The organism is Marinobacter azerbaijanicus (assembly GCF_030250645.1).
Taxonomy (GTDB): domain Bacteria; phylum Pseudomonadota; class Gammaproteobacteria; order Pseudomonadales; family Oleiphilaceae; genus Marinobacter; species Marinobacter azerbaijanicus.
In genome coordinates this window covers 1-57,671 of sequence record NZ_JASSVS010000006.1, presented here as the reverse complement: position 1 = coordinate 57,671, position 57,671 = coordinate 1, and the positions used below count along the sequence as shown (strand labels likewise).

Sequence of the window (57,671 nt, the reverse complement as noted above, 5' to 3'; positions counted from 1 at the left end):
GATGCCGGCTCTGCCCCCCGGGTACACGATGGTCACATCCAGCATGGTGTGCAGAGACTCGCCCATTGCCTCCAGTACAAAGGCGGTGCCGCCGGCCCGGGGCCTGAGAAGGTTCTTGTAGGGTGAGTTCTGGCTTTTGTGTTTGGCGGGCGTCAGCCGCGTCCCTTCCATGAAGTTGAAAATGGTCACCGGGGTGTAACGGAACTTCTCGCAGGCAGCCCGCGTGGTTTCCACATCCCGGTTCTTCAGCTCCGGGCGGCGGGCGATCTGCTCCTTCGTATGCCGTTGCATGAAGGGGAAGTCCAGGGCCCACCAGGCGATGCCAAGGAAGGGCACCCAGACCAGCTGTTTTTTGAGGAAGAACTTGAGCAACGGGATGCGGCTGTTCAGCGCATGCTGAATGGCGGGAATGTCGGTCCAGCTCTGGTGATTGCAGGTCACGAAGTACCAGTGCTCCCGGCTAAGACCCTCGGCGCCACGGACGTCCCACTCAATCGTATGGAGAACATCAGCCAATACATTGTTGAATCCGATCCAGAACCAGGCAATACGGTTAAGAACAATGGTGCATCCCTTGCGGACAGGAGCCAACGGGATCACCAGTTTGATAATGGCGAAAACCATCAGAATCGGGAAGAGCCATAGGGTGTTCAGTAGAACAAGCAGGATTGCAAGCACACCTTTGACTGGTGCAGGCAAGAGGCTGAGCATTGAGATGTATCTCCGCAATACTAATCAGGGCGGTTATCCGGGGTGGAGTCAGCCTTCGTCGGCGTCTGCACCATCCGCACCACCATCTGGCAGCAGTGCTTCTTCGTTACTGGCGGCGGCCAGCTTGTGCAACGCCTTCTGGCTGTTTTTCTGAACACTGCGGAACTTGTCGTCGTAGTAGTTCAGATTGTTGTAACGGATCATGCTCCGGATTTCTTCCACATAATCCTCGCCCCGCTCGGAATAGCCAAGCAGGCCTGCGGCCAGGCTTGTACCACTGGCAAGCTCGCCGTTGTTGCGGGCCTTGAGACGGATATCCCTGAGCGGCTGGTAGGTGGAGTGGCGGTTCAGGTTCTGAATGTAGGAGCGCACCGACTGGAAGGGCGATTCGAAATCCGCCACTTCATGGCTGGCGCCCTCAATCCGGCTCTGGGGCACAATGCCGCAGCCTTTGGAAAAGCACCACTGGCCAAACAGGTTGTTACCCCGGCGGGCAAAGCGGGAGGTGCCCCAGGCGGATTCGTTGGCCGCCTGTGCCATCACAAGGGAGGGTGGAATCACATCGAGACGGTTCTCCAGGCGACGGAACATGTCCGGGCTGCCTGGCTCCTCATCGACCCGCAGGCGCTCCGCCTGCTTTTCCAGCCAGGTGAGCTCGGATCTGGTGAGTTCGTCCTTGTCTGAAAGGCTTTGCAAATACTCACGCTCGATCAGGATGCGGGAGTTAGCCAGTACAATGCGCGGGTAAAGAAACGAGAAAAACGCTGCCTTCTTTTCAGTGGTGTCACTGTAGGCGGAGAAATCCGGTAGATCCTCTCTGGCCCAACGGGGCAGGGGCGGTAGCTCGGACAGCGCGACATCGCTATCCCCATTGTGGTTAGAGTCCGGCTCCGGCGTATGCACGGCTCCCCAGAAGCCAAAAACCACCATCGGAAAAATCAGCATCAACGCCCGTATACCAGAAGACATAAAACCTCTCGTTCTAATCGACATGCCAGGGATTATAACAGGTTGTACGGCAGTGTCGCCCGAGCGGTTTGGTGCTGGTCAGTCTGGCAGACGGGTAGCCATCAGCAGCCCCAGCATTTCTTCATCGCCATTGGTCTGCTGCAGCTGCAGGAAGAACTGGTCATGGTCAGCGGTAAAAAAACCACCCATTGTCAGTGTACCGTCGGTAAACGTGGCCGTTCCGTCGTTGCTTGCGCTATAGGCAAGAGAGAGATTACCCGGTGACTGAGCCTGTGGCGCAGTGACGGTTTCCATATCCACCTGATGGATAACATCCAGCCTGCGGCCCTCCAGGCGGGCACTGCCTGAGGATTCAATTACCAGCAGGGCGTTGTCGAAATGGGCCAGCCGGTTGCTGGAGGGAGACATGGCCAGGCCGGCTCCCTGCAGGCGGTAGCGACCGCTTGTTGGTGGTGAAGTGTTGGCCCGTTCCGCAGCCAGCATCAGACCATCACCAATGGCATTGGTGTCCAGGTTAAAGCCCATCAGGGTGCCATCCGGTGTCGACGCACCAATGGCGATATCGGGGATTTCATCCGTGCCAGAGGCGCTGTCCCTGTCCAGATTCAGGCGGCCGTTATTGACGATCACATTGCCCTCGTTGGGGTCATAGACCCGCGACGGGCGTTCGCTGATCACCCAGCTGGCGTCCCGCAGGCCGGGATTGTCCGCCGGGGTGGACAGGGTGACAGCCCCGGAACTGCCGCGGCTAAGCGTGGTTGTGGCCATGGCCTGGGTAACCGTCTGGCCGCTGATCTGCCAGCTCCCGATTCCGCTTTCCACCTCCATGGGCCGGGTTTCGTCACCCATGCGGGTAGTCAGGTAAACCACGTTATAGTCGCGGCCATCCAGGGTTGCCCGGTCGAAGCCTTCCTGGCGCAGCAGGTTGATTTCAAACACCGACAGGTATTGGTCTTCCAGTGTACGTTCCCGTTTCAGCTCGCCGCTTTCAGATCGCAGTTCAATGGCCTTGCCGGCAGTGAAGTATCCGCTGAGCACCCGGTCTGGCTGCTCGCTGCCGCCGCCGGTATAGGCGTCCAGGTAATAGGGATTGCGGGTCCAGCCGATGATCTCGGAACTTCCCCGGCCGGTAATGCTCTGGAACAGTGCGCGTCCGGCCAGCAGCCGGATATCGTCTTCCAGGGTTGCGGCACCGGGAGAGGAGGAGTGGGTGTTCAACTGCCAGTCGGAACGATCGAAAAATTCATTGTCGTTTCTGTGGACCAGTGTTTTTCGGTCATAGGGAATATCACTGGCCAGTGAGGTCACACGGATATTGAACGCATCGAAGGAGGTCAGCGTCAGGCCGGGATAGACGTAGCCGGTGCCATTTTCGTCGGTAACTGTTTCTTCCCGGGCAATGCGCACGCCCCATTGGCCGGAGCCGGCAAGGCTGGGCTCCCGGAAGGTCTGGCCCAGCTCCACCCCCCAGAACACAGAGTGATAATCTGCGGAACTGGCTTCGATCTTGCCCGACGAATCCTCGCCCAGCAAGGCATAGTTCGCCATGGAGGACACATAGCGGGCAAAGTCGCCCCTCTCCTCCAGGGCCGTCAGTGCGCCCTGAACACCCAGATTTCCGGCAATATCAATCTCAAAATCATGCACCTGGTCGGCGAGGGTGGCCCAGACATATTTGTTCAGGCACAGGGTGCTGTCGGTGTCGTTCACGCAGTCCATGATCTGGCCGAACTCGCCGGAGGTATAGTTGCCCAGGGCCTTTGCCACCAGGTATTCGGAGAACGGATTGACCTTTACATCCCGGTCCGCATCCGCTGCCAGGGCGCGCATGCGGGTGTTGCCGTAGGTTGCCTCAATGAGCACGTCCGGACCCTGGGGCAGGCCTTCCTCAAAGGTGATAACCGTGCGCCCGGTCTCTTCCGTACGGGAGCGCGTGTCTACAGAGGCAAGGTTGCGGAGAGACTGATCTGTCCGGTAAACGGTGACAGTATCCGGTGTCACTATCCGGAGGTTGCGACGGGTCAGCTCACCGTCTGGTGCCACCGATTCCGGCACTTCCATGGTGACCCGTACTTCGTTTCGCTCAAGACCCGAGGAATTACTGGAGTCGCCGGTGGTGCCAGAGGTGAAATCGTCGTTGGCATTCTTGGCTGGTGGGAAGCTGTTTTCGCTGTTCCTTGCTTCATCAATAGCATCATCCCCGCCTCCGCACCCGCCGGTGAGCGCCATTGTGGAGACAGCTGTAAAGGCTAACAGGGCCCGTTTGGTTGATTGCAAAAAAAGGTTGTCCATGCCAGATAAACCATTCCCGGAGCGTGAGCGGACAGTTTATCAAGTTGGCAACGGGCAAAGAGTGAGGCAGGGCACGAATTCGTGGGGTGGTTACCCCGCCGCCATGGCGGCGGGGCCGGATTTCCAGGGTGTTCAGGGATGGATCAGAAGAAGATCTTCATACCAGCCAGCACACCTTCATCCAGGTTGAGGTCGCCACGGCCCTCAAAGTTGGTATTGAGATAGCGGTAACCGGCAAAGAGCTCGGCGTTACGGATTACGCGGTAGCTGGCCCGCAGCTCCAAGCTGGTCATGTCATCGGAATCACCGAAGGACAGGATGCTCGGCGCGTAATGGAGACCGCCGGTGAACGACAGGCCGGGCACGTCGGGCACATTTACCGTGGCGAACCCGCCCAGGGCAACCGCACCGCCGTCAGCAGGGTCATCTTCCCAGCCGATGGCGCGCACACCAATGCCCGCGGTGGTAGGGAGGTTGCCAAGTGCCGTGCGGCCCTGGGCGTGGAAATCCACGTTGCCGATGTGGCGACTGCCTTCGTGGTAGGTATAGCCGGTACCGACCTGGATGTCAGAATTGGTTTCGAAGAAATTTACCTGGCCCTTGACGGAGTCGTTGGTCAGGCTCAGATCCGCATCGGCAGCGTATAAAGGGGCTGCCGCAAGGGACAGAACGATCAAAGGAATACGGTACGCTTTCATTCTTCTACCTTCTCATTGATTGAATGTAACCGGATCGGGCTTCATTTGGCCGAATGGTAACGGGCCGGCACAGGTGTCTCAACTTAAAACGGGTTAAGGGGCGGTTAATACGGGCCTTCAGTGGGTGGTGGTATCACCGCCCTGATCGAGATCCTCGGGTGACACGTTCTCGGCTGGTACACGATATTCCTCGTTGGCCCAGGCGCCCAGATCAATCAGCTTACAGCGTTCGGAGCAGAAAGGGCGGAAAGGATTGTTCTCATTCCATTCCACGGATTTCCTGCAGGTGGGGCATTCTACGTTCATGGTGGCCTTGTGGGGTTGTTCAGGTGGATGCGGACGCTTTGCAGTATTGTTCCAGAACCGCCCGCAACATTTCAATATTGACAGGTTTGGCCACAAAGGAATCCATACCCGCTTCGCGACAGCGCTCCTCGTCCTTTTCCATGGCACTGGCGGTCAGTGCCACCACAGGAACCCGGGGGCGGTTGTGGGATTTCTCCCATTGGCGTAGACGCCGCGTGGCCTCGAATCCATCCAGTCGGGGCATGATGCAGTCCATGAAAATCACGTCAAACGGATGCCACTGCCACAGGCTGGACGCCGCTTCACCATCATTGGCTGTCATCACGTCACAGCCCAGCTTCTCCAGCAGTCTGCGCGAGAGCGTGCGGTTCACCGGGTTATCTTCCACCAGCAGAACTTTCATGCGGCCACAGGGTAGCTCCTGGCGTCGGGTGTTGTCGCTGACCGCCTGCAGGGAAAAACGCGTGAGGAACCGGCGTTCTTCCTTGGCGGCATCCGCAAACAACTGATGCAGAATCGGTGTCAGACAGGACTCCCGCAGTGACTTGCTCAGGAAGGCATCGGCACCCGCCTGCCGGAAATGCTCCGCATCGCCCCGCTGGGGATTGGAAGACAGAATCAGCAGCCGGGTATGGCTCCATTCCGGGTTGCTGCGAATCTGGCGGCACAGCAGATCGCTGTCCATATCGGGTACGAATCCGTCCAGCACGATGGCGTCAAAGGGTTCGTGGTTATCCGAGGCCAGGCGCACCGAGGTCAGTGCCTCGCCGGCGGATTTCACCGCTTCAATGTCAAGCTCGTGGCGCGAGAGCATTTCCAGGGTAATCTTGCGGGACAGCTCGTAGGAGTCCACCACCAGAATGCGCTTGCCCCGGATCATGCTGGTATCCGGCCGGCTGCGGCCAGTGCTCTCCGTGGCGACCGGCAGGGAGAGCTCCATCCAGAAAGTGGAGCCTTCGCCGGGTTTGCTTTCCAGATCCAGGGAGCCGTTCATGAGGTGCACCAGCTGACGGCAGATAGTCAGCCCCAGGCCCGCGCCCGGGAGCTGGCGCTGAAACCGCTGGCCGAGCTGGACATACGGCTCATACACCAGAGGGATGTCCTCCGGATTTATACCCACTCCGGTATCCTCAACCGCGATCCGAAGCCGCACGTTGTCATCCCTGCGGCCGAGCACTTCAATGCTGATCAGCACGTGGCCGGAGTCGGTAAACTTGATGGCGTTGGAGGTCAGGTTCAGCAGAACCTGCCGCAGCCGCACCGGGTCGCCCCTCAACACCCAGGGCAGGTTCTCGTCGATGCGCAGCTCCAGTGCCAGGCCTTTCTCCCGGGCCCGGGCGCCCAGCATGTGCACCAGATCATTCAGGGTATCCCGCAGGTCAAACGGAATATCCTCCAGCACCAGCTTGCCGGCCTCCATGCTGGAAATATCCAGCAGGTCGTTGATGATGGACGACAGGCTCTCGGACGCATTCAGCAGGGTGTGGACATACTCGCGCTGGTCCTGGTCCAGGGGAGTGTCTGACAGCAGGTTGGCGTAGCCCAGAACCGACTGCAGAGGAATCCGTAGTTCATGGCTGACATTGGCCAGGAACTGGTTCTTGGCGTGGTTGGCCCGCACCGCTTCATCCCGCTCATCCTGCGACTGAATCGAAGTTTGCCGCAGCGAGCGGGTATCTTCCAGCAACTGCAGGCGCATGGTGTTCAGAGCCTGTTCCAGCTCACTGAGCTCATCCCCGCGCTTGGGTGGTTTGCGACGAAGCTTCAGCGGCTCAATCAACGCATCCAGGTTCAGCCGTGCGGCATAGTCGGAAATGGTTTCCAGATGCCGCGACAGGGTGAGCCGGACGATAACGAGAAGCCCCAGGGTACCGAGCATCACAATCATCGACTGGAACAGCAGCGTCAGCAGCGCACGATCCATCAGCTCGTTGTAGACCGTCTCCACCGACGACGTCACCGTCAGGGTTCCCATAGCCTCGGGATTATCGATAGACGCACGGTTGAAAACCAGGGGGAAAGACTGACTGATCACCCGGCCATCCGGATAGGTGCCGGTACTGAACTCCTGACCGCTGCGAGTGATTACCCGGGCGTGCTGGATAACGGGGATGGCGCGCATGTCATCGAGGCTGTTGGCCACCTCACTGAAGTTCATCAGCCACAGGTTGTTGCTCATGGAACCTGAAACCAGCTCTGCCGCACGCTCCTGGGTACTGCGAAGCTCCTGTTTGCGGCGCTCGAACTCGCCAATCATCTGCACGCCCGTTGCTGCCAGCGACAGAATAAGACTGAACAACAGAACGTAAACCAGCAGCCTGGCAGCCAGTGGCCGTACACCTATTCGTCTGAATAACCGGATCGGAGGCAAGGCACGCATTCCCTGTGTCGAAAAAACAACCGATCTGCAGTTTAACAGACCGTTAGCACTTCGACACGTTCCTGTGAATCGTCATGAACAAAGCGAAAACGCACATTCAGATCATAAAGATGCGCACCGTAAATCCGCACTTCATCCCGGCCTCGCCGGAACGACGGCCGAGGATCGTAACTCACCACATCCTCAATCAGCCCCCGCAAATCGGGATACCGCGCCGCCGGCAATTCCGAAAGCTGCTGCTCTGCCTCCGCCAGAAAAACCACCGGCAACCGCTCCGTCGGCGCCGAATCCGCCCAGCCCAACGAAGCCTCCGGCACCGAATCCGCAAACGGCAGATACGGTTTGATATCCAGAACCGGCGTACCGTCAATCAGGTCATGATCGCTGATCCGCAGAACCAGCCGCCCGTCATCATCCCTGCCAAGCCCCTCATTCCGCACCACCGACAGCCCCAGGCTGTTAGGCCGGAACGGCGACCGACTGGCGAACACCCCGATCTTTTTATTCCCCCCCAACCGCGGAGGCCGAACCACCGGCCGCCACTCCGCCCGTACCGCCTCATGAAACTGAAACGTCAGCCACAAATGACTCGCCGTCTCCAACCCCCGAAATGCATCCTCCCGGTCAAACGGCGGCTGAATGATTAACTCGGCATGGGCAAACCGGGTCAGCCCGGGCTGGCGGGGCACCCCAAACTTGTCACGGAAACAGGAACGGGTAATGGCAATGGGTGTTAGCGTTAAAGCCTCAACGGCAGGACGAGAAGGATGACGACTCATTTTTCAGACAACTCCGAGGTAGAGCTTTGCGGGTGGGGGCCCTTGCCGGGAATGTCTTCGGCCAGCGACGGCCGAAGTCAAGCGCACAAGGATGTGCTCGTAGCGGTTCCCGGCAAGGGCCCCCACCCGCGAAGCTCGGCCAGAAAAACACCAGATTCAAAACTCGAACACCGATCAGTAGGGCCGCTCAATACTGCCAGAAAAAAACAACTCAATCCGCAAAACCAACGAAGCCCGATCCTTGAAACTCTCATCCCGCGGAAACTCCAGCGCCGGAATCACCTCCCCAAACAACCAGTCCCCATACAACCGATACCGATAAGTCACGTCCGCAAACACCGACGTCGTCCGCCAGCCGGGCCGGCTTTCCCCCAGAACACCCAGCCGAGGATTCAGAGTAGACCGGTTATTCAGCCGTTTGTAAAAATTCGCCGTCTGGGAAAGCTCAAACTTGCGCTCATCGTGAACCCACTCAACCTCTGAAGACACCAGCGTATTCCAGCCATTCCCCAGATCCCGCCCCGCGCCAAACCACGACCGCGTGCCCCAGCCATCCTGGTGGAAATAATACACCCGCTGCTCTACCGCCAGCTTCCAGTCCTCGCCCGGCTGCCAACTCTTCTCGGCTTTCGCACGCCAGAAAGCGTCCGGTGGCAGCCGCAGCCGAACACCCACATCATTGCTCAGATTGATTGCATCACCGACGCTGGCCAGATAACGAAAGGCACCTGTTGCCTGGGTCTCGCTGCGCTCACTCTCCGTCAGTTGCCGGCTTCGCCGCCGCTCCGAGAGGGGGATCAGTTCATCGCTCTCACTCTCGATGACCAGCCGCAGCTTTTCCTCTGTAGTCGGAATATCCAGCCGGAACCGCGCCTCCGGGTCAAACTGGGCCGGGTCGCCATATTCAGACTCGGTGGCAAAACCCACCCGAAGATAGCTCTCATTATCCGGCAACGCCTGGCTGCTGCCAGACAGCGTACGGTCCGCCCACTCACCAAGAGCCTGGACCCTATTGCCCTGGGTGCGCTCCTGGGTCAGAACCCAGTTGCTGAACTCCAGCCAGTAAGAATCCCTGGGCTCGGCCCAGAATTCGTCGGGGGAAAAAGTAAAAAACGAAGGTGGCAGGCTTTCAGGCGCCAGCGTGCTCTCCACTTCCGGGTCAACAATGGAGAACAGCGCTTCCTGTGCTGCGGACATGCCGGGGGCTGCCGCAAGCAGGGCGGCATATACACGGAAATGGCTGCGGAAAAAACGACGGATGCTAGCGGTCAAAGGCCACCAGGAACTGCTTGTGTAACTCGTCAACGCGGTGTTCAACCTCACTTACGGGCCGGTTATTGTCCACTACCTCATCAGCCTTCTGCAGCCGCTTGTCCCGGGGGATCTGGGCATCAATAATTCGCTGGACCTGGTCACGGAGATTATCATCCCTGGCCATGGTCCGTTCAATCTGAACGTCGACCGGCACATCCACCACAACCACCTTATCAACCAACTGGTGCTGGTCTGTTTCCAGCAGCAATGGTGACACCAGCAACACATAGGGCAGGGCATAGTCCACCGGGCGCAACTGACGAACCAGCTCCTCGCGAATCACCGGGTGCAACAACCCCTCCAACCAGGCCCGCTCCTCCGGCGCATCAAACACCACCTGCCGCAACGCAGCCCGATCCAGCCCACCATCCGGATGCAGGATATCCTCACCAAAATGCTCCGCAATCTTCTTCAGAGCCGGCGTGCCAGGCTCAACAACCTCGCGGGCAACGTCATCGGCATCCACCCAGTGCACACCCCGGGCGCCGAACATCCGCGCAACCGTCGATTTTCCCGAGCCTATGCCACCGGTAAGGCCAACAACAGCCATTAAACCTCCGAAATTGATTCCAAGTTGTCGGGGTTGTCGGATTACGCTTCGCTAATCCGACCTACCGCCATGGTTCCTGTAGGTCGGATTAGGCGAAGCCGTAATCCGACAACCCAACTCCAACTAAACCCCCAGATACGAATACCAAGCCGCCAAAATCTCCGCCCCAAACCAAAGGCAAAGCAACCCCGCCGCCGCCAGATACGGCCCGAACGGAATCGGCACCTCACGCCCATGCTTGCGGAACACCATCAGGCTGATCCCCACAACCGCGCCAACCAGGGACGACAACAGAATAACCGCAGGCAACATCTGCCACCCCAGCCAGGCCCCCAGTGCCGCCAGCAGCTTGAAATCCCCATGCCCCATACCTTCCTTGCCGGTCACAAGCTTGAACAGCCAGTAGATCGACCAGAGCGACAGGTAACCCGCAACAGCGCCCCAGAAGGCGCTGTTAAAGTCAGTGAGCACACCAAAGTAATTCAGAACCAGGCCCAGCCACATCAGCGGCAGCGTTATGCTATCCGGTAACAGCTGGGTGTCAAAATCAATTACCGTCAGCGCAATCAGTGCCCACACCAGCAGCAACGCCCATAACGCCGCAGCCGTCGGCCCCATGACAAGAACGGTCACCACGGAAAACAGCGCCGTCACCGCCTCAATAATCGGATAGCGCGGCGAAATGCCGGCCTTGCAGGAAGCGCACTTGCCACCCAGTACCAGATAACTGATCACCGGAATATTCTCCCAGGCACGAATCCTGTGGCCGCAGGAAGGGCAGGTGGACGCGGGCTTTGAAAGCGTGATCGCCTCTTCCTCTTTTTTCCTCTGCCCGTCAGGAAGCTCAAGAAACTCCTCACACTGGCAACGCCAGTCCTGCTGCATCATTTTGGGCAGTCGCAGGATAACAACGTTGAGAAAACTGCCGATGCAGAGGGAGAAAAGGGTAACCGCGGTGTAGAGAAGCCAGGGAGTGTCGAGGAGGGGAGCTAGGTTTGGCATTGCTTGTCCGAGGTTGGGGAGTTTAGCGAGGGCTTGTTGTTGGATGACGGCTTCGCCTAATCCAACCTACGTGAGAGTGCTGCTGCCGAATCGTAGGTCGGATTAGGCCCAAAGGGCCGTAATCCGACAAGAAGAACCAGACAAATCAAACCACCTGACCCATCTGGAAGATCGGCAGGTACATACCAATAATGAGGCCACCCACCAACACACCAAGAACCGCCATAATCATCGGCTCCATCAGGGCAGTCAGGTTATCAACCATATCGTCAACAACCCCTTCATAATGGTCAGCCACCTTCTCCAGCATCTCATCCAGGTTACCGGACTCCTCGCCGATAGCGGTAAGCTGCACCGCCATTACAGGGAATACACCAGTGGTTTTCATCGAAGCCTGTAGCTGGGTACCGCTGGATACATCGTCCTTGATCTTCATTACCGCATCGCGATAAACCGCATTACCGGTGGCGCCAGCAACCGAATCCAGGGCGTCCACCAAGGGGACGCCGGAAGCGAATGTCGTCGAGAGCACCCGACCAAACTTCGCAACGGCTGATTTGTCCAAAATTTCGCCCACCACGGGAAGCTTCAGCACATATTTGTCGACAAGATCGGAAAACTTCAGGGATTTTTTCTTGGCCTCCTTGAAGAGAAATACCGCGCCGACGATGCCAAGGAGGACAATGAACCACCACTGCTGCATCCATTCCGATATCCCGATAATAAACTGGGTAAACACTGGCAAATCTGCACCAAAGCCCTGGAATAGGCTCTCAAACTGAGGCACAACCTTAACCAGCAGGATGGCGGTAACCACAATCGCAACCACAATGACCGCAATAGGGTAGGTCATGGCCTTCTTGACCTTTTTCTTGAGAGTTTCAGTTTTCTCAAGATACATTGCTATGCGGTCAAGCATCTGCTCAAGCGCGCCGGCCTTTTCGCCGGAGTCCACCAGGTTGCAATAAAGGTTATCAAAATACTTGGGATGGCGACGCAGAGCGTTAGCAAAACTAGTACCCGACGCCACATCGTTGCGAACAGCAGCAATCAGTTCCTTCAATCCCTGGTTTTCCAATCCATCCGTCACGATGTCAAAGCTCTGAACCAGTGGTACACCCGCTTTCATCATCGTCGCCATCTGCCGTGTAAACATGGCAATATCAAACGGCGTGATTTTCTTGCTGCCCCCAAACAACGGCTTGGGCTTCTTCTTCACTTTATCCGGGATAATGCCCTGCTTGCGCAGCTGCGCTTTTACCAGTGCAAGGTTGGTACCGGACACTTCACCCTTGGACTTGTTGCCCTTGCGGTCTTTACCTTCCCAGACGAACGCCTGAAGTTTCTCTGCTTTTTCTGCCATGCTTAATCCTTCGTCACGCGGTTGGCTTCCTCAAGGCTGGTCACGCCCTCAATCACCTTCTTGAGGGCAGACTGGCGCAAGTTCGGGAAGCCTTCGGCCTGTGCCTGCTTTGCAATTTTAATGGAGCTGGCTTCCTCCATAATCATGTTCGCCAGTTCCTCAGTAATCTTGACCACCTCGTAAATACCGACGCGGCCTTTGTATCCTCCATTGCATTTATCACAGCCCTTGGGGCGGTACAACGTGAACCCTGTATCAATTTGTTCCTGTGTGAACCCCTCCTCCAAAAGCACGTCCTTGGGCACCTCGAAGGGTTGCTTGCAAGAAGGGCACAGCCGCCGGCCCAATCGCTGGGCAATGATCAAGCTGACCGACGTGGCGATGTTGAATGCCGGCACACCCATATTCATCATGCGGGTCAGCGTTTCTGCTGCGCTGTTGGTGTGCAGAGTGGACAATACCAGATGGCCTGTTTGCGCGGCCTTGATGGCAATGTTGGCGGTTTCCAGATCCCGGATCTCGCCCACCATGATGATGTCCGGGTCCTGGCGCAGGAACGCTCTCAGTGCTTCCGCAAAACCCAGCCCGACCCTGTTGTTCACGTTAACCTGGTTAACGCCTTCCAGGTTGATTTCAGCAGGATCTTCCGCTGTGGAGATATTGCGCTCCGGAGTGTTCAGGATGTTTAGGCCCGTATAGAGAGAAACCGTCTTACCGGAACCCGTTGGCCCGGTCACCAGAATCATCCCCTGCGGCTGTTCAAGAGCATCCATGTACAGCTTCTTCTGCTCTTCCTCGTAACCCAGAACATCAATGCCAAGCTTGGCCTGGCTCGGGTCCAGAATCCGGAGCACAATCTTTTCGCCCCAAAGGGTCGGCAGGGTATTCACCCGGAAGTCGATCGCCTTGGTCTTGGACAGCTTCATCTTGATGCGGCCATCCTGGGGTACCCGGCGTTCGGAAATATCCAGTTGCGCCATGATCTTTATACGAGCAGAAATCTTTGGCGCCAGTTTGATGGAAGGGCGGGACATTTCCTTAAGTATGCCATCTGTCCGGTACCGAACCCGGTAGGTTTTTTCGTATGGCTCGAAGTGCACATCCGATGCACCGCCTCGGATGGCATCAAGAAGCATCTTGTTCACATACTTAACAATCGGCGCATCATCGACATCTGTGGCCGCCACAACGGCATCGTCTTCCTGCTCGCCGCCCTCAGTCTCCACACCCTCCAGGTCGGCATCGTCCAGGTCGCCCATGGAGCTGTCCTGGGATTCGAGGTACTTGTCAATGGCGGTCCTGAGTTTGGCATCGTCCACCAGGATAGCGTCTGTACTGAGACCGGTATTGAATTTGATCTCATCCAGCGCCTGAATATTGGTAGGGTCGGAAACCGCGATAAACAGCCTGTTCCCGCGCTTGTATAGTGGCAGAGCGTTGTGCTTACGGATCAGTTTTTCGTCGACCACCTTCTCCGGCATCATTTCCGGCAGAAATGCGCTGAGGTCCAGTACCGACACCCCGAACTCCATGGCAGCCGAAAAGGCCAGTCCACTGCTGTTAGCCAGCTCGTTCTGAACAAGATAGGTAATAAGCGGAATCTTGTTCTGGGAAGCTTGAATAAAGGCATCTTTCGCCGTCGCCTCGTCCAGAAGGCCATCTTCGACAAAGCGCCGGGCGAGCCCTGTCAGCGTCACGTTGGAATTATTGGTAGCCATAGAGGATTTAAGAATGCCGCCTAAGTTGCTGAAATTTTGTCAGGTGTGAATTAACCAGAGTTTAGATGGATGGGATGGGTTTGGAAAGTCGGTGTTTTGTATGGCAGAGGTGACCAAAAGCGTCACTGGCTGACGAGTAAAGGCACTTCAGGCTTGAATCGGCTACGTAGGTTTTGAAGACATGCGGCTTCTTAGGTTCTTGATATGAAACCAGAAATTAACATTATATTGCATTTGGCACGCACGATGCATGCTTCTGGACAGGCTGCTCCATCGGAGTGTGACTGACGAAATTTTGGAGATAAATTATGAAAAAAGCTCAACAGGGTTTTACTTTGATCGAACTGATGATCGTTGTAGCGATCATTGGTATTCTGGCGGCGGTTGCTATTCCGGCTTATCAGGACTACACCATTCGCGCTAAGGTTACAGAAGGGCTAGGGTTAGCCTCTGCTGCCAAAACTGCTGTGTCGGAGTACTATGCTTCCCAGGGGTCTCTGCCTGCTGACAATGATGATGCAGGCCTGGCCGGCGCTACCGACTACGAAACAGATTACGTAGATAGCATCACAGTTACTAGTGGTGTTGTGGAAGTGAATTTTGACGACACGTTGGGTGGCGATGTGACGGGCACTGCGGACAGCGTTTCGTTTTATCCGACGCAGAACACAGCGGGCGCTGTACAGTGGAAGTGTGCTGCCGGTACTGGTGGTACCTATACTACACCAACTGGCAGTAACGCGATTGCTACCAAGTACTTGCCCTCAAACTGCCGCTAATAGCGCAGGTTGATCTAAGAGAAGCCTCAGCAGAGGCTTCTCTTATTTCCGACTATGACAAAATTCAGGATTTTCGTAGCTAGTCTGGTTTTTCTGGCAGCTTGCTTTGCGTCAAGCTTATTTATTTATCCCTCCGAAACATCGTATCTAGACGATGAAGTGAATCTAGCTCCTTTGCGTTCACTTGACGAAGACCCGTCTCAGTTTGCTTATCTAGTGACAAATAATCAGTCTGGTTTGCTTGGGCGGCCCGTATCAATGGCTTCCATAGGATTGGACGTATTCCTTTTCGACTTCTCGTATAAACAGTTTAAAATTACAAATGCTGTAATCCATTTGATCAATTCGATGTTAGTGGGGTGGCTCTCTTTTCTATTGTTTTCATGGTTTTCGGTTTCAAAAAAATACTCTTTACTGCTCGCCCTGTGTACTACTGTTTTTTGGCTTATCCTTCCGATCCATGTATCAACTGTAATGTATCCAGTACAACGCATGGCGCAGCTCAGTACTATATTTGTTTTATTAGGGCTTACTCTGTATGGGGCTGGACGAACCTTACTGCTCCATAAGGGAAGGAGTCGTGCAGGGATTGTTCTTATCTTAACTGCTCTTCTTGTATGTCTTCCGTTGGGGCTGTTTTCAAAAGAAAACGCGATTCTTCTTTTGCCACTGATGTTTTTAATTGAAATTACCTTTTTTCGCAACGACCCCAGTGTCAGCGGTCGAAGAATACGAGTAGCCTGGACAGCGGGAGCCTTTATATCGGTAATTTTTCTAGCGATCTTCTGGACGCAGATTGTTAGTTACATTAATGCGGATTACAGGGATCGGTTGCCTTATCAAAGTCTGTTGACTCAATCACGTATCCTGTTTTCGTATCTTCAGGAGATAGTTTTTCCTTCTAATTCGAGGTTTGGATATTTTCATGATGACATTGCGGTGTCAGAAAGTTTATTTGAGCCTATTCAAACTTTATATGCTGTTTTGGCAGTGGTAATAATATTAGCGATATCCATATATGGCGTGCTATTAAGACGCTCTATAGTAGCCTTCGGGATTTTGTTCTTTTTTATTGCTCATGCATTGGAGTCCAGCATACTTCCACTTGAGCTCTATTTTGAGCATCGAAACTATCTCCCTAGCGTTGGGGTAGTTATCGCATTGGTCGCCTCAGGCTATTTTATATCCAAAAAAATAAATTCAGAGCCATTAGTGGCATTTTTCTTTATAGGGTTCTTGGCGATTACAGCATTTATTTCCGTGGAACGAAATATTATCTGGAATAGTCCGGATGTCGGGATTGCTCTTAGTGAATTGAACCACCCGGACTCGCCCAGATCGATCGCTGCGTTTGCGATTTTTCAGGCGGAAGCTGGATTCTATGAATCCTCATTAAGAAATTTGGCAAGAATACAAGAGCTCAGTCCTTCCCTTTATGCCGCAGTGGAAGTCCAAAAACTATACGCAACTTGTGTTAATCGATTCCCCATAACTGAGAAAGATGTTTCTTTTTTCAACAGAAAATTTAGTGTAGGGTCATCTCAATATTTCAATCAAGGGCTTTCATCATTGACAGTAGCATTCGAGTCTGGTCGTTGCGCAACGTTCGAGCCGTCAGCACTGGTTGCACTCTCTAGGTCATTTCTTGGCAATCCAATGGTTCCCGCAAGCACCCATAAGCGTATGGGAGAGCTAATGCTAGCTGGCAACGAAAGGCTGAGGGGGATTGAACATTTGATGTTAGCGTGGAGAGCGGAACGGTTAGATGTTCGGTCTTCTATTCTACTGTTTGAACTATTGCTTAGCCATGAACAATATGACAGGGCAGAGGTCATGATTAAAAAGCTGGATGCAGCGGTTGATGAAAGTGGCGTAGATAGTTGGGAAGCTGTTTACTCACAGGCGAAAGGTTATTTACAGTCAGTTAGATAGCATAGCTTTGAATGTTAATATAGGTAACATTTTTTAGACGAAGCAGTTTGAGAGTTTAACACCTATATAGGAAACTAGTGTGGAATCTAGCGTATCGATAGTAATTCCGGCGAAAAATGAGGCACGAAGCATAGGCAGGCTTGTCAGGCAGATTCTGGAGGGTGGTTGGGCGAACGAAGTGCTCGTAATTGATGATGGCTCTTCAGATGGTACGGGATCAATTGCAAAGGAGCAGGGTGCGGATGTTATCTGGCACCCCTATTCCAAGGGTAACGGTGCTGCAGTTAAAACCGGTGCGCGAATTGCCTCCGGTGAGGTTCTTATTTTTATGGACGCTGATGGTCAGCATCAACCGAAAGACATTCCGCGGCTTTTGTCTCAATTAAGTGACGGATATGACATGGTAGTCGGTGCCAGAGCCAGTGACGGACAAGCCAGCTTCGGGAGAGGCTTGGCAAACAGTTTTTATAACCTTCTTGCCAGTTATATGACAGGACAAAAGGTGCAGGATCTCACATCAGGCTTTAGAGCCGTTCGAAGAGAAAAGTTTTTACAGTTTCTGAATTTGTTGCCCAACGGCTTCTCTTATCCTACAACTTCAACAATGGCATTCTTCAGAGCAGGTTATGCAGTTGGGTATCTACCCATCGATGCTCCTAAGCGAATTGGTAAAAGTCATATAAAACCCATTCGAGATGGCATTCGATTTCTTTTAATAATTTTTAAAATTGGTACGCTTTACTCACCATTGAAATTGTTTGTGCCGATTTCTTTTTTTCTCTTTATCTGCGGACTTTCTTACTATGGGTTTACTTACCTCACTATGGGTAGGTTTACCAACATGAGTGCACTGATGCTCACGACCTCCTTGATAGTATTTATGGTGGGGCTGGTTTCGGAGCAGATTACCACTTTAATGTATAAGGATAGTGATTGATAAGTGGCTAGCGGAGCGCATCAAACTAGAGATAAAAAGCCTCGCCTCTTGGTTTTAGCTTCAACCTACCCCCGTTGGGCAGGTGATTATGAGCCTGGTTTCGTCCACGAACTTTCCAAGCGATTGACTCCCCACTTCACGGTTCGCGTGTTGTGTCCCCACGCCAGATGGGCAGCAGTGCGGGAAGATCTGGATGGCGTGGAGGTTGTCCGCTTTCGCTATGCCCCATCCTTTATGGAAACACTTGTAAATCATGGCGGAATGCTGCAAAACCTGAAAAAAAATCCCTTCAAAGCTGTATTACTTCCATTTTTTGGAATAATGCAGATTGTCTATACGCTCGTGCAACTGATTCGTTATAAGCCCGATGTCATACATGCGCACTGGATTGTTCCTCAAGGTTTCTGTATCTATTTGGCCAAGGTCCTGACGAGATCTAAAGCCCCCTTTCTGCTTACGTCTCATGGTGCTGATCTTTTCGCCTTGAACGGCCGCCTGTTTCAAATGCTAAAGAGCCTGGTGGTTAGAAACGCAAGTTTCGTTACGGTCGTTAGTCAAACGATGATAGGAAAAGTTCGTGATCTAGGGGCCAACGGAAGACGAGTGCAAGTTGTGCCGATGGGAGTAGATTTGACCAATGTATTTATTCCCTCGAATGACCCAAAGAAAAAATTTGAAATCTTATTTGTCGGCAGATTAGTTGAGAAGAAGGGCGTTAAGTATCTCGTGGAGGCCATGGTAACTGTTGGTGCTTCGTTCCCGAAAGCCCTTCTTCGAATTGTCGGGTATGGGCCAGAGGAGGAGGCGCTCCGCAATCGTGTGGCTGAACTTGGTCTCAGCAATCATATAGAATTTAGTGGCGCAGTGAGTCATGAAAACCTGCCAAAAATGTACCAACGAGCCAATATTTTTGTGGCCCCTTTTGTTGAGGCAGAGGGGGGCGACCAAGAAGGGTTTGGGTTGGTATTGGTCGAGGCCCTGGGCTGCGGGTGCAAATTGGTTGTTACTGAAATGCCGGCTACGAAAGATAGTTTGGACGATGTCAGCGTCGTAAGTATCGTTCCGCAGCGGAATATAGACGCTCTAGCCGCTGCCATTAATTTTCAGCTTGAAAGAGGCGCAGAGCTGCGATGTTTTGAACGATCCCGGCTAGTTAATCGTTTCGACTGGGAATCAATTGCTGACACCTATGCAACTATTCTTAAAGACATTCAGGTCAGCTGATGGACTCCAATTACTACACTACAAAAGAAGCTAGCGAAGGTTCGTTAATCGACTTGGTTATACCTGTCTATAACGGTGCCGCGTTATTGAAGGCCCGAGAACAGGAGCTCTTTGAGTTAGCGGAAAAGAATCCTGACCTGCGCATTTTCGTTGTTGATGATGGGTCTGAGGACGACTTCGCTGGTGCAGTAGAGGCGCTTACAAGGCATCAGCGTGTCATTGCTATTACGCTTTCCGAAAATGGCGGCCGGGCCGTTGCGCGGAATGCCGGAGCGTTTGCTGGTTCAGCACCTTTTATATGTTTTGTGGATGTAGACTGCAAGCCTTGTGAGGATTGGGTGCGGATACTACGGGACGCAGTCAGAAGAGGCCGTCAGTTTGTTTTCGGAAGGGTAGAATGCATAGAGCAGACTTTTTGGAGTCGGTACGTGAACGATGTTTATCGTTCACGTGAAGCTGGAGCCCGGCATGATGGCGCGAATATGTCTTCCCAGATATTCATGGTTCGGCGATATCATTTTGAGAATTGCGGCGGTTTTTTTGAAGGTTACAGATATTATGGCTTTGAAGACCGGGACCTATTTAATCGTTTAGTTGCCAACGAGGGATTGGAGCCGGTTCTGTGCAAGTCGTTAGTGGTTCGGCATGAGCCAGAGATCGGCCCAGATGCAATTTGCAGGAAGATGTACATTGGAGGGAAATATTCAGCTGGTGTCTACGCTGAGAGGTTCCCTACCAGTTATCGTCAATCAGACTATTGGTATTTCGATTTTCGCCAACATGGGCGTGTCTTTGTTGCGGGTCTTGCCATCATGCTTTGTTTATATGAGCCTTTATTAAAACTCCCGGCTGATTTTTATAATAGCAAGCTTTTTCCTTATGTTTTTAGAAAATATACTGCCAAGTTGCTTTTCGCGCTTTGTTTTGCGCGGGGAACCCGAGATTCTTCACGTTAACCCGGGAGTCCGGCTAAGTGCATGATTTGTCGATAATCGTTCCAGTCTTCCGTGATCAGAGCAACCTTAACATCTGCCTTGACGCGATTATCTCTCAAGCGTCGAGCAATTGTGACTCTTTAGAGATCGTTGTCGTCAATAACGACCCCGGAACGAAAATTGAGCTTCCAAATCTACCCTCACTTGAGATAAAAGTAGTCAATTGCCTGACCCCTGGTTCTTATGCTGCGAGGAATACTGGTGCAGATGCCGCAAGAGGGCGTTACCTGATTTTTCTTGATGCGGACTGTGTTCCTGATACTCACTGGCTTGAACAGTGCCTATATTTGGTTTCGCAGCAGGAGGCTCCAGATGTCGTTGGTGGCGAGGTTGATTTTATTGTGTCTGAAAGGCCCTCTGGTATCGAGGCCTATCAGGCGATTGTAGGTTTTGGACAGAAGGAAAATATTCTATTTCGTCGCTTTTCTGCGACAGCCAATTTGTTAGTCCGCAGGGCAGCCTTTCTCGAAACAGGGCCGTTTAATGAAAGATTGCTTTCTGGAGGGGATAGAGAATGGTGTTGGCGTGCTTTTCAGAAAGGTTTTGAAGTCGAATATGATCCCGAGCTGACTGTCCGAACGAACCCCAGGCGCCGGTTCTCACAAGCTCTTGTTCAGACACGTCGGGTAGCCGGGGGCCGTGCGAGGCTATCGACAATACTGGCTGAACATAAGCTTGTTCCTAAAGACTTGCTGGAGCCAGAAAAAGATATTTACGGGAAAATCGGGAAGATTTTTCAGGCATCCCGCTTCTCTTTGGGTTTGAGGCTCCGGGCTTTTCTAGTAGCAATTGTTCTAAAAGTTGTACACGATGTTGAACGAATTAGAGTAAGGCTTGGAGGACAGGCCGAGAGGCGATAACACTATTCGTTGCTCCAATCTGATAATTCAGATATCTGGGGCTTCAAACAATCATCGTATGTTTTGGCCCTATCAGATATCCACCTCATCAAACAACTCCGCCACCTCAACATCCCACCCAAACCTATCTCTCACTCGCTTGCGCATAACATCACTGGCAACCATCTCACCATGAGTGATGTAAACCTTCTCAGGCTTCAACGTGCCAGCCTCAAGCCACTGCAAAATCTCATTATAATCCCCATGGGCAGACAGAGAATCCAGATTATGCACCTCCGCCTTCACCGGCCAGTGCTCGCCATGAATCTTCACCGATTCAGCACCGTTAACCAGCGCGTCCCCGCGTGTGCCCGGCGCCTGGAACCCCGCAAACACGATACTGTTCCGTGGATTGGGCAGCAGCGTCTTCAGATGGTGTAACACCCGGCCGCCACTGGCCATGCCGCTGGCAGAGATGATAATGCAGGGGTAGCGTACGGCATTGAGCTCGATAGACTCATCCACTGTGCGGACAAATTCGGTGTTCTCGTCGATCATCCCGCACTGGCCGGCGCTCAGCTTGTGTTCCTTGTGATGCCGGGAAAAGATCTCGGTGGCTCTTATCGCCATGGGGCTGTTCAGATAAACCGGCATTTTCGGTATCCGGCCTTCGCCCATGATCTTGTGAATCAGGTACAACAGCATCTGTGCGCGGCCCACAGCAAAGGAGGGCAGAAGCACAATGCCGCCGCGTCCTGCGGTTTTGGTGATGATTTTCGCCAGTTCGGATTCCGGGTCGCTTTCAGCGTGGAGCCGATCGCCATAGGTGGACTCGCACACCAGTACATCGGCTTTGTTGATGGGCTCCGGTGGCCGCATGATGACGTCATTCTGCCGGCCTACATCGCCACTGAATACGACGGTGCGGTCGCTCCCCCGATGATGGACGTGCACGCAGGACGATCCCAGTATGTGCCCGGCTGGGGTGAAGGTCACTTCCATTCCCTTAACCGGTTCAAAGCGTTCGTGATAGTGCAGCGACTCGAAGTGCTTCAGTGCCTCTTCGGCATCCTTGACCGTAAACAGGGGTTCCGGCTTGTCGTGCTTTGAGAACCCTTTGCGGAAGGCGTATTTGGCATCCTCTTCCTGCAGGTAGCCGGCATCCGGCAGCAATACCTTGCACAACTCGTGGGTGGCTTTTGTGCAGTAAACCTTTCCTTTAAAGCCGTTTTTCACCAGCGCTGGCAAGTAGCCGCTGTGGTCGATATGGGCATGGGTCAGAACGACCGCATTGATGGATGACGGCTCAACCGGAAAGCGCGCCCAGTTGCGTTTGCGCAGGTTCTTGACGCCCTGGTACATGCCACAGTCCACCAGCATCCGGTGTTTGTCATCCGACAGCAGATAGCGTGAACCGGTTACCGTGCCTGCACCGCCAAGGAATTTCAGCTTCATGAAGTCATCCTTGCAATAATTTTGATGTGTTTCGTCACTATCGCCCATCATAGCTTAAAAGTTATTGATCTGACGCAGGAAGCTTGGGGTCAGACCCCAATGCATTTCAGCTGGCAAAATGTTCGGGGGTCTGACCCTGGGTCACAGCCTTGATCCATAATCCCGTGGGTTGTGAGTTGTAACAACATCTGTGCATGCGGGTGTTTGTTGTTTTCGTTTCTGTATGTACAATAAAGGACATGAAAATTGAATTTGATCCAGGGAAGGATGCGCTCAATACCATGAAACACGGTGTTTCATTGGAAGATGCTGCGTTGCTTGAGTAGGATTTTGTATGGGCTGTCGAGGATGGTCGCAATGACTACGGCGAACGCAGGATGATTGGGTATGGGCCTATTGGTAGTCGTGTCTACTGCGTTGTTTACACTGAAAGGGGTGATGCTCGGCGTATAATCAGTTTCCGAAAGGCCAACAGACGAGAGGTGAGGCTATATGCGGACAAAATCTAAATCAGGGCGGGTGTTTGAGTTGCCGTCGGATCAGGAAGAGTCCGATATTAATAAGGGTATCGCGGGGGACCCAGATACCAGGGAACTTACAGACGAGGAGTTTCATCGGCTCCGCCCACTGGGGCGACCAAAAGCGGAGGTCACCAAGGAGCGGATAACCATCCGGCTTTCACCGGAAGTCGTTGAACAGTTCAGGGCTACTGGCAGCGGCTGGCAAACCCGGATGGATAGGGCGTTGCAGGAGTACCTTAAAACTCACACCCAGTCGGAAGTTGAGAGGCTGGGGTAGTTGCCGGGAAAGCTGGGGTCAGACCCTAGGACATTTCAGCGATCAGATTGCACTGGGGTCTGACCCTTGGCATTTTGCAATTGTTTTGATGTGTTGCGTCACTATCGCCCATAATAGCTTAAAAGTTATTGATCTGACGCAGGAAGCCAGCGCCCATGCATTACAGCTCGATCCTCCCCGACGTGCTCAAGATCGCCGACGAAGCCAGCGAAAAAGTCCTCAACATCTACATGACGGACTTCAAGGTGAACTACAAGGCCGACGAGTCGCCGATTACCGCAGCAGACGTTGCCAGCCACCGGATTATTGTGTCGGGCCTGCGCAACCTCAGTCACGATATTCCGATATTGTCGGAAGAGGGCGTAGAGATCCCCTGGAGCGAGCGCAAGCACTGGCATCGGTTCTGGCTGATCGACCCCATCGATGGTACCAAGGATTTCACCCAGCGCACGGGCGAGTTTACCGTCAACATTGCTCTGATTGAAAACGGCGAGCCCATCCTTGGGGTGGTGACAGCGCCGGCCCTCAAGGAAGCCTATTGGGGGTTGAAAGGCGAGGGGGCTCATAAACGGGATCGCACAGGCCGTGTGCAGCGGATACGGGTAGCTAGTCCCGGACAGGCCAAGCGCGTTGTCGCCAGCAAGAACCACCTGAATGAAGAAACCAGGGCTTTCATTGATAAACTTGGCGAGCATGAACTGGTGCAGGCGGGTAGCTCCCTTAAATTCTGCAAAATCGCCGAAGGCCATGCGGATATCTATCCCCGGCTGGGGCCGACCTGTGAATGGGACACCGGCGCAGCTCATGCCGTGTTGCTGGCGGCAGGCGGCAAAGTGGAAACCCTGGATGGCGAGCCCCTGCGATACGGCAAGGAAGATCTCCTGAACCCACATTTCGTCGCATCCGGCGACTGGTATTGAAACATAACGGGGTCAGACCCCCGGACATTTCCCCTCATCAAATGTCTTGGGGTCAGACCCCAAATCGGGTATGCATCTCTTCCTGGAAGGCCTCAGTTCCAAGCGGCTTGCCTGCAATTGCGGTGTATTGGATCAGATCATCCATGCCTTCCGGGGCTGGGCCGGCCACAAAGGACCGGTAGCTTTCAAGGCGCTGATCCGGGTCCGGCTGGTAGGCCAGGTAGCAACTGTGGGGCGTGTGCCACTTTGCTTTTAGTCCGTACCCGTGGCACCGGTAACTCGACCATTGATAGTCCCCGGCATACTGCACCATGCCTGCTTTCACCGGGTTTAGCTCAATATACCGCTGACACTGCAGAAAATAGCTCTCGGTATCCACCAGGCAGGACTTGAATCGTCCCTCCCAGAGCGTGCCCGAACGCTCGTATTTGAAATTGAAATACTGCGCGTAACGCTGGCCCAGGGCTTTCATGAATCCAGACAGCGCTTGATCCGTTTGCGGTGTCACCAGCAGATGGGTGTGATTGCTCATCAGAACCCAAGCATGGATGTCCACTCCATGCTCTCTCTGGTAGCGGGACAGAAAGGCTATGTAGGCGGCTTTGTCTGGAAAATCCTGAAAACAAACCTGCCGGTTATTCCCCCTCTGAATCACATGCTGGGGCATCCCGGCCGGGCAAATCCTTGGTCGGCGGGCCATGTCACATTCCTTGTGAACTGATTCGAAAACGCAACAATCTGCCGCACTCCGCTACCAATTTCAAGTTGGGGTCAGACCCCAATGCATTTGGTGCGGTGAAATGCACCGGGGTCTGACCCCATGGAATGGGGTTACATTCTCCGGGCTGATCGTTATAATCCGTTTGAGCTCAGGATGAGCGAAAGACATTTACTTCTTCAGGGACCGAAGACATGCCCCAGGCAACCGGACTGCAGTTCACGGCCACCCTTGGCCAACTCCCCAGAGACCTGTTCGCGGTCGTCCGCTTTGAACTGACCGAAACCCTCTCACAGCTCTGCCACTGCAAACTTGAACTGGCCAGTACCTCGCCAAATGTTGCCGCTGAAGACGTGCTGGAACAGCCGGTGGACCTGGTGGTCTGGCAGGACGGTAGGCCTCTTCGGCGCTTCCATGGCGTAGCCAACGAATTCGCCCGCGGCGACACCGGCTACCGCCGCACCCGTTACGAAGTCATCGTCCAGCCCCCGCTGTGGCGCCTGGGCCTGATGCACAACAGCCGCATCTTCCAGACCCGGAGCACCGACGCCATCGTGCGCACCCTGCTGGAAGAGCGGGGCATCATCGACACCGTGTTTGATCTCAAGCGCCCGCCCGCAGAACGGGAATACTGCGTCCAGCACCGGGAAAGTGACCTGGCCTTTATCGAACGGCTGTCGGCCGAGGAAGGCTGGCATTACCGCTACAGTCATGGCGACCTGGAAGGTAATGACCAGCCCGCCCTGATCATTGCCGACCACCACGGCGACGCCCCCCGGCTCGACCCGGTTGAATACAACGGCAGGGCCGGCGGCAGCGCCCGCCAGAGCGCCATCTTCCAGTTCAGCTACCAGGAACGGGTCAGGGCCGCCTCCGTGGCCATGAAGGACTACACCTTCAAAAACCCCGCCTATGCATTAATGCACGAACAGCAGGCCGACAAACTCGACGCCCAGCGCGAGGACTACCAGCACTTTGATTACCCCGGCCGCTTCAAGGCCGACGCCAGTGGCCAGCCCTTCACCGAAAACCGCCTGGATGCCCTCAGGAACGACGCCACCACGGCTAACGGCCAGAGCAACCGCCCCGACTTCACCGTGGGCGCCAAAGTCGAACTCACCGAACACGACAACGAGAGCCTGAACCGGGAGTGGCTGTTTACCAGCATCACCCACACCGGCGAACAGCCCCAGGCCCTGGAAGAAGAAAGCGGCGGTGGTGCTACCACTTACCACAACGCCTTCAACGCCATTCCCGCGGACCGCACCTGGCGCCCCCAGGTGGAACACCGCCCCTTGATGGACGGCCCCCAGATGGCCATTGTTACCGGCCCGAAAGGGGAAGAGATCCACTGCGACGAGCACGGCAGGGTAAAAGTCAGATTCCCGTGGGACCGTTACAGCAAAAACGACGAACACAGCAGCGCCTGGCTCAGAGTGAGCCAGGGCTGGGCCGGCGGCCAGTATGGATTCATGGCATTACCGAGAATCGGCAACGAAGTCATCGTCTCTTTTCTGGACGGCGACCCGGACCAGCCGATCATTACCGGCCGAACCTATCACGCAACGAATACACCGCCCTATGCGCTGCCGGAACACAAGACACGCACCACCCTCAAAACCCAGACCCACAAGGGCGAGGGCAGTAACGAACTGAGGTTTGAAGACGAGGCCGACAAAGAGCAGATCTACGTCCACGCCCAGAAAGACCTGGACCTGTTGACCGAAAACAACCGCACAGAAGTCATAAAAAATGACAGCCACCTCACCGTGGACAACCACCGCAAGGCCCACATCAAGGGCAATGACCACGCCACGGTGGCTGGCGAGAAACGGGAACAAACCGGCAAGGACCACAGCTTCAATGTTACCGGCACCCTGCACCTGAAAGCCGGCACCGCCTGGCTCAGCGACTCCGGCACCGAACTGCACATCAAGGCAGGCCAGAAAGCCGTCATCGAAGCAGGTGCGGAGATCACTCTCAAGGCCGGTGGCAGCTTTGTGAAGATCGACCCAAGCGGCGTTTCCATGGGCGGTGCTGCCATCAAGCTTAATGCGGGCGGCTCGCCGGGTAAGGGAAGCGGGCAGAGGGTGCAAGTACCGGGGATGCCGGGGTTGGTGGATAAGGCCGGGATTGTTAGTGCTGCGCCTGAACAATTGCCGGAGGCACCTCAAAGACAGATGGCTAAACCAGACCAGATACGCGCCATCAAGAACGCAGCGAATCAGGGCAAGGGGATCTGCCAGGTCTGCTCGCCAGAATCAAAAGGTGCGAGCTGATGGGGAATCTGACGAGCTTTCCCGGCAACGGTAAGACATTCCTCCTTGTTGATGGCGCCAAGGTGAATGACTTGTCTCAGGCTATTTATCGCGAAATAAAAACACCGCTTTGCGATGCGCTCTACAGGGGAACTGAGTTTGCTGACCTGTTGGAAATCTCACCGTGGCTGGTCGAGGCAGGAATGGACAGTTCACTGGCGATTAAATGCTTCGAGGAGTGGAAGCACCGTGGTGTAGCCATCGTATTGCAGGCCGATTGCGATTTTGAAGAGTTAATAGACCACTTGCGTGGGTTGCTTATGGCCAGGCTGGTAACGGGGGATGAAGTTGTTTTCCGGTTTTATGACCCAGAAATCGCGCGACATTTGTTGAAGCGGGATTCATCAGGTGAAGATGCAAGGCGATTGATGGGGCCTTGTAGTCTGTTTGCCATTCAGGATCGCCGCACGGGTGAGTGGGAGCACTTCTACAGTAAGCAGCCGTCAGGTGAGCGGCAGGCAGAAGTATTCAATATTCGTGATGAACACCAGGTAGCCATGGAAAGAGCGGCAGAGCAGACAGCCCTCCGGAAACTCGAACTTCACACTGCGGACTACTTCCCCCATCTGCTTCAACAATCAGGTAAAAACGTGCAGGACTGGAGTGCGGTTTCCGCGATAGTCGACGCGGCAAAAGCGCGGGGGTTGTACAGTACCCGCGATATCGCCCTGTATATCAATACGATTGGCTGGCTTGGGCATCAAGCATTCGAAGACAGTGAAGTACAGAATCTATGGAAACAGAATTCCACAGCGCCAGGGAAAGCCATAGCGCGAATTGCAGAATTCGCCGAGAAAAAGTCAACGGAGGGACTGGTTCATGGGTAGCGCTAACAGCTCAGCGTTTTTACAGGGTGCGGATGACATCAGTTCAGCGGCCCAGATGTGTCCGCTCCAGCTTAAAACCGTTGCGCTGTATCCAGTGCGCTGGGCGATCAGTCAGGAAGAAGTTGCTCTGCCCTCGAACTTCCGTCCGCCTTCCGTTGCCCTTGGAACCGCTCATTACTGTGTTCGAAAACTGACGCCCGGCTGGGTTTACATGTTCTCCGAAGTCTTCGGAACACTGCATGAATATCAGGTGAACGAGCAAGGCGAGATAGCGGAAGTGCGGCCCGGTGTGAACTCTGTACTGCTGCCAGATGCCGACGCTCAAAGCGCTTTGCCCGCCATACATCACCCTGCGGAAGGGACCGTGCTTCTGAAATTTGTGCAGCACCGATGGACTGTGCGTTTGCAGGAACTTGTACGAACGGACGCACAGGTCCGTGAGGAACACATGCAGTCGTTCGACCTGAGCGGACTTCCGGGAAGTCGTCAAGGCGTAAATATCAGTGAAACCGAAGCCATAAACAGAGTGGTTGAAGATTTTCGGCCAGAGCAAATGGATTTCGAATGGAGTCTGACGGATTTTGCGCAAGGAATCAGTGAGTCGGATTTGCAGGGGCAGTGCAAAAAAGAAACTGAATTTTCGTACTGCGTTGCCCTTGACGACGAAATCGGCATCACCTCCGAGCTAGGTCAACTGCATGCCCTTCATGTAAATCTGATTATGAATTACTCGGAGGAGAACGCATACGCCTACACCACCTCCCAGATGGTGGACGCGCTCATTGCTCGCGAGGCCAGTAAGAAGGAATCGGACGAAGACCAGCAAGAAGTCACCGAGGAACTGAAAAAACGAATTCGTTCAGCGGAGAAGGACGCATTCGTTGAAACCTACCACAAAAAGCTTGAGGAGTATGACCAGGCCCGGGCATTCGTATTTGATGACTGGAAGCGTTGGATTGATTCTGACCCGTTGGCCAGAAAACTGGAGTTCAACGATTGTTACTGTGCGGAAGGTTTCGAGGCGGTTGAGCAGGAACTGGCAGATATACTGGATGGCTATGTCGGTGCGGAGAAGGGCAAGGAAGACGCCGAAAAGTGGTTGGCTACTGACGAAGGCGAAGCCGGAACGGTCGGGAACATGGTAAAAACCGCGCTATTCCTGGCATCTGCCACCAACGGTGTTGCCCAGAAACTGAAAGACCTTCCCGGTTTTGACTATGGCAGCCTGAAGATCGTGGAAAGTATCTTCGACATGCCGGCGTATGTGCGCGTGGGCACCGCCACCGACGCCCTTATGCTGGAGTTTGCCGCCCCCGCCGCAAAGATGGGGGCCTGGGCGAAAGATCCTCAAACCTGGCCGCAGTGGAAAAAGTGGACCAAGGCCGTCCAGAAGCGCTATGGCATTGATGTCCATCGGCAGGGAATAACGCTGGATACTGCGGTGGAACTGCTCCATGCGGTCCATCGCAAATCGCTGGAAGCCGCAGGCCATAACCTGTCCGACCTTGCAATGACTCCCCTGGCCGCCGGCATGGCGGATGCCAGGATCAGGAACTACCTGAACAGGGCCCTTATTGAAGTATTCCACCTTACCCCGGATTTCAAGGACAACCCATTTGGCTGGCTTCATACCCGGCTGGACCCGATGGTTGAAAGCATTAAACAGAACCGGGGCAAGTTCATTGGAGCCGTGACCTTTTTCCACGCAATTAATGTAGCAAGCCTGTTCTCAGGCCTGGATGAGGCCCAGCAGGATGTAATGCTGGGTGACCGATCCGTCATCGACCGGTGGGGGGGCTTTGTATCCGGCCTGTGGAGCATCGGCGAAGGCGTGGTGAACCTCAGTGGGTTGCTGATCAAGGAGGAGTACGCGAAAGCCCTCGGGGCAAACCTGTCGGCGGCTGGGGCGAGGGTGTCGGTGGCTCTAAGTATCTTAAAGGATGTGAAGATTTTGTCTGTTGCTGCAAAGGGCTTCGTGACAATTACCACAAAGACCCTTCCCTACGTGGGTGTTTTATTGTCGATAGGTTTGGAAGGAAGGCGGGGCCTCCAGGCCTTGGATGCAGGCCATCACTCAATGGTGGCCCTGTCCGGGGTCCAGATAGGGTTGAGCATAGGTATTACCTACCTGGCTACTCTGGCGGTGGCGGGTGCGATTACCACCGGGGTAGGCGTGTCCGTTGTACTTGTGGTAGGCGCGGTTCTGATTGCAGTCTCCTTCGTTATCAGCGTGGTACAGCTATACATCGCCCGGTCCCGGATCGAGGATTTCCTATCAATGTCATTCTGGGGCAACGCGCCCACGTTGCGTTACTGGGATGAGCAGTCCAGGCCATTGAGCGCGGAACTGCTGGAGGAAAGCCGAACCGTTATTTCTCAGGATGAAGGCGTCGATGTCAGGCGTTATTTTGAAGCGGAATTGGATGCGTTTTATTACATGCTGTTTTCTCCCGTTGTGAGGATCACGGAGCACATCGGTCGACATTGGGATATAAACCGAGGTGAGCATCAGGTCATGTCGGAAATGACTTCCTTTATGGTGTATTTGCCGGGGTACAGTGATGGGAGTTGCACGTGTTCCATCAGGCTGTTCGAGGTGGACACCAACTGGTTTGAGAAAGATGAACCGAAGGATATCTCAGACTTGTTTCATAGGAGGAAGCAGTCAGGCGCCTCTACTGGGGGTGTTTTATTTCGGTTTGACCACTACAACCATAACAAGTGTGATCAGCTTGAAATGCTGATTGAATACGAGAAGGACGGCCGGAAAGTCACGGGTGAAAACGGGCTTCGTATCATCCTGGACGGTAATGATGTGGAGGAATTGGGTGTCGATGAAAGACTCGCCTTTGAAGTGTGATTTTCCGGAAACGGACCTGGAACAACAGCTGGAAAAGAAGCTGTACCGTACTCATGGTGCGCGGCTCGCCAGCTTGCCGGCCACGAAGGTTGCAAGGGTGTCTGATTCCTCGGAAGAGATGGACTCTGGTGTAGCCTATATCAGCGAAAGGTTCATGGACATCAGAACGACCTTCTTATCTCTTAGAAGGGCCATGCCAGTCATCGTAAGTATGTTCATGATAATTGTCCTGGCATTGGGCTGGATTGTTAGCTTGTTCTATTCAAAGGCGTTGCTTGGAGTATTGATCGCTTTCGGTCCCGTCTGGGTGGCCGTCTACCTGTTCGAGATCTTCTTTCCGTACACGCTGCCGGTTCGGATCGATCGTAAGGAGGGGTTCGTCTACATAGGGCACCGCGGCACCTTCTACCGAATTCCCTGGGACGAGCTGGAGGTGACCTTTTCCTACAACTGGCAGTATCTGGGCTCTGGTGTAGTGTGGGAGCGGCAGTACTACGCCCACCTATTTATGCGGGAAAAGCATTATTTTTGTGGTAACCGCCCCAAGATGCCGCTGCAACGCAAGAAGATCTTTTCCGGGTTTAAAGAAGAAGATATGTATCGGAAATGGAATTTTATTGTCAGGTATTACAACGAGGGGATTGTTGAGGAGGATGAGGAAAATCTCTACGGAGCAAATTTTGACTCATATAATCAGCACGTGGCCGGCCAAATGGGTCGTCGTATTTTCGGAAATATACTATTTTTCTTCTTTATGCCGACCATAATTTGGTCGAAGTATACGCCCCTAAAATATAAGTGGCCGAAGGAGATTGAAGAGATCTTTGGGAAGATTAACTATTACTGATCCAGTAATCGAGGTTTCCCTGATACTGCGTTCTGCCCTATTGAACTGACGACCGAGTGAGAAGGATGGCCGGAAAATCACGGGAGGAAACGGACTCCGCCTCATTCTAAACGGTAATGAATAGAGTGTAAGCCAGGGGGGGCAGACCCCAAACCATTTCATCAGGCAAAATGCATTGGGGTCTGACCCCATGTATTCCGGGTATTAAGCGTAATCCGGCAACTCTGATATAATTTCAAGCCTAGCGCAATTGAGGCCCCGAAAATGTTCGCAATAGAGTTCGAAGCAGATATTCAGAATGGTGTAGTGAAAATCCCTGAAAAATACAGCCAACTGGAGAATCGCCATGCAAGAATTGTTGTGATGGTGTCAGGGCAAGGTTCTCAGGACCCTACAGAGACCTCCCTGGATTTCACTGACTGCGGAATAAAAGCATTTGAAGGCAGGGACGGCCTGGAAATACAGAGGGAAGTACGTGATGAATGGTAGGTATTTGCTGGACACCAATACCTTCATCTACGCGATCAATCGCAAGTTAGCGCTACCTAGAAATATTTACGCAGCATCCGTTATCACGAAAATGGAGTTGCTTTCCTGGCCTTCACTGCAAGATGAAGACGAGATCAAGCTGAGGGCGGTTCTGCAGAGTTTGGCCATAGTAGAGCTTAGCGAGTCAATTCAAGATGTGGCCATTAAAATTCGCAGGAACACATCACTCAAATTGCCCGACAGCATAATCTCCGCGACTGCCATCATAGGCGAATTTACGCTCGTCACAGACGACGATAAGCTACGCAAACGCCACGTTGGTAAAGCAATATCCTTGGAAGAGTTGTTAAGTAAGCCACCTCTGTAAAGCATGGGGTCAGACCCCAAGCCATTTCAACTCGCAAAATGCATTGGGGTCTGACCCCATTTATTCTTTAATTCCAAACAGATTTGTAATAACACTTCAGGTTGATGCTAAAATACCAAGCGAACTTGGAATTAAAGGCATCACCCATGGAGCTCACACTCCAGATTCATTGGAACAACCGCTGGCATGATGCGGGGCTTATTCGGTTTTTACAGCCGGAGCAAGGCCTGTCTGGAAGGCCCATCTTCTCTTACAGCGCGGAGTACGCAGTAGAGGCTCTGGAGTGGCTGGGTGACTTTGAGGCGCGGGGGCTCATCGACAAAACAGCAGTCGGTATTAACCTGCCTTGTCATTTGGGCGGTGACTACCTGGCTGGTGAGATCGCCCCCGTGTTGAGGGACATCATTCCACAGGGCGCGGGCCGCCGGCACTGGTTAAAGATGCTTGGATTCGAGCGGGATCCGGAACAGGCGATTGATACTCGGTTGCTGGCGGAGGGTTGCATTGCCCCAATCGGCAACCTGCGAATCAAGGAAGCGGCCGATGCTTTTGCTGAGAAGCTTTCCCAGGCCGGCCTTTTGTATTTTTCCGCTGAAGAGGTTTGCACTCGGGCTGATAAGCTGGTTGAGCATGTCCAGGCGATGGGCGTTGCCATTGGCGGTGCGACCGGTGCTGGCGGCGATGCTCCCAAACTCTTGTTAGTGGAAAACCACGAAGGGCAATTTGCGCTTGAAGGGACGGTGCCTCCAGGCGAGATTCGCAAACACTGGCTCGTGAAATTTCCCCGTGGCCGAAAAACACGTGCCGATATCGCCGTGCTTCAGGGCGAAGCTGCCATCTGCCGGGCACTTGAGACTCGCGGTTTCAACACGATCAAAGGGTCACGCCTTGATGAACACGAGGGGCAGTTCGCACTCTGGCTCCCTCGTTTCGACCGGGAAGTGGTTGAGGGTGAGTTGGTTTGCCACGGTGTTGAATCCGTCTATTCCATTATGGGCCGGATAGGCGATGGCACCGGCCTTGATCATGCAGAGGTCATCAGAAAGCTGCAAAACTGCGTAACCAGGCCGGCCAACCCGGACAGGTTGCTGGCCGACTATCTGGTGCGCGACATTCTGAATACCGCAATCGGCAATCGCGACAACCACGGCCGAAACACCTCCATTATAAAGCGAGGTAGACAAATCGAACTATCACCAGCCTACGACCTTGCCCCAATGGTGTTGGATCCCGAAGCCATTGCCAGGACCACCTTGTGGCCCAGGGAACTGAGAAGCGGCAAACTGGAGCCAGACTACCCTACGATCATCAATGCCTTGTCTGTCGACGCTGATGAGGTAACGAGGGACGTGACTGACCAACTGGAACAACTGACAGGCCTGAAAGAAGAGCTGGCAAAACATGGTGCGCCGGCAGAGATGCTTGAAAACAGAGCTATTGCGTTCGATGCAGTCGAGAAGGTGTTGGATCAGCTAAGTCGTCCGCCGCAGCCTGCTGGACCGCGCAGATAAGGTTTCACCCTATGCCAAAGTTAAAAAAACCGATATCCACGGAACAAAGAATTATTGCCCGCCAGGAAATGTTTGAACTCCTGGACGCCGGGGAGCTTACAATAGGGCAGGCTATTCGCCGAATGCGCAGGGAGTGGACCGGGCTCAGCCAGAGCCGGTTTGGTAAAATCGCAGGCCTCTCTGCCAATACCATATCCGCCATTGAGCGCGATGCAAATCATGCAACGGCCAGAACACTCAATCAGATACTGGGCACCTTCGGCATGGCGTTGACCATCAGGCCTAAAGCAGTCCCATCGAACACCGCCCAAAACACCCCAAACAAGAGGCCCCAATGACCTGGTACGCCCTCCAACACAAACCCGCCCAGGGCGACCGCGCCCTGACGCACCTGCAAAACCAGGACATCGCCTGCTTCTACCCAAAAATCACGGTGGAAAAAATCAGGGCCGGCAAGCGCACCAAAAAACTGGAACCGCTGTTCCCTGGCTACCTCTTCGTCAACCTGGAGCAAACCGACCCCATGTGGGCCAAACTCCGGTCTACGCGAGGTGTAATACGGGTAGTCAGTTTTGCCAACAAGCCTGCAGCGATTCCAGACGACGTCATCCAACACATAAAAGAAAGCCTCGATACAGTGGCAGAGCAGGGCGGCATCAAGCCCGGCCAGACCGTAGAACTGGACGACGGCCCCTTCAAAGGCATCAGCGCCATCTTCCAGGCCTACGACGGCGAAGAACGCGCCATCGTCCTGATCAGCTTCATGCAGAAACAACAAACCGTAAAAGTCCCCCTCTCAACCCTAACCTCCCGTAGGTCGGATTAGGCCAAAGGCCGTAATCCGACAACTCGATGCATGGGGTCAGACCCCAAGACAGTTCGCCAGACAGATTGCACTGGGGTCTGACCCCAATTGATTCTGAAATGTAACTTTAAACATACACTTCGAAAGTCGTTTAACAATTTTTTACCTTATCCGGGTCTGATATCCGGCCTGTCAGGGTTATTGTCACTTGCGCGTCATATGGGATGCCGTAGAATCGTCACACTTCTGAAACACGCCAAACACAGCCCGACAGGGAATAAGTCCGGGAACGAAAGTGCCGCAGTATTCGTTCTAGTCTTGTTTTCCTGCAATAAAATAAACCTATGACCTTAAAACACTGGACTCTGGTCGGTGGGGCGGTAGCGTGCCTGATCGTCTCTGCGTACTCTACAATCGCCACCGCCGCCCCCTGGCTGGAACCCGGTGACAACCGTGCCCGCTTCGCCTTGCAGAAACTGGCTGACAGGGGGCACCTGAATCGCACCACGTCCACCTGGCCGGTCATGATGGGCACCGTTCACAGTGGCCTGGGCCGGGAAACGGGCAGTGATACCCGGGCTATTGGTGGCCCGCTGGCCTACCTCAAATTCGAGATGGACAGGCAGGGCAAACAGGGCTGGCGTGCGGAATACGAACTGGGCGCCACCAGCGAACCGGCTGTTGTAAGAGGCTTCCAGGCTGGCCCTCGTGAAAATGCCGAAACCAGTCTTAACGTACAATGGCAGGGCGAGTCCTGGGCCTTTGGCCTGAAGCCTGGCCTTGCAGTCAACCCGGAAGATGACGAATCCCTGCGACTGGACGGTTCCTACCTGGCCGCAACCGCTGGCAACTGGGTATTTGGCGCTGGCACCATTGACCGTTGGTGGGGCCCCGGCTGGCAAAGCAGCCTGATTCTCTCCAACAACGCCCGCCCCATGCCTGCCGTCTGGCTAAACCGTAAAGATGCCAGCGCCCCGGAATCCGACTGGCTGAAGTGGGTTGGTCCGTGGCAATTCACCGTATTTGCCGGCCAGTTGGAAGACGAGCGCGCTGTACCGGAAGCCAAGCTAATCGGCATGCGCCTGACCGTAAGGCCCATTGAAGGCCTGGATATTGGCTTCTCCCGCGCTATCATGTTTGGTGGTAAAGGCCGATCTGAAAGCGCCTCCACCCTCTGGGATGCCTTGATCGGCCGGGACAACTCCCAGGATGGTGCCGAGAATGATCCCGGTAACCAGCTGGGTAGTATCGACGCTCGCTACGGCTTCGCAATCGGCGACCAGTCCATGGGAGTCTACGCCCAGATGATGGGCGAAGACGAAGCCGGCGCATTCCCCGCCCGTAAATCCTGGCTGCTGGGTACGGACTGGACCACCCAGGTGTTGAAGGGCGATCAGCAGTGGTTTTTGGAATACACGAATACCTTGGCTGATGATTTTCTTGGCGACGCTATGCCCAACATCAGCTTTGAGCATTTTCAGTATCGCACCGGTTTTCGTTATCATGGTCGTAATATGGCCTCAGTCTTTGATGGAGACGCCGAGGCCATCACCTTGGGTGCGCACCATTTCCTGCCCAGCGGCAGTAACTTTACAGCCAAGGTCAGCTACGTCGAGCTCAATAAGGATGGCGGCAACCGAGTTGTCATCCCGAACGCAGAGGTCTTCTATACGGTACCCGCAGATAGCCAAAACGTCGCCATCATTGATCTGGGCTACGGCGTCCAGGCACTTAATGGCTGGCTTAATCTGACATTCCAGGCAACCGACAAAAAAATTGAATACATCAGCGGCAAAAAAGACCAATGGTCTCTAGGTGCCAGCTGGACCTACCGATTGTAAGCTGAGGCATGAACGTGATCCGCCATTATATGAAAGCCATTGCCATTGCTCTGGCACTGGTGACTGCACAGCAGGCTTATGCTTTGAGCCTGACTCCCGAACAGCAGCGCCAGCTAGAGGCCCTGCCCGACAGTCAGCGCCAACAGCTGATGGAGCAATACCGACAAGCTACCAGCAGTTCGGCCGGCAGTGAAACGCAACAAGCTGAAGACCAAGGCAAGCAGAACGAGAGAGGAAAGCAGCCTGGCGTCATCCCGCTGGCAGAAGCGCAGGCACAATCATCAGGCCAGTCTCGCGAGACAGGTGGAGGTGCACCAGACGAGCAGACCGTGAGTGGTGTCCAGGAAGGAGAAAAAACCTCGGGAGAAGATGAAAAAACCGCGGAGGACATCCTTCGCGAAGAGTACAAAGAATGGCGCCAGGCCTCCTCTCTCTCTGGTGATGATCTACTCCCTTTTGGCTACGAAATGTTCGCCGGGCAGCCCACCTCATTTGTGGCCTCTGGTGATGCGCCTGTTCCAGTCGGTTACCGTGTCGGCCCTGGTGACGAGGTTCGTATACTGCTTACCGGTCGTGAAAACCAGGATCTTACGCTTACCATAGACCGTTCGGGTACCATCCAGTTGCCTAAAATCGGTCCTGTTAGCGTTCACGGTAAGACCCTGGAAGAGCTTCGAAGTTATATACAGGGAATCGTAAAAGAGAAATTTATTGGCGTGGAAAGTTTTGTATCGCTGGGTGAGTTGCGCAGTATTAGCGTGTTTCTCACGGGCGAGTCCCGCAACCCCGGTGTATACTCGGTCAGCGCATTTTCTACCATCAGCCAGGCTCTAAGCGTGAGTGGTGGTATAGAGCTCAGTGGTAGCCTGCGTAACATCCAGTTGATTCGAGACGGCAAGGTTGTCAGCCAGTTTGACCTTTACGACCTGATGCTTGCCGGAGATCGGAGTGCAGATACCCAACTGAAATCCGGTGATGTCATATTCGTTCCGGCCATAGAGGACCGCATCGCGGTGACAGGGGCTGTTGTTCGCCCCGGTGTTTATGAACTCGAGGGCCCAAACAGTCTTCAGGATATATTGAAACTTGCCGGTGGCCTTCGTGCCGAGGCAGATCCGGGCAAGATCCAGGTTTCCCGCCTGCGGCCCGATAGCAAGCGCACTCTGATAGATTTGGAGCTGAAAAACGCTGGTGATTTCAACATATTGCAGGGTGACACTATCCGGATTGGAAAAATTCACGACCGTTTGCGCGGTGCTGTGGAAATCCGCGGAAGCTCCCCGATAACCGGGCAATACGAATGGCGCCAGGGCATGCGCCTGTCCCGCTTTCTGAACAACCGGAACGACCATCTTGATGATGACACAGACCTCAACTTCGGCTTGATTGCCAGTCGGACTGGTGAAAACTACGACGTCACGCTGCGACGTTTCTCCCCAAAGGATGTGCTTGCCAATCCCGGCAGTCAGGCAGACCCTATCCTCAAAGAGCGGGACAGTATTCTACTGTTTGAAGAGGGTGAGTCCCGTCTTGGCCTGCTGGAGCCCATTATCGGATCTTTCCGCGAGGATCTGGGTGCTGAAGAACTCCCCCCCCTGGTTTCTATAGACGGGGCGGTCCGGTATGCCGGGACTTACCCGCTGCTGGAAGATCACACTATTAACGACATGATCCACTTTGCTGGTGGGCTTGCCAGAGATGGCCAATCCCTGATCAGTGCAGATCTTGAATTTGGGTTGCTCATCCGACGTCAGGGTGATTTCGGTCGACAGATTAATCCAATTCCGTACAGGCCGGTTAGCGCCCTCAATCAGCCGCATTCAGAAGACAACCTATCTTTACAAGAGCTGGACAGAATCCTGGTATTCAACCGCAATGACAGCCGCTCGGATCTGTTGCAGCCGGTCATTGAAGAGCTTCGCGAGGATCTCCTGCCTGGCCAATTGGCACCGATTATCAGTATTACCGGAGCCGTCAAATACCCCGGTAGTTACCCGCTGCTTCCAGGCACTAGCGTCAAAAAGTTGATTGGCTATGCTGGAGGACTCACCAATGCTTCCTATGCGCTCGAAGCCGAGCTGATTCGCCAAAGTTTGACCCAGCAGCGGGCTGAAAGCGAACTTATTAAGCTCAGCCTCAAAACGCCGGAAGACCAGAGTCTAGAGTTGGCTCCGACGGATCGTATTCACATCAAACGCCTGCCAGACCTTAACCTCCAGCAGACGGTCACCTTGCAGGGCGAAGTCAATTTTCCCGGCAGCTACACCATTCGGCGCGGAGAGACGCTGTCACAGGTGGTTGAGCGGGCAGGGGGCTTGACAGATTATGCTTACGCCAAAGGTGCCGTCTTCACCCGAGAGCGCCTGCGTGAGCAGGAACAAAAGCGCCTGGACGAGGCACAGCGTCGCCTGCGGCGGGATATTTCAACTTCCAGAACTGACGCGCCCGGTGAGGAGTCTACCATCGAGGGTGACGAGGAAACCGTTGTGCGAGTGCTAGAGGACATTGGCGAAGCCCAGGCGGTTGGCAGGCTAGTGATCGACTTGCCTGAATTGCTGGCCGGGGAAACGTCTCGCGACGTGAGGCTGCAGGATGGTGATACCCTTGCTATCCCGGAAATCTCCCAGGCTGTTACCGTTATGGGTGAAGTGCAGTTCGCCACCAGTCATCTTCACGATCCAAGTCTTTCGATCAAAGATTATATCAATCGTAGTGGTGGCCTTGCCTTTCAGGCCGATGAAAGCCGAATCTACGTCATCAAGGCCGACGGCTCTGTAACCGTGCCTGACCAAAGCCGCTGGTTTGGCAGCACAGACCCGGTTGAACCTGGTGATACTGTTGTCGTGCCTCTCAACCTCTCGCAACTAAGCAGCATGGAACTGGCAAAAGATGTTAGCCAGATCATCTATCAGGTCGCCCTGGGTGCCGCGGCGGTCCAAGGCCTAAAAGACTGATTCCCCATGAATGAAACTCCAACGGCTTATCAAGCTTCAGACGACGAGATCGACCTTAGAGTCCTGTTCAAAGCCATTTGGCAGGGCAAGTGGATAATCCTTTTGTTCGCGGTGGCTTGCGCCATAGCGGGCATCGTTTACGCCAAGCTTCAACCGGACATCTACGACGCTCACGCGACACTTGCGCCAAAAGACGGTGGGGGATCGAACAGCGGCGGCGGGCTGCAAGGCCTGGCCAGTCTTGCAGGCGTCAATCTGGGCGGGGAAGGCTCAAACCAGACAGTAATCGCACAGGAAGTGCTCAAAAGCCGTGCCTTCCTGTCAGATTTTATCGAGCGACATCAATACGCGCCCAAGCTCGCAGCCGTGGCCGGGTGGAATCCAAGCTCCGGCGAAATCCGATACGATAGCGAGCGTTTTGATCCTGAAAACAATCAGTGGCAGACGAATGACCAGGGGCAGTCCCTCAAGCCCACTGACTGGACTCTGGTGAATCAGTTGCGCAGCGCGTTTGGAGTCAGCTCGAATAAAAACACGGGCATGGTAATGGTGAATTTTCAGCACCAGTCCCCGGTATTTGCACGGGAACTGGTTGAAAACCTGGTAAGAGACATTAACGACCACATGCGCAAGCTGGATGTAGAAGAAGCGGAGCGCAGCATCGATTACCTGGAAAACAAAATCCAGGAAACCAGCATTGCCGGCATGCAGCAGGTGTTCTTTCAACTCATAGAAACCGAAACCCGAAAGGTTATGCTGGCATACTCCAGTCCGGAATATGTTTTCAAAACCATAGATCCGGCTGTCGTCCCCCAAGTGCCAAGCCAACCAAAGCGCAAGCTCATTGTGATCGTGGCAACCATGGCTGGCGGCTTGTTCGGGGTGCTGGTTGTCTTGCTTCGTTCATTTTTCAGTAAAAGAGATCCGGAATGAAACTCCTGGTAACCGGCGGTGCCGGCTTCATTGGTTCCGCAGTCATTCGCCACATCATCACCAATACCAATGATGAAGTCGTCAACCTGGACAAGCTAACCTACGCGGGCAACCTCCAAAGCCTGGCCGACGTCAGCAGTAGCGGACGCTACACCTTCGAGCAGGTAGATATCTGCAACCGCGCCGAGGTAGATCGCGTGCTGGCAGAGCATCAACCAGACGCCATCATGCACCTGGCCGCCGAAAGCCACGTAGACCGCTCCATAGACGGACCGGCAGAATTCATCGAAACCAACATCGTAGGCACCTACACCCTGCTGGAAGCCACCCGTCACTATTGGCACACTCTGGAGGGTGATCGAAGAGCCAACTTCCGCTTCCACCACATCAGCACCGACGAAGTCTACGGCGATCTCCCGCATCCTAATGACATACCCAAGGGCGACGAAGCTACCAACACCGTAGGTCGGATAGAGCGCAGCGAAATCCGACAACCCTACGACGACTTACCCCTATTCACCGAACAAACACCCTACACCCCCAGTAGCCCCTATAGCGCCAGCAAAGCCAGCTCAGACCACCTCGTACGAGCCTGGCACCGAACCTACGGCCTGCCAGTACTGGTAACAAACTGCTCCAACAATTACGGCCCCTACCACTTCCCGGAAAAGCTGATCCCACTGGTGATTCTCAATGCCTTGGAAGGCAAGCCGCTACCGGTTTACGGCAAAGGTGACCAGATCCGCGACTGGCTGTTTGTGGAAGACCACGCAAGAGCCCTCTACAAAGTCGTCACTGAAGGCAAGCCCGGCGAAACCTACAACATTGGCGGCCACAACGAAAAGCAAAACATCGAAGTCGTTCAAACCATTTGCGACATCCTCCAGGAACTCCGCCCGCAGGAACGCAGTTACCGGGACCTGATCACCTTTGTGCAAGACCGCCCCGGCCACGACATGCGCTACGCCATAGACGCCAGCAAAATCCAGAAAGAACTCGGCTGGGCGCCACAAGAAACCTTCGAAACCGGCATCCGCAAAACAGTGCAGTGGTACCTGGATCACCTGGATTGGTGCCAACGGGTACAAGACGGTAGCTATAAACGCGAACGCTTGGGCGTAGCGAGTTAAAAGTTTTCAAACCAAAGAACCAAGGCACCGACGGGGTCTGTCCCAGCGTGGACTGACCCCAACCACCAAAACTATGAAAATACTCCTCTTAGGCAAGACCGGCCAAGTAGGCTTCGAGCTCCAACGAACCCTCTCCCCTCTGGGCTCCATAACCGCCCCAGGCAGAGAAGAGCTAGACCTAACCAGCGAACAAGCGGTAGCGAGCTACCTGACCCAAACCCAGCCAAGCCTGATCGTAAATGCCGCTGCCTGGACAGCTGTAGATGCAGCAGAAGACCACCAAACCGAAGCCGAGTACCTGAATGCCGGCCTGCCCAAACAGTTGGCTGAATACGCAGCCGCCAATAACGCACGCCTGGTCCACTACAGCAGCGATTACGTCTACCCTGGCAATGGCGAAACGCCGTGGCAGGAAAGCAGTCCGACAGGCCCCCTGAGCCACTACGGCAAAACCAAACTCCAGGGCGACCAAGCCATCGAGCAAAGCGGCGCGGACTACCTGATTTTCCGAACCAGCTGGGTCTACAGTGCCCGCGGCAAAAACTTCATGAAAACCATGCTGCGCCTGGCCGAAAGCAAAACCGAACTTAACATAGTAGCTGATCAGATCGGCGCACCTACGCCCGCAAGGCTCATCGCCCAGGTAACCGCACTGGCTATCCACAGCAAACTGGAAACCGGCCTCTACCACCTGGCCCCAACCGGTGAAACAAGCTGGCAAGGCTTCGCTAAAGAAATCTTCCGCTTGGCCGAAAAAAACACAAAAGCCAACCCCATCCCTACCAGTGACTACCCGACACTGGCAAAACGCCCGCTGAACTCAAGGATGGACTTAACCAAACTCGAAAACGCCCTAAACCTCCAGCTCCCGGACTGGCAAGGCCAATTGGCGCTCACTTTGGGCGAGTACCTGTTAGTGACGGGGTCTGCCCCCGCGTGGACAGACCCCTCTGCACCAGACCTAAAGGAGACAAAGTGAAAGGAATAATCCTCGCCGGCGGCTCCGGCACCCGTCTATATCCAATCACAAGGGGCATCTCCAAACAGCTCCTACCGGTGTACGACAAACCCATGATCTACTACCCGCTCTCCGTACTCATGCTGGCGGGCATCCGGGACGTCCTCGTGATCACTACTCCCGAAGATCAACAAGGCTTTCAGCGTCTACTGGGCGATGGGAGCCAGTGGGGCATCAACCTCAGCTACGCTGAACAACCCAGCCCGGACGGCCTTGCACAAGCCTTCATCATCGGCGAAGACTTCATCGGCCAGGACAGCGTATGCCTGGTATTAGGAGACAACATCTACTACGGTCAGGGCCTCAGTAAGATGCTGCAAGCGGCCGCGAAGCGAGAGAAGGGCGCTACCGTGTTCGGCTACCAGGTAACCGACCCCGAACGCTTCGGCGTAGTGGAGTTTGATGATAACCACCGCGCCATCTCCATCGAAGAAAAGCCGGCCAGCCCGAAATCGGACTACGCGGTAACCGGCCTCTACTTCTACGACAACGATGTAGTCAACATCGCCAAACAGGTAAAACCGTCGGAACGCGGCGAACTGGAAATCACCAGTGTTAATCAGGCCTATCTGGAGCGCGGCGACCTGAACGTAGAACTACTGGGCCGAGGCTTCGCCTGGCTTGATACCGGCACCTTCGACTCCCTACATGAAGCCAGCGGCTTTATCGAAACCCTGGAAAAACGCCAGGGTCTGAAAATCGCCTGCCTGGAAGAAGTGGCCTACCGCATGGGCTTCATCGGCGAAGAGCTACTGCTGGCCGAGGCCGAAAGCCTCAAAAAGAACAGCTACGGCGCCTACCTGAAAAAATTGATCAAAACTAAGTAAGCGATTCCCATGAAAATTACCGAAACCAGAATTCCGGATGTAAAGCTCATCGAACCCAAAGTGTTCGGAGATGAGCGCGGCTTCTTCATGGAAACCTGGAACGAGAAAGCTTTCCGCGAAGCCGGCATCGACGCCACCTTCGTGCAGGATAATCACAGCCGCTCCGTCAAAAACACCCTGCGGGGCCTGCACTACCAGATCAAACAGCCCCAGGGCAAACTGGTCCGGATAACCCGAGGCGAAGTGTTCGATGTAGCCGTAGACCTGCGCACCAACTCGCCCACTTTCGGCCAGTGGGTCGGGGAATACCTCTCGGAAGAGAACAACCGCATGCTGTGGGTGCCGCCGGGGTTTGCTCACGGATTTCTGGTAACCAGTGAAACGGCGGATTTTCAGTACAAGTGCACCGACTTCTACGCCCCGGAGCACGACCGCTCCATCCGTTGGGACGACCCAACCCTGAATGTAAACTGGGGCCTAACCAACCCGGAAGAGCTGCTGCTATCCGGCAAAGACCAAGAAGCCCAAAGCTTGGAACAGGCCACGGCTGAACTCAAAGAGGTATACTGACTGGGGCCGCTAAAACAGGACAGGAACTCTCTTATTGGTGTCCTTACTTTGTTCCCATTTTAGTTCTGGTGATTTGAGCATCAAATATTAACCTAAAGGTTTTTTGTGATACTGCATGTTGGACATTTAGATAAGTTTATCCCTCCGTTTGTGCGTTTCATTGAAGATAACTTTGAAGCGAAGAGGCATCAGTTTTGGTTAAAAATAGCGGATGAACGGTTTAATTTAGATGCTTGCTCTCGTATTGAAATTGTCGGTCAAACACGAAATTTTTGGCGTAGGGTTCTGATATACGGGAAGTTGTTATGGAAGTTGCATCAAGCTGAAAAGGTTATCCTTCACAGCTTATTAAACAACAACCTTGTTGTCGTTATATCCTTTTTTCCATGGTTACTTCCAAAATGCTATTGGGTAATTTGGGGTGGAGATTTGTATGAGTATCAGGACCGTAGAGTTGGCTTGAATAGGAACCTGAGAGAACTATTTCGAAGGTTTTTTATTCGAAGAGTGGGCCATTTGGTCAGCTATATAAAAGGTGACGTAGAACTGGCCCGCCAGTGGTATGGTGCCAAGGGCACTCACCACGAATGCATAATGTATTTGAGCAACGTGATCGATCCAAAAATGACATGGGAGACGAGCCCCAACCCTGATCATGATGGTTTGAACATACTCCTCGGCAACTCTGCAGACCCAAGCAACAACCACATCGAAGCACTGGAGCGCCTGCTGCCGTTCAAAGATCAGAACATCAAAATATTTGCGCCTTTGTCTTATGGCGACCAGAACCACGCCAAGAAAGTAGTTACTCAGGGCAAAGAGTGGTTCGGAAATAAATTTGTACCTATGACTGATTTCATGCCGTTTGAACAGTATCTGGAGTTTTTGGAAACTCTCGATATCGCGATCTTTAATCATCGGCGCCAGCAGGCCATGGGAAACACGATTACGCTTTTGGGTATGGGGAAAACGGTGTTTATACGGAGCGACGTGAGCCATTGGCGTTTTCTGAATGGCTTGGGAATTAAGCTAAACGACGTTGAAAGTATAGAGCTCTGCCGGATAGCGCCCGATGAGGCTGAAGGGAATGCCCGTGTAGTTCGTTCATATTTTTCAAAGGCAACGCTGATTAAGCAGCTTACGGATATTTTCGAGGGATAGAATGGCTTATCTGACCAAAGAACAGCTGAGGGCAATGGGGTTCAAGGCTGTGGGTGAAAACGTAAAAGTCAGCGACAAGGCGAGCATTTATAATACCGATGCGATTGAGCTAGGTGATTTCTCAAGGATTGATGATTTTTGCGTTATATCGGGCCGAGTGGCTATCGGAAGCTATGTGCATATTGCTCCTTTTTGTTTGGTCGCGGGGGGCGAGGAGGGTGTCTTCATGGATGACTTTTCCGGACTGGCATACGGAGTTCAAGTATTTTCACAATCGGATGACTATTCAGGTCGATCGCTAACCAACCCTACTGTCAGTGACAAATTCAAGAATGAGCGTAAAGCTGAGGTTCGAATTGGCAGGCACGTTATTATCGGTGCACGTTCGATGGTATTTCCCGGTGTAGAGTTGGCCGAAGGATGCTCTGTTGGTGCCATGACGCTTGTGAACAAAAGTACCCAGCCATGGGGCGTTTATTCAGGAAATCCGGCTCGCAGAATCAAGGATCGCAAGCAGAATTTATTGGAACTCGAAGCGCAATTTCTCAAAGAGCAGCAAGAATGATCCCGTTTAATAAGCCTCCTGTTACAGGTGTTGAAGAGCAATACATCAAACAGGCACTGGAAAGTAACAAGCTGTCCGGCGACGGCCCTTTTGGCAAACAATGCCAGGAATGGTTTGAAGCCAACCTTCCAGCAAAAAAAACATTGCTAACTCCCTCCTGCACTGCTGCCTTGGAGCTGGCCGCCATCTTGATCGACATACAGCCCGGCGACGAGGTAATCATGCCGAGCTACACCTTCGTGAGTACATCAAACGCCTTCGTGCTCCGTGGTGCAAAGATTGTGTTCGTTGATATCCGGCCCGATACCATGAACATCGACGAAAACCTTATCGAGGCGGCAATCAGCCCCAACACCCGAGCCATCGTGCCGGTGCACTACGCTGGCGTTGCGTGCGAGATGGACACCATTATGGATATTGCCGGGCTCCACAACCTCTATGTGGTTGAAGATGCAGCCCAAGCCATGATGAGCAGCTACAAAGGGCGTGCGTTGGGAACCGTTGGCCACCTTGGAGCGTTCAGCTTCCACGAAACCAAGAACTACACCAGCGGAGGTGAAGGTGGCCTGCTGATCATCAACGACGAACGCTTTGTCGAGCGCGCCGAGGTTATTCGCGAGAAAGGCACTAACCGGAGCCAGTTCTTCCGGGGCATGGTAGACAAATACCAATGGGTGGATATCGGCAGTAGCTACCTGCCAAGTGAATTGCAAGCCGCTTACCTGTGGGCACAGTTGGAGCATGCAACCGAAATCAATGAGTCTCGCTTGAACGCCTGGCAATATTACTGGCAACACCTACAGCCACTTGCGGAAGAGGGACGCATTGAACTTTCAACCATTCCAGACAGTTGCCTGCACAATGCCCACATGTTTTACCTGAAAACCGCCGAGCTGGACGAGCGCACCGCTTTGCTACAACACCTCAAGAGCCGGGATATTCTGGCGGTATTTCATTATGTACCTTTGCACTCTGCCAAAGCAGGTGCAGCATTCGGCCGGTTCCACGGTGAAGATTGCTTTACCACGAGTGAAAGCGAGCGATTGGTGCGGCTGCCTATGTGGTTTGGGATTGATGAGGTAATCCAGAAAGAAGTTGTTGATGCTATTTATGAATTTTATGTATTGATTTCGTAAGCAGCGTCCCCCGCTGTGAATAAGCCAGATGAATTCTGGATTATTATTTTCGGCTCACCATAATTCTTGGTTTTTTAAGGTTGCTTGATGGGTTTTAATCTACTTCGAAAAGTTAATAGAAAAAGAAATTCGTGGCTTCAACAAAAGCAGGCTCGAGATATTGAAGCTTTTATTGGTAGATTGGCAATTGCCGAGCCTATCGTAGTCCTTGGGAATCAAAAAACCGGTTCAACCGCCATAGCGGCGCTTTTGGCAGAGGCAACCGCGCAGTCGGTAACGCTTGACCTCCAACGAGCAATTCAGGATGTTGGCTGGCAACTCTGTGTCAAGTATGGTGTTACAAACTTCGGAGAAGTCGCATACAGATATAAGGAGGACTTTTCCCGGACAATTATCAAAGAGCCAAGTCTAACGTATTTTTATGACGAAATGGTTGGCCTTATGCCAAAAGCAAAGTTTGTGTTTATTCAGCGAAACCCATATCAAAACATCAGAAGCATTCTGAATCGCCTGAAAATTCCGGGAAACCTCCATGATATCGAGTACGACGACTGGTCGGAGTTGCAAGAAACGCCTGTATGGCGATTGGCGTTAGACAGTTCTTGGCTCGGTCGACCCCGGGGCACCTATATCGAAGGCATGGCCCACCGCTGGGATGCTGCGGCTCGTACTTATCTCGATGCCAAAGATGATTTCATATCAATTCGATATGAAGAATTTACACAGAACAAGAAGTTAGCAATCGAAAATTTAGCGCACCAGCTAGGGCTGAAGGTTCAAAAGGATATCAGCGCTTCTGTTGATGTTCAGCACCAACCAAAAGGAAATCTTGATATATCGCCTAGTGAATTCTTTGGCGAAAGGAATTGTGAAATTATTAGAGATATCTGTGCTGGTAGCGCGAGTCAGCTAGGATATGAATTGTAAATGAGTGCGCTCGTTTCCGGAACTAAATGGGTTGCACTTGAAACCATTATTTCTCGCATATTGCAGCTATTGTCAGCTCTGTTCGTTGCCAGAGTCCTTGGCCCGGAGGTCATGGGGACGGTAGCACTGGTTCTGGTTGCTCTCGAGATTTTCAGGTTATTTTCTCAGATGGGCATCACACAGGCGCTCATCCATCACAAGAATCCAACGAGCGAGCAGCTGGCAACGCTTTACACCGTTAACTGGATTCTTGCGGCGGGTGCCTACTTGGCAATCTATTTTTCGGCTCCTTTCGTGGCGGCTTTTTTTGAAGAAAGTCAGTTGATGGAGCTCATTACCGTTGCGGGGCTATCGGTCTTAATTGCCGCATTAGGTCAACAAACATTCGCACTTCTTCAGAAAGAGCTGCATTTCAAGGCGATGGCAATGATCTCGATGATTGCATCAACGATAAATGTGATTGCTGCAATCGTTTTAGTAAGTCTGGGGTGGGGTATTTGGTCAATCGTGATCGGCCAGTTGCTGGCAGCAGCAACTCGAAGCGGCTTGGCGTTTATTTACGGCCTTCGAAAGAGTCTGTTCAGCGGTTTTGGCCTTTCATTTAAGGCGGTTAAGCCTATGTTGTCGTTTGGTCTTTACCAAACCGGCGCAATGTCTATGAACATGATCAACTCACGTGCTGATCAGCTGATCATAGGCAAGACAATGGGCGCCTCGGCCTTGGGTTTATACAGTATCGGCAGCCAGATAACCCTTCAAGCCATGCAGCAAATTAATAGTGTTGCCACGCGGGTGGCATTTCCTGCCGTGTCCAAGAGTCAGGACGACCTAGATGAAGTCAAGCGTATCTACCTTGCCATGATTGGAAATGTACTTTTGGTTTCGACCCCTCTCTTTGTGGGGCTGGCTGTAGTTTCTCCGGTCTTTGTTGATGTGGTCTTGGGCGAGAAGTGGGCTGATCTCAGCCCGGTACTCAGTATTCTATGTGGTTATGTACTCGTTCGTTCTTTGGGCAATATGAATGGTCCTCTGGTTATGGGGTTGGGGAAAGCGAACTGGTCATTCTACTGGAACCTCGGCTTACTGTTCATAATTCCAGCAGTTGTTTTACTTAGCAGTCTCGCAGGTAATATCGAGAGTGTCGCACTTGCTCTTTTGTTAACGCAACTGGTGTTGTTGGTGGTTGCTTACTTCTACTGGGTACGCCGTCTGATTGGGCCCTGTGCAAAAGAGTATTTTGGAACTATTGCCAAGCCGACTTTGGCGGCGGGAGCAATGGGTGCTGTGGTAGCCGTCACCTACGACTGGTTCAATTGGCAATCAAACGTGGTTACGTTACTGGTGTTAGTGCTTTTGGGGGCGATTTTTTATCTCCTGTTTTCAATGGTTTTTAACGCAAAAAATTTACTTGGGTTTGGCCGTAACGTGTTCACTAAAAGGCGGTCGGATACGAAGCCCGAATTGTCATGATCGAAAACTATCCATAAAGGTCTGGCCCATGGTGTCGTACCGAAAGGGAACTGTGGCAAGCGTCAGAAGTCTACTGTTTTTAAAGTTATCAAGTTAAAGTGAATTTCTAAAACAAATCGGTTCTTTAAAAAAGAAGCTATGATAAATAATCTGGTTAGTGTTGTAATTCCAACGAAAGACAGGCCTAGGGGAGTTATAAGTGCTATAGACTCTGCGCTTTCTCAAACCTATGAGAATTTAGATGTTTTAGTCGTTTTTAATAATAGTAAGAAAGAAAGTGTTGACCTGGTAAGGGGATACATAAAAAATAACGGTCTAACTGATAGGGTTTTGATACTTGATCTCGGCGATGTAAAAAATGCTAACGTAGCTAGAAATGCTGGTTATGAGGCAGCCTCAGGTGCCTACGTTTCATTCTTAGATTCTGATGATTTCTACTTAGAGAGTCATATTCAGAATGCGTTAAGACTGTTCGATGCCAACCCAGAGTTGGGTTTGGTTTATGGCTCTTTTTATCTCGACGATGGCGAAACCCGCCGAAAGTGTATTGCGACACCATTAGATTCAGGGTACATAAGTTGTCCGTTTTCCTATATTCTTGGAAAAAACTCAGGGTGGGCTCAGACGTCCAGTTTGGTCGTTAGGAAAGATATAGTTGGTAGCGTTCGGTGGGACGATAGCCTTTCTCGGCACCAAGATTTTGATTACTTCCTGACGCTCGCAAAGCGTGTGAAATTGGGTTGCTGTATCGAGCCATCTGTGGTTGTAAATTGGATTAAGGGTGAGAAGAGAAAAGTTGACTTTGATGGATTGTTTAAGTTTTGTAAAAAATGGAAGAATGAAATTCCTCCCAAGGTATTGAAAGAGTACGCACTGAAGATGGTAGAGTTCTCTGCAAGTAGGAGGAATGTTGTGGGCATGATTTTTTACTTCAGTTTGCTATGTAGGGCTTATTTCGGGATTGCGAAAGGCTGGTTTGTACGATGAAAGTCATAAGGCTTTCTACATTTCTTGATTACGGCGGCATTGAAAGCAAAATGGTTAAAATAGCCGGACGTGATTCACAAGATGTCGAGTTTATTTATGTTTCACTAGGAAGAGGTGGCGAAGCTGAGAGAAAAATAAAGTCCAAAGGTCGGCGCGTGATCTGCCTTGGAATAGATCATAGAATACCATCTTTAGCCGCAATTGTCGGATTGTGTAAGTTATTCAAGACAGAGAAGCCCGATGTTGTGCATTGCGCTGGTGCTGAGGCTAACTTCCATGGTGTTGTGGCCTCGAAGTTGATGGGTGTTAAATCTATTGTTGTTGAGGAAATTGGAATCCCAGCCCAGAGCAGGGTTGCAAAGAGTGTCTTTTCTTTGCTTTATTCGGTGTCAAGCTGTGTGGTTGTCGAGTCCAGGTATGTTGCGCGTTACCTTCGTGCTTTCTATCGGAATTCTAAATTCCGTTTGAAGGTTGTGAATAATTTTATTGAACCGCCAGGTGTGCGCGCGAAGAATCTGCAGGGAAAGGGAGTAAAAAAGTTCCTTTCTGTTTCAAGGCTTGAACCTGTTAAGGGAATCGATAAGGTACTTTATGCTTTTGCTCGTTTACGCGAGGAAGGTTTTTGTTTTAAGTATGATGTTGTCGGCTCTGGTTCTCAAGAATCATACCTTAGTGAGCTTGTTGGTCAGTTAGGCTTGATAGGTTTCGTTGAACTTCATGGTTTCAAGAATAATGTGGAAGATTTTTACCAGAGCTCCGACTTTTTTATTCTTAACTCAGTAAGCGAGGGAGCCTCCAACTCATTACTTGAAGCTCTAGCTTATGGTCTTCCCTCAATAACTACTGAGGTGGGCTCTGCTGAAGATTTGGTTCGCGGGGAAGCTAATGGCTGGCTTGTTAAAAGTAATGATTCAGAGGAAGTTTATAAATCTATTAAATTAGCTTTGAAACTTGACTCTGATACTTATTTCATGATGTCTAAATATTCGATAGAGAGTATTCAAACAGGGTTTTCCTTTCAGGATTATTTGGATGCATTGCGCAAGATTTACTTGTCGACTAGTTAAGTGCCCAACCTCCGGCGACGTTCTTGGCTCAATCTAGAATTATCTTAGTTTTCAAGGTGTGAATAATGGCAAAATTCGGGCTTTTCATTCTTTGGAGGCAGTTGATTTTGGACAAGAGGAACAAAGCGAATTACTCCGGCTGAGAAAAAGTTCTATGAAGAGAGTTCTGTTTGTAACTTGGGATGGTCCACAGGTTTCTTATTTGCAGGGTCTGTTTCTTCCAATATTCTGTTTGCTTGAACGTTATGGGTGGGCTTTCCATGTTCTCCAGTTTACTTGGGGTGACAGGGAGTGCGTGCGACAAAATATGGCTGCTTGTGAAGCCGCAGGCATTCCGTATCGTTCTGTTAAAGTTTGGAGAAAGCCAGTGTCGGCGGGATCGTTTCTTACTGCGTTTAAGGGGCATAGAGACATACGCAAAGCGATTAAGGATTGGGATATTGATATCCTAATGCCGCGGAGTACGTTACCGCTTCTTTCCTCTTTGCGTGCGTTGCGGCATGTTTCGCTACCTTTGGTCTTTGATGCAGATGGCTTGCCGATTGACGAACGCGTGGACTTTGGTGGTTCGTCGTCCACAGGCGTCACCTACCGTGTTCTACGAGATATTGAATCCCTAGGGGTTCGCAAATCAAAGGTTGTGTTAACCCGTACGGAGAAGGCTGCAGAAATTCTCCAAGCACGAGCAGGTGCCGGGACTTTGGCAGGTAAATTTTTTTGCGTAACTAATGGGCGAGATTCAGATCAATTTTCGCTACGGGAGTCTAATGATATAGCCCGCACCCGACTAGAGCTGGGCGTTGACCCGAAAGCTCCCCTGATTGTGTATGCTGGTTCTCTTGGGCAGCAGTATTGTTTACCTGAGATGTTGGCATTATTCAGGAATGTCCTCGCTTATCGATCCGACGCTCGTCTCTTGCTTCTCACAGGCTCTCCGGAAATCGCTGTCGCTGAAATACATCACTATGCTGAGTTGAAGGAGAACGTTATCGTCAGAACTGTTGAACCTGCTGACGTGGCTTCTTTTCTCGCAATCTCGGATCTCGGTCTAGGGTTGCGTAGAATGTCCTTTTCTATGCAGGGTGTTTCGCCTATTAAGCTAGGGGAATACCTCTTGTGTGGTCTGCCGGTCGTTGCGACGAGAGGAATTGGCAACACTGCAGGTATCACTGAGGATGTCGGATATTTGGTGCAAGATCCCGATAGTGAAGCTTTGGAAAAAGCTGCCGCTTGGTTTGTTGAAAAAGTCTTGGGTGATCGTGAAGGATTTCGCGCTCGCGCCAGAAAGCTTGGAATGACACAGTACTCATTGCAGGCAAGCGTGGATTCTTATCGGAGAGCCCTGAATGCAGCCGTTGGTCACTCAGAGGGACTAGCGGAGGGCACCGTCGCGTGAAAGTTTTACTTTTATCAAAATACCCTCGCATGGGCGCGAGCAGTCGGTTGCGCTCCTTGCAATACCTTCCTGCTTTGGTTGATGAGGGCCTAGAGGTCACCGTTAGCAGTTTGTTTGATGATGAATATCTAAAGGGGCTTTACGCGGAAGGGCGTCGTTCGAAAGTGCGCTCCTTGGTTTTATATTTAAAGCGATTCCTAGCTTTGATCACCGTGTTTCGGTATGAGTTGGTTTGGGTTGAAAAAGAGATCTTCCCTTATTTTCCTGCAGTATTCGAAAGGTTGTTGGCGGTTTTGGGTGTAAAATATGTCGTTGATTACGATGATGCCATCTTCCACAACTATGACCTTGCTGGCAGTGGCCTGATCCGAAAGCTGTTGGGCCGGAAGATTGACGTGGTTATGGCTAATGCTACCTGTGTCATTGCGGGAAACGAGTATCTGGCCATTCGGGCTCGCCAGGCCAAGGCTAGGCGGGTAGAGATTATTCCTACTGTTGTTGACCATACTCGGTATGAGCATTCAGTTGACACCGGCAGTGGGCATTATGTTATCGGCTGGATTGGTTCCCCTTCTACACAGCGTTATGTTGTAGATATAAAGGATGCGCTTAAAGCGGTTTGCGATAGGATGGGTGCCCGTTTGGTGTTGGTCGGTGCAACAGATGATGTAGTTAACCAATTATCTGGAATTTCGGTTGAGGTCGTTCCCTGGAGAGAAGACACCGAAGCCGCGAATATTGCCAGAATGGATGTTGGCATCATGCCGTTGGTGGACGGCCCTTGGGAAAAGGGAAAGTGCGGTTACAAGCTTATTCAGTACATGGCCAGTGGTGTGCCAGTCGTTGCGTCGCCGGTTGGCGTTAATGTCGGCATCGTTACCGAATCAGGGGCTGGGTACTTGGCCAGTACTCCGGATGAGTGGAAGGAGGCGCTCTTGGCCCTTTTGCAATGCGAAAAGCGCCGGCGCGCGTCGGGCATTGCAGGGAGGGCTGCAGTGCATGAGACATATTCAATGCAGGCGCAGATTCCGAGGTTGGTTCAGATTTTGAGAGCTCCGGGTGCGATTTAAGTTGATTGGCAGCCGTTTATCCGAACTCGCTAAGTGGAAGGTTGGTGCGTGACAGATCTGAACTGGGTAATGTCATCCGGCTTTCTAGGCATGCGGTTTTACGACCTGCCCAATTTTTTTATCTGTTTGCTATTCGTTTTGCTTGGCTGCAAGGCTTTTCGTATTCGGCCCGCTGTACAGCTGTTGTTGCTGTTACATTGCCTTGTACCTTTTTTCTTGAATGAGTTTCTTTTTTCTACGAGTTACCTGGGGGATCAGTTTCGATATTGGCGGCAGTTCAATGCCATTCGAGCTGGGGAGTTGTCGTTGCTGGAGGCTTGGGTTAACGGTGGAAACGTTGAGCAGGCTGCAGCGTTGTTTGTTTTAATGCCCATGCCCCTGGCGGTATCGCCTATTAGTCTGGGTTTTTTTAACACACTGCTTTGGACTGCTTTATTTTTCTGGCTCTATCAGAAGCGGGTATTTACGCCCGTTTCTATGTGGTTTTTTCTTCTGTACCCCAGTATGGCGCTGTATACGGGCCTTTCGCTGCGCGACACTTTCATTTTTGTGTTTATGGTGATGGCCGTGCAATTCGCTCGGGAAGGGCGGTGGTTGCCCATGTTAGCGGTGTTCATGCCCTTATACGCGATCAAGTTCCAGAACTTTTTTATTCTTGCACCCATCCTGCTGATTTATTTGTTGTTCGGTATTCGCCATAAAGGAGTTTCAGTCGGGCGTGGCATTTTAACTATGATTGTGGGCTTGGCTGCCTTGGTGGTAGTTTCGCCCATGGCGTTGCCATTAATTAACTTACTTCGATCTGCAATGTATGCGGAAGATGGCGGCGATAGAGATCAGCTTGAGCTGATCGAAGGCCCTGGTGAGTTTGTAGCAGAGGGCCTTACCAGTGGGGTATATTTCCTGCTGAAACCCTTCCCTTGGGAGGCGGCGGGATTCTTGCAGCTTATCCAGTCAGCAGAAAATATAGTGGTATTTGGCTTGCTGGTATTCATCGTTCGGGCCGCCTGGCGTCGAGTACCGAAGAAGCTGATTTTCTGGCTGCTGTTTATGGCCTTTGCCTTATCAATTTATGGTTTGGTGGTCTTTAATTACGGTACCGCAGCCCGTTATCGCTATCCGTTTATCGTGATTTTCGTACTGTTTGTGTGCGCAGACTGCCACGTTCGGTCTCTGTTCAAACCTTTCGCTCCAGCCCATTGGCGGGTTGGCCGCAGGCGCGAGCCTTCGGGTGGTGATTCCTCCTTATCCTGAGTGGTTGATTTGTCCTCTACCGTTGTTCTTACCTCTAATACGTCCTGGTATTTGTACAATTTCCGCCGCAGTACCATCACGGCTCTGGTTCAGCAGGGGTGCCGGGTGGTGTGTATTTCTCCGCTGGATGATTACAGTCCGCGCCTGGTGAGCGAGTTAGGGGCGCAGCACATTGCGTTGCCGCTGGAGGGTAAAAGCGTTGGGCCGTTGCGGGAGTTGCGTAGCCTGGTGTTTATTCATCGCACGCTGGGCAGGCTGGCGCCTGAATATGTGTTTAATTTTACCGTAAAGATGAACATATACGGTGGCTTGGTGTGCGCGCTGCGGGGTATTCCCTTCGCGAACAATGTTTCCGGCCTGGGCACGGCGTTTATCCACGACTCCTGGTTGTTCAGCCAGGTTCGCCGGGTGTACGGCTTGGTGAATCGCCGGGCGAGGCATTTGTTTTTCCAGAATGAGGAAGACTTGTCGGTTTTTCATGACTCTGGCTTGCTGGGTGAAACATCTGTAACCCTTTTGCCGGGTTCTGGCGTGGATTTGAAACGTTTCCAGGCCACACCAATGCCAGAGGTGCCGCCAGTGACCTTTCTCATGATCGCCCGTTTGTTGGGTGACAAGGGCGTGCGCGAATATGCCGCTGCCGCGAGCATGCTCAAGAAGCAAGGTGTGGATGCCCACTGTTTACTGCTGGGCCAGCTGGGGGTGAGTAATCGCACAGCCATCACCGCTGACGAGGTTGAGGCATGGCAAGCCGAGGGCGTCCTTGAGTATCTGGGCGAGACAGATGATGTACGGCCCTTTATTCGAGAAAGCCATGTGTTGGTTTTGCCCTCTTACCGCGAGGGCATGCCCCGCACTGTGCTTGAAGCCGCTGCCATGGGCCGTCCTGCGATTGTGACAGATGTGCCGGGTTGCCGGCATGCCATTGAGCCGGAAGTGACTGGGTGGTTGTGCGAGGTTCGCAATGTGGAGTCTCTGGCCGAGCAGATGCGCCGGGTGGTGGAGATGGGTGCATCTGAGCTGCAGAGGGCAGGGGATGCGGCTCGGAAGCACATGGAAGAAAGGTTCAGCGAGGATTTGGTGGTTCAAGCGTATCTGAACTGCCTCTCGAGGGAAACTTGATGAGGGTGTTTCAGGTGAGTAATAGGTTGTATTTGTGCCCTTCTATGCCTCGTTGTGCTGCCCCGGCCTCTGTGGCGCAATCTCTTTCTCTGAACAATTGCTCTTGATGGGAGTAGCCGGGCCATCAAGGAAAATGTTTGGTGTTTGGCTGGGCGTTGATAAATCCGGAAGGTCGACTGTCATAAAACGTTAAACGTGTATGTGCGGATGGTCACATAATGCGTTTTTAATGTAATCTTGCTGCTAATTTTAGGCCTCTCTACTCGATACAAGGAAGCACATGGAATCCGCAGGCTTTTTGGGCCTTTACTCTGGTCTTATTGCATTTTTTTCTTTGCTGGTCCTAAAGCCCGTAGCAGTAAGGGTGCGCCTGCTGGATTTGCCAGACCACCGAAAGGTGCATGCTGGTGCAGTGCCGCTGACAGGAGGTTTGAGCGCCTTTATCGGGTTATTTGCGGCCTGGATTATTTCGATGCCGTTGGGTGGAGGCTTTGGGATATACCTGCTGGCATCCCTGTTGCTGGTTGTGCTGGGTGCTGTGGACGACGCTCGGGATGTGCCTGCCCGGTTCAGGCTATGGGCCCAGATAGCACTGGGGGCGCTCTTAACCTATGGATCTGGCATTTCTTTAGTTCACTTTGGTGATCTGCTTGGCCTGGGCGTTATTGAGCTTGGCTGGTTAGGGCCGCTTGTCACCATTGCGGCGGTCATTGGTGCGACTAATGCTTTCAATATGATCGACGGTATTGATGGCCTGGCGGGCAGCATGAGCCTGGTAACACTTCTCTCACTATCGCTTCTTTTTCTGTCGGCGCCTGGCAACAGTCTCGAGTTGGCGCTGGCATTTTCGATTGCGGCTGCTCTGTTGCCTTACCTTGCAGCAAACCTACGGATGCCGCCTTTCAGGAGGCGGATATTCATGGGTGATGCCGGCTCCATGTTTATCGGGTTCTCCATTGTGTGGTTGCTGGTGAAAGGTACGCAGCCTGAAACCCAGGCACTGCGGCCGGTGACGGCTTTGTGGATCATCGCGATTCCGCTGATGGATATGGTGGCGATTATGGTGCGCCGTGCCCGTAAGGGTCAGTCGGTGATGATGCCTGACAGGGAGCATCTGCATCATATCTTTATGCGTGCCGGGTTTACTGACCGCCAAGCGTTGGTTGTGATCACTGTGGTGTCGCTGGTATTTGCAGGCGTTGGTTTGCTGGGAGAATATTTCCAGATGCCGGAGTGGCTAATGTTCACACTGTTTGTCGTGGCGTTTGCAGCGTATGACTGGGTGTTGAGTCATGCCTGGCGTTTGTTGGTTTTGTTTCGCAAGAGAAAACTTTTGGAATAAATTCCTCGTCTTGATTTGTATCCCTTCCTTTCCGAGACCCCGGCGGACTTAGCCTTCGTCGGGTTTTTGGCGTGCGTGTCTATAAAGAAGCTGCAATATATAACTCGTGGTAACTGAATAACGTAAGCGGCCGGTAATCCCATCTTGAGCCTGGCGCTGCTGCCGTCAGGATAGTGTCCACTTATTTTCTAGTGGACA

50 protein-coding genes and 1 pseudogene (1 of these 51 running past the window's edge) are annotated in these 57,671 nt (G+C 52.8%); 37 read left to right on the top strand and 14 right to left on the bottom strand.

Going from position 1 to position 57,671, the window contains the following annotated elements:
• From QPM17_RS12855 to pilB, 12 genes are all read right to left on the bottom strand, one after another.
• A protein-coding gene (locus QPM17_RS12855; protein ID WP_285391179.1) for an acyltransferase crosses the window boundary here: on the bottom strand, positions 1–711 show its 5' portion. It extends 186 nt beyond the left edge of the window; the window shows 711 of its 897 coding nt (coding positions 1–711); it begins with the start codon at positions 709–711; its stop codon lies beyond the left edge, outside the window.
• A 48-nt stretch (positions 712–759) separates the two neighbouring features.
• Positions 760–1,680: a glucosaminidase domain-containing protein gene (locus tag QPM17_RS12850; RefSeq protein ID WP_285391178.1), complete on the bottom strand. Its 921-nt coding sequence runs from the start codon at positions 1,678–1,680 to the stop codon at positions 760–762.
• A gap of 78 nt (positions 1,681–1,758) precedes the next feature.
• Positions 1,759–3,957: a hypothetical protein gene (locus QPM17_RS12845; RefSeq protein ID WP_285391177.1), complete on the bottom strand. Its 2,199-nt coding sequence runs from the start codon at positions 3,955–3,957 to the stop codon at positions 1,759–1,761.
• Positions 3,958–4,115: 158 nt separating this feature from the next.
• Positions 4,116–4,670: a YfaZ family outer membrane protein gene (locus tag QPM17_RS12840; RefSeq protein WP_285391176.1), complete on the bottom strand. Its 555-nt coding sequence runs from the start codon at positions 4,668–4,670 to the stop codon at positions 4,116–4,118.
• A gap of 117 nt (positions 4,671–4,787) precedes the next feature.
• Positions 4,788–4,976, bottom strand: a complete 189-nt coding sequence (yacG, locus tag QPM17_RS12835) for a DNA gyrase inhibitor YacG (RefSeq protein ID WP_285391175.1) — start codon at positions 4,974–4,976, stop codon at positions 4,788–4,790.
• 19 nt (positions 4,977–4,995) lie between these two features.
• The gene (locus QPM17_RS12830) at positions 4,996–7,356 is read right to left on the bottom strand and encodes a hybrid sensor histidine kinase/response regulator (RefSeq protein ID WP_422732766.1); all 2,361 of its coding nucleotides are present in this window, start codon (positions 7,354–7,356) and stop codon (positions 4,996–4,998) included.
• A gap of 32 nt (positions 7,357–7,388) precedes the next feature.
• Positions 7,389–8,135: a tRNA (N6-threonylcarbamoyladenosine(37)-N6)-methyltransferase TrmO gene (gene tsaA / locus QPM17_RS12825; RefSeq protein ID WP_285391174.1), complete on the bottom strand. Its 747-nt coding sequence runs from the start codon at positions 8,133–8,135 to the stop codon at positions 7,389–7,391.
• A gap of 174 nt (positions 8,136–8,309) precedes the next feature.
• Positions 8,310–9,332: a hypothetical protein gene (locus QPM17_RS12820; RefSeq protein ID WP_285391172.1), complete on the bottom strand. Its 1,023-nt coding sequence runs from the start codon at positions 9,330–9,332 to the stop codon at positions 8,310–8,312.
• 64 nt (positions 9,333–9,396) lie between these two features.
• A complete protein-coding gene (coaE, locus tag QPM17_RS12815) occupies positions 9,397–9,999 on the bottom strand; it encodes a dephospho-CoA kinase (RefSeq protein WP_285391171.1) in 603 nt (200 codons plus the stop codon).
• 123 nt (positions 10,000–10,122) lie between these two features.
• The gene (locus tag QPM17_RS12810; RefSeq protein WP_285391170.1) at positions 10,123–11,001 is read right to left on the bottom strand and encodes a prepilin peptidase; all 879 of its coding nucleotides are present in this window, start codon (positions 10,999–11,001) and stop codon (positions 10,123–10,125) included.
• A 145-nt stretch (positions 11,002–11,146) separates the two neighbouring features.
• A complete protein-coding gene (locus QPM17_RS12805) occupies positions 11,147–12,364 on the bottom strand; it encodes a type II secretion system F family protein (RefSeq protein WP_285391169.1) in 1,218 nt (405 codons plus the stop codon).
• Positions 12,365–12,366: 2 nt separating this feature from the next.
• Positions 12,367–14,082 (bottom strand): type IV-A pilus assembly ATPase PilB, encoded by a 1,716-nt coding sequence (pilB, locus tag QPM17_RS12800; protein WP_285391168.1) that lies wholly within the window; start codon positions 14,080–14,082, stop codon positions 12,367–12,369.
• A gap of 308 nt (positions 14,083–14,390) precedes the next feature.
• Here pilB and QPM17_RS12795 point away from each other — a divergent pair, with 308 nt between their 5' ends.
• The 6 genes from QPM17_RS12795 (at position 14,391) to QPM17_RS12770 (ending at position 20,809) form a co-directional block, all read left to right on the top strand.
• Positions 14,391–14,861 carry a pilin gene (locus QPM17_RS12795; protein WP_285391167.1) on the top strand — a complete coding sequence of 157 codons (471 nt, stop codon included), beginning with the start codon at positions 14,391–14,393 and terminating at the stop codon, positions 14,859–14,861.
• Positions 14,862–15,020: 159 nt separating this feature from the next.
• Entirely contained in the window at positions 15,021–16,793 is a 1,773-nt protein-coding gene (locus QPM17_RS12790; RefSeq protein ID WP_285391166.1) for a hypothetical protein, read from the top strand.
• A 79-nt stretch (positions 16,794–16,872) separates the two neighbouring features.
• Complete coding sequence (locus QPM17_RS12785) at positions 16,873–17,730, top strand: glycosyltransferase family 2 protein (protein ID WP_285391164.1); 858 nt, start codon at positions 16,873–16,875, stop codon at positions 17,728–17,730.
• A gap of 3 nt (positions 17,731–17,733) precedes the next feature.
• On the top strand, positions 17,734–18,954 hold the full coding sequence (locus QPM17_RS12780; RefSeq protein WP_285391163.1) for a glycosyltransferase: 1,221 nt from the start codon (positions 17,734–17,736) through the stop codon (positions 18,952–18,954).
• The gene (locus QPM17_RS12775; RefSeq protein WP_285391162.1) at positions 18,954–19,910 is read left to right on the top strand and encodes a glycosyltransferase family 2 protein; all 957 of its coding nucleotides are present in this window, start codon (positions 18,954–18,956) and stop codon (positions 19,908–19,910) included. Before QPM17_RS12780 ends, QPM17_RS12775 begins: the two co-directional genes overlap by 1 nt.
• Before the next feature lie 17 nt (positions 19,911–19,927).
• Positions 19,928–20,809: a glycosyltransferase family 2 protein gene (locus tag QPM17_RS12770; protein WP_285391160.1), complete on the top strand. Its 882-nt coding sequence runs from the start codon at positions 19,928–19,930 to the stop codon at positions 20,807–20,809.
• Between the two features lie 72 nt (positions 20,810–20,881).
• Here QPM17_RS12770 and QPM17_RS12765 read toward each other — a convergent pair whose 3' ends face one another.
• The gene (locus QPM17_RS12765) at positions 20,882–22,243 is read right to left on the bottom strand and encodes an MBL fold metallo-hydrolase (RefSeq protein ID WP_285391159.1); all 1,362 of its coding nucleotides are present in this window, start codon (positions 22,241–22,243) and stop codon (positions 20,882–20,884) included.
• Positions 22,244–22,593: 350 nt separating this feature from the next.
• Between QPM17_RS12765 and QPM17_RS23785 the strand changes: the two are divergent.
• From QPM17_RS23785 to cysQ, 3 genes and pseudogenes are all read left to right on the top strand, one after another.
• Positions 22,594–22,752: pseudogene (locus QPM17_RS23785) on the top strand (BrnT family toxin); the annotation flags it as partial.
• Positions 22,736–23,041, top strand: coding sequence for a BrnA antitoxin family protein (locus QPM17_RS12760; protein WP_285391158.1), 306 nt, complete (start codon positions 22,736–22,738; stop codon positions 23,039–23,041). The pseudogene QPM17_RS23785 and the gene QPM17_RS12760, both read left to right, overlap by 17 nt.
• 155 nt (positions 23,042–23,196) lie before the next feature.
• Complete coding sequence (cysQ, locus tag QPM17_RS12755) at positions 23,197–23,961, top strand: 3'(2'),5'-bisphosphate nucleotidase CysQ (RefSeq protein WP_285391157.1); 765 nt, start codon at positions 23,197–23,199, stop codon at positions 23,959–23,961.
• A gap of 52 nt (positions 23,962–24,013) precedes the next feature.
• On the opposite strand, the gene QPM17_RS12750 is transcribed toward cysQ, so the two are convergent.
• The gene (locus tag QPM17_RS12750) at positions 24,014–24,661 is read right to left on the bottom strand and encodes a transposase (RefSeq protein ID WP_285391156.1); all 648 of its coding nucleotides are present in this window, start codon (positions 24,659–24,661) and stop codon (positions 24,014–24,016) included.
• 212 nt (positions 24,662–24,873) lie between these two features.
• Between QPM17_RS12750 and QPM17_RS12745 the strand changes: the two genes are divergently transcribed.
• From QPM17_RS12745 to wecA, 28 genes are all read left to right on the top strand, one after another.
• Positions 24,874–26,958, top strand: coding sequence for a type VI secretion system Vgr family protein (locus QPM17_RS12745; protein ID WP_285391155.1), 2,085 nt, complete (start codon positions 24,874–24,876; stop codon positions 26,956–26,958).
• Positions 26,958–27,824 (top strand): DUF4123 domain-containing protein, encoded by an 867-nt coding sequence (locus tag QPM17_RS12740; RefSeq protein WP_285391154.1) that lies wholly within the window; start codon positions 26,958–26,960, stop codon positions 27,822–27,824. Before QPM17_RS12745 ends, QPM17_RS12740 begins: the two co-directional genes overlap by 1 nt.
• Complete coding sequence (locus QPM17_RS12735; RefSeq protein WP_285391153.1) at positions 27,817–30,684, top strand: toxin VasX; 2,868 nt, start codon at positions 27,817–27,819, stop codon at positions 30,682–30,684. The genes QPM17_RS12740 and QPM17_RS12735 overlap by 8 nt, the downstream gene beginning before the upstream one ends.
• Entirely contained in the window at positions 30,659–31,531 is an 873-nt protein-coding gene (locus QPM17_RS12730; RefSeq protein WP_285391459.1) for a hypothetical protein, read from the top strand. The genes QPM17_RS12735 and QPM17_RS12730 overlap by 26 nt, the downstream gene beginning before the upstream one ends.
• A 264-nt stretch (positions 31,532–31,795) precedes the next feature.
• On the top strand, positions 31,796–32,020 hold the full coding sequence (locus QPM17_RS12725) for a hypothetical protein (protein WP_285391152.1): 225 nt from the start codon (positions 31,796–31,798) through the stop codon (positions 32,018–32,020).
• On the top strand, positions 32,010–32,387 hold the full coding sequence (locus QPM17_RS12720) for a type II toxin-antitoxin system VapC family toxin (RefSeq protein WP_285391151.1): 378 nt from the start codon (positions 32,010–32,012) through the stop codon (positions 32,385–32,387). The genes QPM17_RS12725 and QPM17_RS12720 overlap by 11 nt, the downstream gene beginning before the upstream one ends.
• Positions 32,388–32,533: 146 nt before the next feature.
• Positions 32,534–33,898: a HipA domain-containing protein gene (locus QPM17_RS12715; RefSeq protein WP_285391150.1), complete on the top strand. Its 1,365-nt coding sequence runs from the start codon at positions 32,534–32,536 to the stop codon at positions 33,896–33,898.
• Positions 33,899–33,909: 11 nt separating this feature from the next.
• The gene (locus QPM17_RS23780; RefSeq protein WP_422732765.1) at positions 33,910–34,236 is read left to right on the top strand and encodes a helix-turn-helix domain-containing protein; all 327 of its coding nucleotides are present in this window, start codon (positions 33,910–33,912) and stop codon (positions 34,234–34,236) included.
• Positions 34,233–34,724 carry a transcription/translation regulatory transformer protein RfaH gene (rfaH, locus tag QPM17_RS12710; protein ID WP_285391149.1) on the top strand — a complete coding sequence of 164 codons (492 nt, stop codon included), beginning with the start codon at positions 34,233–34,235 and terminating at the stop codon, positions 34,722–34,724. Before QPM17_RS23780 ends, rfaH begins: the two co-directional genes overlap by 4 nt.
• A 323-nt stretch (positions 34,725–35,047) precedes the next feature.
• The gene (locus QPM17_RS12705; RefSeq protein ID WP_285391148.1) at positions 35,048–36,544 is read left to right on the top strand and encodes a capsule assembly Wzi family protein; all 1,497 of its coding nucleotides are present in this window, start codon (positions 35,048–35,050) and stop codon (positions 36,542–36,544) included.
• A 14-nt stretch (positions 36,545–36,558) separates the two neighbouring features.
• The gene (locus QPM17_RS12700) at positions 36,559–39,498 is read left to right on the top strand and encodes an SLBB domain-containing protein (RefSeq protein ID WP_285391146.1); all 2,940 of its coding nucleotides are present in this window, start codon (positions 36,559–36,561) and stop codon (positions 39,496–39,498) included.
• Positions 39,499–39,504: 6 nt separating this feature from the next.
• Positions 39,505–40,431, top strand: a complete 927-nt coding sequence (locus tag QPM17_RS12695; RefSeq protein WP_285391145.1) for a Wzz/FepE/Etk N-terminal domain-containing protein — start codon at positions 39,505–39,507, stop codon at positions 40,429–40,431.
• Positions 40,428–41,561: a dTDP-glucose 4,6-dehydratase gene (locus QPM17_RS12690; protein WP_285391144.1), complete on the top strand. Its 1,134-nt coding sequence runs from the start codon at positions 40,428–40,430 to the stop codon at positions 41,559–41,561. Before QPM17_RS12695 ends, QPM17_RS12690 begins: the two co-directional genes overlap by 4 nt.
• Positions 41,562–41,634: 73 nt before the next feature.
• On the top strand, positions 41,635–42,540 hold the full coding sequence (rfbD, locus tag QPM17_RS12685) for a dTDP-4-dehydrorhamnose reductase (RefSeq protein WP_285391143.1): 906 nt from the start codon (positions 41,635–41,637) through the stop codon (positions 42,538–42,540).
• The gene (gene rfbA, locus QPM17_RS12680; protein WP_285391142.1) at positions 42,537–43,406 is read left to right on the top strand and encodes a glucose-1-phosphate thymidylyltransferase RfbA; all 870 of its coding nucleotides are present in this window, start codon (positions 42,537–42,539) and stop codon (positions 43,404–43,406) included. The genes rfbD and rfbA overlap by 4 nt, the downstream gene beginning before the upstream one ends.
• Positions 43,407–43,415: 9 nt before the next feature.
• A complete protein-coding gene (gene rfbC, locus QPM17_RS12675; RefSeq protein ID WP_285391141.1) occupies positions 43,416–43,976 on the top strand; it encodes a dTDP-4-dehydrorhamnose 3,5-epimerase in 561 nt (186 codons plus the stop codon).
• 105 nt (positions 43,977–44,081) lie between these two features.
• Positions 44,082–45,137: a TDP-N-acetylfucosamine:lipid II N-acetylfucosaminyltransferase family protein gene (locus tag QPM17_RS12670; RefSeq protein ID WP_285391140.1), complete on the top strand. Its 1,056-nt coding sequence runs from the start codon at positions 44,082–44,084 to the stop codon at positions 45,135–45,137.
• 1 nt (position 45,138) lies between these two features.
• A complete protein-coding gene (locus QPM17_RS12665) occupies positions 45,139–45,702 on the top strand; it encodes an acyltransferase (protein WP_285391139.1) in 564 nt (187 codons plus the stop codon).
• A complete protein-coding gene (gene rffA / locus QPM17_RS12660) occupies positions 45,699–46,838 on the top strand; it encodes a dTDP-4-amino-4,6-dideoxygalactose transaminase (protein ID WP_285391138.1) in 1,140 nt (379 codons plus the stop codon). Before QPM17_RS12665 ends, rffA begins: the two co-directional genes overlap by 4 nt.
• Before the next feature lie 87 nt (positions 46,839–46,925).
• Positions 46,926–47,765, top strand: coding sequence for a sulfotransferase (locus QPM17_RS12655; RefSeq protein ID WP_285391137.1), 840 nt, complete (start codon positions 46,926–46,928; stop codon positions 47,763–47,765).
• Positions 47,766–49,235 (top strand): MOP flippase family protein, encoded by a 1,470-nt coding sequence (locus tag QPM17_RS12650; RefSeq protein ID WP_285391136.1) that lies wholly within the window; start codon positions 47,766–47,768, stop codon positions 49,233–49,235.
• Positions 49,236–49,373: 138 nt separating this feature from the next.
• The gene (locus QPM17_RS12645; RefSeq protein ID WP_285391135.1) at positions 49,374–50,222 is read left to right on the top strand and encodes a glycosyltransferase family 2 protein; all 849 of its coding nucleotides are present in this window, start codon (positions 49,374–49,376) and stop codon (positions 50,220–50,222) included.
• Complete coding sequence (locus QPM17_RS12640) at positions 50,219–51,289, top strand: glycosyltransferase (protein ID WP_285391134.1); 1,071 nt, start codon at positions 50,219–50,221, stop codon at positions 51,287–51,289. The genes QPM17_RS12645 and QPM17_RS12640 overlap by 4 nt, the downstream gene beginning before the upstream one ends.
• A gap of 58 nt (positions 51,290–51,347) precedes the next feature.
• On the top strand, positions 51,348–52,685 hold the full coding sequence (locus tag QPM17_RS12635) for a glycosyltransferase (RefSeq protein ID WP_285391133.1): 1,338 nt from the start codon (positions 51,348–51,350) through the stop codon (positions 52,683–52,685).
• Positions 52,682–53,755, top strand: a complete 1,074-nt coding sequence (locus QPM17_RS12630) for a glycosyltransferase family 4 protein (RefSeq protein WP_285391132.1) — start codon at positions 52,682–52,684, stop codon at positions 53,753–53,755. Before QPM17_RS12635 ends, QPM17_RS12630 begins: the two co-directional genes overlap by 4 nt.
• A gap of 48 nt (positions 53,756–53,803) precedes the next feature.
• Positions 53,804–55,009: a hypothetical protein gene (locus tag QPM17_RS12625; RefSeq protein WP_285391131.1), complete on the top strand. Its 1,206-nt coding sequence runs from the start codon at positions 53,804–53,806 to the stop codon at positions 55,007–55,009.
• Positions 55,010–55,018: 9 nt separating this feature from the next.
• On the top strand, positions 55,019–56,131 hold the full coding sequence (locus QPM17_RS12620; protein ID WP_285391130.1) for a glycosyltransferase family 4 protein: 1,113 nt from the start codon (positions 55,019–55,021) through the stop codon (positions 56,129–56,131).
• 280 nt (positions 56,132–56,411) lie between these two features.
• Entirely contained in the window at positions 56,412–57,473 is a 1,062-nt protein-coding gene (gene wecA, locus QPM17_RS12615; RefSeq protein ID WP_285391129.1) for a UDP-N-acetylglucosamine--undecaprenyl-phosphate N-acetylglucosaminephosphotransferase, read from the top strand.
• The last annotated feature ends 198 nt before the right edge of the window (positions 57,474–57,671 follow it).

What these genes read in the sequence shown, in the direction of transcription:
- QPM17_RS12830 (WP_422732766.1), bottom strand. Translation starts at nt 7,356, where the DNA reads ATGCGTGCCTTGCCTCCGATCCGGTTATTCAGACGAATAGGTGTACGG.
- QPM17_RS12840 (WP_285391176.1), bottom strand. Translation starts at nt 4,670, where the DNA reads ATGAAAGCGTACCGTATTCCTTTGATCGTTCTGTCCCTTGCGGCAGCC.
- rfbC (WP_285391141.1), top strand. Translation starts at nt 43,416, where the DNA reads ATGAAAATTACCGAAACCAGAATTCCGGATGTAAAGCTCATCGAACCC.
- QPM17_RS12695 (WP_285391145.1), top strand. Translation starts at nt 39,505, where the DNA reads ATGAATGAAACTCCAACGGCTTATCAAGCTTCAGACGACGAGATCGAC.
- rffA (WP_285391138.1), top strand. Translation starts at nt 45,699, where the DNA reads ATGATCCCGTTTAATAAGCCTCCTGTTACAGGTGTTGAAGAGCAATAC.
- QPM17_RS12720 (WP_285391151.1), top strand. Translation starts at nt 32,010, where the DNA reads ATGAATGGTAGGTATTTGCTGGACACCAATACCTTCATCTACGCGATC.
- rfbD (WP_285391143.1), top strand. Translation starts at nt 41,635, where the DNA reads ATGAAAATACTCCTCTTAGGCAAGACCGGCCAAGTAGGCTTCGAGCTC.
- QPM17_RS12820 (WP_285391172.1), bottom strand. Translation starts at nt 9,332, where the DNA reads ATGTCCGCAGCACAGGAAGCGCTGTTCTCCATTGTTGACCCGGAAGTG.
- QPM17_RS12725 (WP_285391152.1), top strand. Translation starts at nt 31,796, where the DNA reads ATGTTCGCAATAGAGTTCGAAGCAGATATTCAGAATGGTGTAGTGAAA.
- QPM17_RS12705 (WP_285391148.1), top strand. Translation starts at nt 35,048, where the DNA reads ATGACCTTAAAACACTGGACTCTGGTCGGTGGGGCGGTAGCGTGCCTG.
- QPM17_RS12730 (WP_285391459.1), top strand. Translation starts at nt 30,659, where the DNA reads ATGAAAGACTCGCCTTTGAAGTGTGATTTTCCGGAAACGGACCTGGAA.
- QPM17_RS12805 (WP_285391169.1), bottom strand. Translation starts at nt 12,364, where the DNA reads ATGGCAGAAAAAGCAGAGAAACTTCAGGCGTTCGTCTGGGAAGGTAAA.
- QPM17_RS12665 (WP_285391139.1), top strand. Translation starts at nt 45,139, where the DNA reads ATGGCTTATCTGACCAAAGAACAGCTGAGGGCAATGGGGTTCAAGGCT.
- QPM17_RS12810 (WP_285391170.1), bottom strand. Translation starts at nt 11,001, where the DNA reads ATGCCAAACCTAGCTCCCCTCCTCGACACTCCCTGGCTTCTCTACACC.
- wecA (WP_285391129.1), top strand. Translation starts at nt 56,412, where the DNA reads ATGGAATCCGCAGGCTTTTTGGGCCTTTACTCTGGTCTTATTGCATTT.
- QPM17_RS12740 (WP_285391154.1), top strand. Translation starts at nt 26,958, where the DNA reads ATGGGGAATCTGACGAGCTTTCCCGGCAACGGTAAGACATTCCTCCTT.
- QPM17_RS12775 (WP_285391162.1), top strand. Translation starts at nt 18,954, where the DNA reads ATGGACTCCAATTACTACACTACAAAAGAAGCTAGCGAAGGTTCGTTA.
- QPM17_RS12750 (WP_285391156.1), bottom strand. Translation starts at nt 24,661, where the DNA reads ATGGCCCGCCGACCAAGGATTTGCCCGGCCGGGATGCCCCAGCATGTG.
- coaE (WP_285391171.1), bottom strand. Translation starts at nt 9,999, where the DNA reads ATGGCTGTTGTTGGCCTTACCGGTGGCATAGGCTCGGGAAAATCGACG.
- cysQ (WP_285391157.1), top strand. Translation starts at nt 23,197, where the DNA reads ATGCATTACAGCTCGATCCTCCCCGACGTGCTCAAGATCGCCGACGAA.
- QPM17_RS12640 (WP_285391134.1), top strand. Translation starts at nt 50,219, where the DNA reads ATGAAAGTCATAAGGCTTTCTACATTTCTTGATTACGGCGGCATTGAA.
- QPM17_RS12735 (WP_285391153.1), top strand. Translation starts at nt 27,817, where the DNA reads ATGGGTAGCGCTAACAGCTCAGCGTTTTTACAGGGTGCGGATGACATC.
- QPM17_RS12690 (WP_285391144.1), top strand. Translation starts at nt 40,428, where the DNA reads ATGAAACTCCTGGTAACCGGCGGTGCCGGCTTCATTGGTTCCGCAGTC.
- tsaA (WP_285391174.1), bottom strand. Translation starts at nt 8,135, where the DNA reads ATGAGTCGTCATCCTTCTCGTCCTGCCGTTGAGGCTTTAACGCTAACA.
- pilB (WP_285391168.1), bottom strand. Translation starts at nt 14,082, where the DNA reads ATGGCTACCAATAATTCCAACGTGACGCTGACAGGGCTCGCCCGGCGC.
- QPM17_RS12645 (WP_285391135.1), top strand. Translation starts at nt 49,374, where the DNA reads ATGATAAATAATCTGGTTAGTGTTGTAATTCCAACGAAAGACAGGCCT.
- yacG (WP_285391175.1), bottom strand. Translation starts at nt 4,976, where the DNA reads ATGAACGTAGAATGCCCCACCTGCAGGAAATCCGTGGAATGGAATGAG.
- QPM17_RS12850 (WP_285391178.1), bottom strand. Translation starts at nt 1,680, where the DNA reads ATGTCTTCTGGTATACGGGCGTTGATGCTGATTTTTCCGATGGTGGTT.
- QPM17_RS12765 (WP_285391159.1), bottom strand. Translation starts at nt 22,243, where the DNA reads ATGAAGCTGAAATTCCTTGGCGGTGCAGGCACGGTAACCGGTTCACGC.
- QPM17_RS12655 (WP_285391137.1), top strand. Translation starts at nt 46,926, where the DNA reads ATGGGTTTTAATCTACTTCGAAAAGTTAATAGAAAAAGAAATTCGTGG.
- rfaH (WP_285391149.1), top strand. Translation starts at nt 34,233, where the DNA reads ATGACCTGGTACGCCCTCCAACACAAACCCGCCCAGGGCGACCGCGCC.
- QPM17_RS23780 (WP_422732765.1), top strand. Translation starts at nt 33,910, where the DNA reads ATGCCAAAGTTAAAAAAACCGATATCCACGGAACAAAGAATTATTGCC.
- QPM17_RS12745 (WP_285391155.1), top strand. Translation starts at nt 24,874, where the DNA reads ATGCCCCAGGCAACCGGACTGCAGTTCACGGCCACCCTTGGCCAACTC.
- QPM17_RS12715 (WP_285391150.1), top strand. Translation starts at nt 32,534, where the DNA reads ATGGAGCTCACACTCCAGATTCATTGGAACAACCGCTGGCATGATGCG.
- QPM17_RS12760 (WP_285391158.1), top strand. Translation starts at nt 22,736, where the DNA reads ATGCGGACAAAATCTAAATCAGGGCGGGTGTTTGAGTTGCCGTCGGAT.
- QPM17_RS12650 (WP_285391136.1), top strand. Translation starts at nt 47,766, where the DNA reads ATGAGTGCGCTCGTTTCCGGAACTAAATGGGTTGCACTTGAAACCATT.
- QPM17_RS12795 (WP_285391167.1), top strand. Translation starts at nt 14,391, where the DNA reads ATGAAAAAAGCTCAACAGGGTTTTACTTTGATCGAACTGATGATCGTT.